This is a genomic window from Primorskyibacter aestuariivivens, assembly GCF_028023675.1.
GTDB lineage: Bacteria > Pseudomonadota > Alphaproteobacteria > Rhodobacterales > Rhodobacteraceae > Marinovum > Marinovum aestuariivivens.
Window position 1 is genome coordinate 1 of record NZ_JAQIOZ010000009.1, and the last position, 55495, is coordinate 55495.

Below are 55495 nucleotides of genomic sequence, written 5' to 3' on the forward strand. Positions count from 1 at the left end.
CCCCCCCCCCCCCCCCCCCCCCCGACCGGGGGGACGTTCCGTCCCCCCGGACCCCCCTTGAGAGTTTATTTGGCAAGATGAAGAGGCAGGGTCCGATGGCATCCAACCTGGCACGAAACCGCCACCTTCTGGGATGGCTGCAGGCCGCGCCGCTTGGGGTGGTTCTTCTGGCCTTTCTGATCGCGCCCATCGTGATGATCGTGGTGGTCAGCTTCTGGGGCGCGACCGAGTTCTCGATCTACCCGGCCTTTCTGTGGGACAATTACGACTTCCTGTTTTCCTCGCCCGTGACCTACAAGGTGTTCTGGGCGACCTTCAAATACGCTTTGATCACTTGGGCGCTGACCCTGGCCATCGGCTTTACGGTGGCCTATTTTCTGGCCTTTCATGTGCGCAGCCTGACCATGCAGATCGCGTTGTTCCTGATCTGCACGATCCCGTTCTGGACATCGAACATCATCCGCATGATCAGCTGGATCCCGTTTCTGGGCCGCAACGGCATCGCCAATCAGACGCTGATAAGCTGGGGGGTGATCGACGAACCGCTGGAATGGCTGCTTTATTCCGATTTCTCGGTGATCCTGGCCTTTGTGCATCTTTACACGCTGTTCATGGTGGTGCCGATCTTCAACACCATGATGCGGATCGACAAATCGCTGCTGGAGGCGGCGCGGGACAATGGCGCATCGGGCTTGCAGACGCTGGTGCATGTGATCATCCCGCTGACCAAGCCGGGCATCATGATCGGGACGATTTTCGTCGTCACGCTGGTGATGGGGGATTTCATCACCGTGCGGTTCATGTCCGGCTCGCAGCGGGCGAATGTCGGTCGGCTGATCTCGAACGATATCGCGCTATTGCAATACCCGTCGGCCGCGGCCACGGCGGTGGTGCTGCTCTGCACCGTGCTGATCGTGATCGCGATCCTGCTGCGCTTCGTCAATATCCGGAAGGAGCTGTAACATGGAACGCAGACCTCGCAGCTTTTACCTGCTTGCTGCTTTCTTTGGGCTGTTCGTCCTGTTTCTCTACGGCCCCATCGTGACCATCGGCATCCTGAGCTTTCAGGGGCCGCAGGGTGGGCTGACCTTTCCGATGAACGGTGTCTCGCTGCACTGGTTCCGCGACCTGTTTCAGGAGCAGGCGGTGGGCGATATCTGGGGCGCGTTCCGGCGCAGCTTTGCGCTGGGGCTGATGGTGATGGTCACCACGGTTGTCGTGTCGGTCATGGCCGGGCTGGCGTTCCGCAAGCGATTCCGCGGATCGGGCCTTTTGTTCTACGCCGCCATCACCTCGCTGGTGATCCCGTCGATCCTGATCTCGCTGGGCGTCGGGCTGATCTTCAACCAGCTTGGTTTCAGGATCCACTGGGCGACTTCGGGGTTTGGTGCGCAGCTCACCTGGACGCTGCCTTTCGGGTTGCTCATCATGTTCGCGGTCTTCAACCGTTTCGACAAAAGCTACGAGGAAGCCGCGCGCGACCTGGGCGCAACCGCATGGCAGACGATCCGCTTCGTGGTGCTGCCGATCATTGCGCCCTCGCTCATCGGGGTGGCGCTTTTCGGCTTCACGCTGAGCTATGACGAGTTTGCCCGAACGCTTCTCACCGCGGGGAGCTACAACACCCTGCCGCTGGAGATTTTCGGCATGACGACCAATGTCACCACGCCGGTGATCTATGCGTTGGGAACGCTCACCACGCTGTTTTCCTTCGCCATCATTGCGGCCTTCCTGCTCGGGGTCTGGATCATCGGCAAGCGCCGGGCGCGGCTTGGCTCGGATGCGGGGAAGGGCGTATGAAGATCGCCTATATCAACCCAAATTCAACCGCCGCCATGACCGACGGTATTGTCGCCACCGCGCGCGCGGCCATGCCCGAGGCCGAGATCATCGGCCTGACCAATGCCAGCGCCCCGGCAGCGATCCAGGGCAAGGCGGACGGAGACGCGGCCATACCCGGCCTGTTGGATCTCATGCCAGTGGCGCGCGGGCAGGGTGCCGATGTGATCGTGATTGCCTGTTTCGACGATACCGGGCTGGCCGAAGCGCGGGCAATCGCCGGGTGCCCGGTGCTGGGGATCGGTCAGTCCAGCTTTGTCATGGCGCATCTGCTGGGGTTGCGGTTCTCGGTGATCACCTCCTTGCCGGTATCCATCCCGGTCATCGAGGAGAATATCCGGGACCAGGGGTTCTCTGGCATTTGCGCGTCAGTGCGGGCAAGCGGTCTGCCGGTCCTGACAATCGACGCAGGCGGGGCGGATGTCGTCCAGCGTCTTGCCGATGAAATCGCCGCTGCGGCCCGTGACGACGGCGCGGCCTGCGCCATCCTCGGGTGCGCGGGTATGGCTCATCTCGAGCCCGAACTGTCATGTCGCTCCCGTATCCCGCTGATCGAAGGCGTCGCCGCCTCCGCCCACCTGTCCCGGGTTGTGGCCGGCGGATAGATGCTGCGGGAGCCGTCATCCAAACCTTGTTGCCCTGACCGCCTGCGTCGTCGTGGCATTCCGGTGAAAAACCTGGCCCTGACCTCTCTCACGAGACCCACTTTATTTCGACAGCGGATTGGGTTTCTCATCGGGCTCATGAATGCGCGATCCCGACGCGACGCGGATTTCCGATGCATCAAAGGGCGAGCCGAAACCCGGGGGCGGAACATATGTCGTCTGACGGATTGGACTTGGAGCGGGTAACGGGAATCGAACCCGTAACTTAAGCTTGGGAAGCTCGCGTGATACCTTTTCACCATACCCGCGCTCCGGAGTGAGGAAATAACGCAGGGTTTGTGCCGCTGCAAGGGGCAACACAGCAAAACCGCCCCCGGATCGGACCGGAGGCGGTGCGTGTTTCACAAGCCAGCGATCAACGCGGCAGAAGTACGCCTTCGACCACATGGATCACGCCGTTGGACTGCATCACGTCGGCCTGTGTCACCTCATAGGCATTGCCGTTCTCGTCAAAGATGAACACCCGGTTGCCTGCTGTCACCTTGGCCGACAACGCATCACCCGACACGGCGTTGAAATGGTAGAACCGGTCGCGATTGCCGCGCGCCTCGCGGATGATGTCCTCCGCCGTCCAGCGGCCCGGGACAACATGCGCGGTCAGGATCTTGGTCAGCTGATCCTTGTTCTCGGGTTTCAGAAGCGTCTCGACCGTGCCGTCGGGCAGGGCGGCAAAGGCGTCATTGGTGGGCGCAAAAACGGTGAACGGGCCTTCGCCCGACAGGGTCTCGACCAGACCGGCGGCTTTCACGGCGGCGACAAGTGTTGTGTGATCGGCCGAATTCACCGCGTTCTCGACGATGTTTTTGTCGGGAAACATCGGCGCGCCGCCCACCATGGGAACGTCGGATGCGTCGTTCTTCATCATGGCGCTGTCGTCCATCCCGGCATCCATCGACATGTCATCGTCCTTCATCATGGCCCCGTCTTCCATGTCGCTTTCCATCGACATGTCATCGTCCTTCATCATGTCGTCGCCCATGCCGCCCTCGGGCCCGGGCAGCAGCACGGTGTCGATCACGTGGATCACCCCGTTGGATTGCTTCACATCTGCGATGGTGACGGTGGCCACGCGGCCCTGTTCATCCTCCAGCATGATGGTGTCGCCGTCATAGGTGGCCTGCAGCGTGCAGCCGCCCAGGGTGGGCACCGGATGGCTGCCGCCATCTTCGTCCACCATGCCCTTGATCGCTGTGGACATGGCATCGGCCCCCACCACGTGACAGGTGAGCACTTCGGTCAGCGCATCCTTCATGCCCGGCTCAAGCAGCCCGGCCACGGTGCCTTCGGGCAGCGCGTCAAAGGCTGCGTTGGTGGGGGCAAAGACGGTGAAGGGGCCGTCGCCCATCAACGTCTCGACCAGCCCGGCGGCTTTTACCGCGGCCACAAGTGTGGTGTGATCGGCCGAGTTCACGGCGTTTTCGATGATATTCTTATCGGCAAACATCGGCGCGCCGCCGACCATCGGATTATCGGTTTCAGAATGGCTGGCGGCAAAGCCTGCGGCCCCGGCCAGGATCAGGCCGGTGGTCAATGCGCTGGTTCTCAGGAAATGTGTCATGTCGTCCTCCTCTTCATGAAAGCGCCGGTCGCGGCGCGGTATGGGAGGAGCTACGGGAGGTCGTGATGCGGAGTTTCAGCCGCTCACGACCTCGTGATGCCGCGCGTCGGCAACGGGGCGGCGCGCGGCATGGGGGCTATTGCATCTGCATGATGCTGGAATTGGTAAAGAGGTAATTCTCTGCCCCCGAATGGCAGGCGATGCACCCCGCATCCATCCCTTTGGCCACGCGACCGGCAAGACGCATGCCCGTGGGGTTCTTGTCCAGCGTGCCATCCGGCAGGTATTTGACCCAGAACCAGTCCTCGTTATCCGCATCGTACCCGGCCTCGCGGCGGAACATCACCGTGATGGCGCCCAGGTGCTTGCCCGGATCGGCCAGCACCTCCTGCGCGCTCACGCCTTCGGGGCCGTAATTGCGCTTGACCACAAGATCGCCGCTATGCCCGTTCACCGTGCCGGTGGTGTAGAAGGTCTCAAGCATCATCCCGTGCGGTGCGACCCCGTCATAGGGAAAGGCGCGGATCATCCCATCGCCGACCATGTTCATCTCTTCCATCACCGCCCAGAGCTCGGCGGCATAATCGGCATCGGTGTCGGTGCCAAAGGGCGCGTCCTGCGCCAGAGCGGCTGTGGCGGTTAGGGCGAGCGCTGCGGCACCAAGGTGTTTCGTGAGCATGATAGTCCCCTTTTCTGCTGGCATTCCGCCCGAGCGTAACGCCGATGCCGCTTTCCCTAGCGTCACGATTGGTCACTCTCCCGTGCGCGGTGTTGAGAAATCGTGGCTGGACCGGGCCTCTGGACCGCGAAACGCTGGGGCAAAGCGATGGAGGACCGGATGAGACAGATGATATGGGGTATGGCGCTGGCCATGGTGGCGATGCCCGGCGCGGCGCTGGCGCAGGATGCGGCGGCGGGCGAAGAGGTGTTTCGCAAATGCAAATCCTGTCATCAGGTGGGCGAGGGGGCCAGGCACCGGACAGGACCGATCCTGACCGGCGTCATGGGGCGAAAGGCCGGCAGCGCCGAGGGCTTCCGCTATTCCTACAGCATGGAGGCGGCGGGCGCAGCCGGGCTGGTCTGGGATCAGGAGAAGATCGCCGATTACATCGCCGACCCGACCGGTTATCTGCGCGACTATCTCGATGATCCGGGCGCGCGGGCGCGCATGACGTTCCGCCTGCGCGACGACGAGGATCGGCGCGACGTGGCCGCCTATCTCGCCACGTTCAGCGATATGGCAGAGGACGAGGCGGGCATGGTGCCGGAGCTTGCCCCTGTGAGCGTCGCCGCGACCGAGATCTGCGTGCGCAATGCCAATGCCGAGCCGCATCTCTTTGGCGTCGAAGCCGAGGGGGCCGAGCGCAAGGTCACCATGCTGGCGCCGGGCGAGACGCTTTGCACCGAAGCGGCCCGCGCCGAAAAGGGCGTGGTTTCGGTCTGGGAAAACGCCGAGGCGTTTGAGGGCTGCTCCCGGCTCGTGCCGGTGGGGCAGGTGGAAGACATGCTGAAATATGTCGATTTCGACCGCTGTTTCTGGAGTTCCAACACCTGACGCGCCTCAGGCCCGACGCCTGCGCCGCCTGCGCCCGCCCTCGGCCCCGTCATCGCCGCCAGTGTTGAAGCTGACATCGGGCAGGGTGGTGATCTTGCCCAGTTCCGGGAAGGGATCGGTGGCGTGGGGGATGGCGTTGGCGTTGACGAAATGCTCCTGGAATTTCGGCTCGATGGCGGTTTCCACCTTGGTGATCTCGCGCACGACGCGCTCGATCTCTTTACGTGCGCCGACATTACACAGAGCAATCCGCGCGCCGGTGCCTGCCGCGTTGCCCGCGCTGGTGACCTTGTCCAGCGGCACATCGGGGATCATGCCCAGCACCATGGCATGCAGTGGCGAGATATGCGCGCCAAAGGCCCCGGCCAGCACCACGCGATCCACCTTCTCCACGCCACGTTCATCCATGAGCAGTCGTGCACCGGCGTAAAGCGCCGATTTCGCCAGTTGGATGGCGCGGATATCGCCCTGGGTCACGGTGATGCGCGGCCCGCCCTCGGCACTGGCGTCGTGGATCAGGTAGGCGTGGGTGCGGCCCTCGGGGACACAGCGGTCGGTCCCGGTCTGCGCGGCGGACCCGATCAGCCCCTTGGGGTCCAACAGCCCCGCGATGCGCATTTCCGCCACTGCCTCGATGATGCCCGAGCCGCAGATTCCGGTGATGCCGGTGGCCGCGGTCTCGTCCCAGAAGCCATCCTCGTCCGACCATTTCTCACAGCCGATCACCCGGAAACGCGGCTCCTTGGTTTCGGGGTCGATGCGGATCGCCTCGATGGCACCCGGCGCGGCACGTTGGCCGCTGGAGATCTGCGCGCCTTCAAAGGCCGGGCCGGTGGGCGAGGAACAGGCCAGCACGCGTGTCTTGTCACCCAGCAGGATTTCCGCATTGGTGCCCACATCCACGATCAGCGCCAGATCCTCGGATTTGCCCGGCTCCTCTGACAGCGCCACCGCCGCCGCATCGGCCCCCACATGGCCCGCGATGCAGGGCAGCACATAGACCTGCGCGCGCGGGTTGATGGCGGTGAGCTCCAGTTCCCTGGCCCCCAATGACAGCGATTCAGATGTGGCCAGTGCAAAAGGTGCCTGACCCAGTTCCACCGGATCGATGCCCAGCAGCAGGTGATGCATGACCGGGTTGCAGACAAACACCGTCTCGACGATCAGCGCCGCGTCGATCCCGGCCTCCTTGGCGATTTCCTCGGCCAGCGTGTTCAGCGCCTCGCGCACGGCGCGGGTCATCTCGACCTCGCCACCCGGGTTCATCATCGCATAGGACACCCGGCTCATCAGGTCCTCCCCAAAGCGGATCTGGGGGTTCATGATGCCGCTTGAGGCCTTGACCTCGCCGGTTTCCAGATCGGTCAGATGCGCCGCCACGGTGGTCGAGCCCAGATCGATGGCCAGCCCGTAAAGCCCCGCCTCATGCAGGCCGGGCCAGATGTCGATTATCGTGGATTTGCTGGCCTGATGATCGCGGTGCAGCGCCACGGTGACCTTCCAGTCGCCCTTGCGCAGCGCCTTTTGCAGCTTGGTGAGAAGCGTCAGGTCGGCGCGCAGGCCGTCGACCTCCCATTGTTCGCGGAGCGCGCGTTCCAGCCTCTCGAAATCACCAGTGGGGGTGTGCATGTCCGGTTCATCCACCTCGACAAAGAACAGCCGCGTTGCCGGGTCCATGACAATCGCCCGCGCGCTGGCCGCCTTGCGCACCACTTGTTTATGCACCTGGCTCTCGGGCGGCACGTCGATCACCACATCGGATTGCACCGTCGCCTGACAGCCCAGCCGCCGACCGGGTTTCAACCCGCGTTTCTGGTCATAGCGCTCCTCGACCGCGTTCCACTCAGACAGGGCATCGGCGGCGACCGTCACGCCATGCTTGGGGAATTCACCCACGCCCGGCGTGATCTGACACTTGGAACAAATCCCCCGCCCGCCGCAGACCGAATCGAGATCCACCCCAAGCTGCCGCGCGGCGGTCAGGATCGGTGTGCCAACAGGGAAGCGGCCCCGTTTGCCAGAGGGGGTGAAAACGACAAGCGGGTTTTGGTCGGTCATAGGATTCTCTCTCGCGCGTTATCTGGGCGGATCATAGGAGCGAAACACGCGATGGAAAGGCCCGGTTGCGGCACGGAATGCGGCGAGAGCGGCGTTGATTTCACCCGCCTCCGCAAATGTCCGTTCAGCCGGTCCCGCAATAGAATACATCGAGCCCGTCTTTGGTTGTCGTGTGCTCCAATCGGGTTTCGTCTAGTTTCGCTACGAAAACATCTCCCTCCCGTACGAATTGCAGGCACTCCTGCTGCGCGTTGATCTGTTCCAGGATGGCGGCCTTGGGATTGTTGCGCCGCAACAGGTCCCCACTGGCCCGAAGCATGACCGTTTCGACGCGCGGCGGTGCAGGCCGGAACCGCAGCACTTTGTAGCGGATATCTTTGGCGATTTTCAGTTGAATTGCATCGCCGACCTGACCGTGAAACTCCGTCTCAAAGGTGGCCACCACTTGTTCTATGGTACTATCCGGCCCCAAGGGGATGTTTACGTCATACAGCACCGTGCCAGACGCGCCATACACCGGGCGGATGTAAAACGTCACCAGCAACAGAATGGCGATCCCACCGCCCGCCTTGACGCCCACGTCATAAAGCTTGCTGCTGAATTCGATCATGCCGCCAACGACCCAGACACCGGCCACTGCGAAAATCAACCCGATCAGCATGTCCGCGAAGACCGCCTGACCTGTCCCGGCGGGAGCGCCGATCACGAACAGGATCACGAAAAGCACGCCCAACAGACCCGCACATATCCACGCGGCCTGTTTCGCACCCTTGCTGAATCCGCCCTTGGGCAGATAGGTCCAGGCCGGTTGTTGTCCGTCGTTGTCCTGTCCCGCCATCAGAAATCCACCATTTCAGAGCATTGCGACTCGGGAAAGAATGCCATGAGCACATGCATGTCCGGCGACCCAAACCCAAAGCACCCCGCGCCGTAGCTGAGCGTTTGTCCGCCAAAGCCGGTTTGTTGCACGTCACGTGTGGTGCACAGATCGTCTGCCACGCGGTTTTCACGCGCGGCATTCAGCATGTCGCGTGCAAAACCATCCGGCGTGAGAAACCCAAAATCCCCGTTCGATGTCCGCATCAACGTATCAAGCGCCAGCGTGGTGAATTCGGTGTCCGACAACTTCGCCCGGCCAAAGGCACAATTGTTCAGCGTTTCGAAATACTGCTCCCGGCTCAGCAGGAGAGAGACCACTGCCCCCGTCCCGTCATTGCCGCCGGTGGCCGGTGACAGTGCGTTTTCGAAATCGGTCAGGGTCAACGCTCCGTCCTGCAACAAACGCTGGACACCAAGCGACGACGCCCCGTTTTCCTTTAGCGTGCAATGCCCGCTGCTCCAGACCTTGGAGCAGGAGCCAGTGACTTCGGCGGATGCATCGTCGAACTCGTCCTTGCAACTACAGCTTCCGGCATGCAGCGGCGATGCGGCCAGATGCGGCCAGATGCGGCCAAAAGGGCAGACAGGACTGCCCCAGCGGAAAGTGTCCTGACATATGAAATCATGGTCAAATCTCCTTGGCAAAAAGAATGATCCAATCATGGCCCAAGCCAAATTCGTTTTCAACGAATGCGTGTGCCCGCTATTTCTCCCCCAACCAGCGCAGTATCTCCCCCCGGTTGCCATCCAGATCGGGTGCGGGCGGGCGTGTGGTGCGGTCCTCCAAACCGCTCATCTTGATCGGGTTTCCGGCGGCGGTATAGGCGTGGCGGCCGTTGCGGTCGAGCACGTCCACCACCATGTTCCGCGCCAGAATCTGCGGATCCTTGAGCACCTGCGCTACGTTCTGGATGGGGCTGGTGGGGATACCCGCGGCGGTGAGCCTCGCAATCCAGTGCGCGCAGGTATTGTCCAGCGTCACCGCCTCGATCAACCGTTTGAGAAGCCGGGCATTCTCACAGCGTGCCGGGTTCGTGGCAAAGCGCGGGTCATCGGCCAGCGGCAATTGCAGGCAGATGCAGAGCCGCTCAAACAGCACATCATTGCCCGCCGCAATCACGAACATCCCGTCGGAGGCATGAAAGGTTTCAAACGGTGTCACCGATGGGTGCCGCGCCCCAGAGGGGCCGGGGGGCGTGCCGGTGACCGAGGTCATGGCCACCGCATGTTCAATAATCGCCAATTGGGAATCGAGCATCGCCACATCCACCTTGCGCCCCTGACCGGTCGTCTTGCGGTCATAGAGCGCGGCCAGCACGCCCTGGGTCAGGTACATGCCTGCCACGATGTCGCCGATGGAGGCACCAACGCGAACCGGTTCCCGGTCTTTTTCACCGGTGATCGACATGACCCCGCCGCGCGCCTGCACCACCATGTCATAGGCCGGGCGTTTGGCATCCGGCCCGGTATGGCCAAAGCCCGACACCGCGCCATAGATCAGCCCGGGATGCTTGGCATGCAGCGTTTCCCAGCCATAGCCCAGCCGCTCCATCACACCGGGGCGGAAATTCTCCAGCAGCACATCGGCCCGCGCCAAAAGCCTGTCAAACACCGCGCGGTCTTCTTCGGATTTCAGATCCAACGCCACGGATTTCTTGCCGTGATTGATCGCCGCAAAATAGGCGCTTTTGCCATCCTTGAACGGGAGAAAGGCACGTGTGTCATCGCCGGTTCCGGGGCGTTCCACCTTGATCACCGTGGCGCCCAGATCAGACAGGGTCATGGAGCAGTACGGACCGGCCAGAACATGGGTCAGGTCCAGCACGATTACATCATCGAGGGGCGCGGGCATCTGCGAATCCTTGTCGTCATGGGGCAGGAGGTGTCTGGCACGCGGATATGACGGCAAGATGCCACAGAGGTTCAAGCCGGAACGTCTGCAGAGCGGCATCGGGCGGGGGACTGCCGGAAACGGCTTGGATTTCGCGCGAAACCGCGCAGAGTGAACCGGAACAGGGCTTCAGGAGGTGCGTCGCAGATGACCCGGCAGCATGAGTATAAGTCGCGCGTGATCTGGACCGGCAATAGCGGGCAGGGCACCGCAGGCTATCGGTCCTATGCGCGCACATGGGATGTGGCGGTTCCGGGCAAACCGGTGATCCATTGCTCCAACGATCCGCTTCTGGGCGGCGATCCGGGGCTGATGAATCCCGAGGACCTGTTGCTCAGCGCGCTCGCGGCCTGTCACATGCTGTGGTACCTGCATCTGGCCAGCGATGCGGGGATTTGCGTGCTGAATTACGAAGATGCGCCCGTGGCTGTCGGTGAGACTGCGCCGGACGGGGCGGGGCGGTTCTTGTCTGCGACCTTGCGACCACGGATCACCGCGGCGGCCGGGGCCGATCTGCAACGTGCGCATGACTTGCATGGCGAGATCCACCGCTTTTGCTTTATCGCGCGGTCGGTGAATTTCCCCGTCCATCATGCGCCGGTGATCGAAATCAGTCCTCGGACCTGACGACGCTCAGATAGGGCACGGGGCCCGGTTTGAACCTGGTCCGGGGTTCGGCAAAGGCGGCTGCGCGGGACTGACTTGGGACAGGTCGTGTTTCAAATCCGGGCGTCAGCGTGAGCACATCATGCTGCATGATGTCAAAACGGCGCGGCGCACGCCCGATCTTGCCATCGGTGACCAGACAGCCAAGCACTCGGCTGATATCGCCGAAATCGTCGGTCATCGGCAAAAGCATCATGCGCCCGTTCAGCGCCGGTTTGCCGATCCGCTTTTCCGCCGTGAGAGACAGATCGACCTGTGCCGGGGCGTCGAAGACCTGTGCGATCAGCTCGGCCGTCAGGTTGCGCGACACCGGTGACAGCATCGCCGAGAGCGGCATGCCGCGTACTTCCATACCCATCACGTCACACAGGTGTGACCCGGCAATGCGGATGCGCGCATGGCCCGTCGCGATGCGTTCGGCGACAAAGGCGTATTCGAGAATACCGTCAATGCCGCGCGGATCGATATCCGAGCGCGACGGCACGACGCGCCCGCGCCGCAGCCCATGCCAATAGGCATCCATCTGACGCAAGGGGGCGCACCATGGCGCGCGAAGTCGCTCTCCCCGATCCACGGTTCTGCGATCCCCGTCGAGGACGCGCAATCTAAGCGTTTCCGGCGTCTCCGGTTGTGACATTGTTCTTCCTCACCACGTAACCCCTTGACCAATTGAACCGACCCTTTGACCCTTGCATTAAGTATACGGTTACAATGGTTACCCAAGCCTTAATATCGCATGATTTCATAGAATTTTGTGGAGTTTTTCAGGAACTGGTTAACCTCCGGGCCGGAGACCATGCCAAAATGCCCGCTTGCCCCATGCGCCGGATTTGCCTATGCCGAGGGGGTTATCGGCCCCGCACCACAATATCTGGTAGCTGCGCGGGGGCAAACCTTCGGGGGATGGTTCATATGGCGCATCTGCAATCCATGACGGGATTTGCCTCGGCCCAGGGCAGCCATGACAGTTTCGACTGGACGTGGGAACTGCGCGGTGTGAATGGCAAGGGGCTGGACCTGCGCATTCGTGCGCCCGACTGGATCGAGGGACTGGAAGCTGAAATCCGCAAGGCGGTCACAGCCCGGCTGAACCGGGGCAATGTGACGGTCAATCTGCGCCTGTCGCGGCGTGACGGGGACACGGCGCTGCGCCTGAACGCGGCAATGCTGGACACCGTGCTGCAGGCCATGGCGGAGATCGAAGAACAGGCCATGGAGCAAGGCCTGTCGCTGGCGCCGTCCACCGCCGCCGATATTGTCGCCCTGCGTGGGGTGCTGGACCAGGCCGATGAAGAGACGGATGCAAAAGCGTTGAAGTCTTCCCTTATCAATGACTTACAATCCGTTCTTCAAGCATTTTGTGAGATGCGCGCCAATGAAGGCGCGGCGCTCGACGTGGTGCTGCGCACGCATTTGACAGAAATCTCGCGTCTGGTGCGCAACGCGCAAGAGACCGCCGAAGCCCGCCGCCCCAAGGCGCGCGCCGCGCTGCAGGCCGCCCTGCAGCGGGTGATCGACACCGCCGACAATATTGACGAAAGCCGCGTGGCGCAGGAACTGGCATTGCTGGCGGTCAAAGCAGATATTACCGAGGAAATCAACCGGTTGGACGCGCATGTTAAAGCGGCAAACGCGCTTTTGGATGCCGGGACGACGGTCGGGCGCAAGCTGGATTTCCTGATGCAGGAATTCAACCGTGAGGCCAATACGCTGTGTTCCAAATCCGGCGACAGCGAGCTGACCAGAATCGGGCTTGCGCTCAAGGCCCAGATCGACCAACTGCGCGAACAAGTTCAGAACGTGGAGTAACCCATGACCAGTGCCAACCGACGCGGGCTATTGATCATCCTGTCCTCGCCCAGCGGCGCGGGCAAATCGACTCTGGCCAAACGGCTGCGCGCCTGGGATGACAGCATCGTCTTTTCGGTCTCGGCCACCACCCGCACGCCGCGCCCGGGTGAAGTGAACGGTGTCGATTATCACTTTGTTTCGCAAGAAGAATTCAAAGCAATCGTGCGCGATGGCGGGATGCTGGAACATGCCCATGTTTTCGGAAATTTCTACGGCTCGCCCAAGGCCGTGGTGCAGGACGCGATTGAATCCGGGCAGGACGTGCTGTTTGACGTGGACTGGCAAGGCGCGCAGCAGATCCGCAATTCCGCGCTTGGGCCGCATACGCTGTCGATCTTCCTGCTGCCGCCTTCGATCATCGAGCTGCGCCGCAGGCTGGAAAGCCGGGGCCAGGACAGCGCCGAGACCATCGCGCGGCGCATGCAGAAAAGCTGGGATGAGATCAGCCATTGGGACGGCTATGATTTCGTATTGGTCAATGACGATCTGGACGCCACCGAAGAGCGGCTCAAGACCATCGTCTCGGCCACCCGCCTGCGCCGCCTGCAACAGCCCGAACTCACCGATCATGTCCGCAACCTTCAATCGGAATTCGACGAGATATCATGACTTTATACAACTTTGACAATGTAACCCCTGATGTGAACGAAGACAGCTGGGTCGCCCGTGATGCCAATGTGATCGGCAATGTGGTGATCGCGGCGGGCGTTTCGGTCTGGTTTGGCGCCACGCTGCGCGGCGACAATGAGGAAATCCGCATCGGTGCAAGCACCAACATCCAGGAAAACTGCGTGTTGCACACCGATATGGGCTATCCGCTGGTGGTGGGCGCGGGCTGTACCGTTGGCCATATGGCGATGCTGCATGGCTGCGTGGTCGGCGACAACACCCTGATCGGCATGGGGGCCACGGTGCTCAATGGCGCCAGGATCGGCAATAACTGCCTGATCGGGGCCGGTGCGCTGATCACCGAGGGCAAGGAAATCCCCGACGGCTCGTTGGTGATGGGGGCCCCGGGCAAGGTGGTGCGCCAGCTGGACGAGGCCGCAATCGAAGGGCTGCGCGAGTCGGCACGCGGGTATGAAGAAAAGATGCGCCGCTATCGCACCAGTCTCAAGGAGATCTGAGCGCCGCGTCACGACTTGCCCGTGCCGCATGGCTGTGTCACGTCATGGCCCAAAGACCTGCGTTGCTGACAAGGATCGCGCCATGACAACAGATCGCAAGAATGACTGGGGCACGCTGATCCGCCCCGAGATGCTGCCCGACAGCCTGAGCCGTCCGGTAGTGACGCCGCTCAGCCCGTCGGTGGTCTATGCCAGCCTGACGCCGGATGAGCTCGACAGCCAATATGAGGGCCGCGCGCAGGGTTACACCTATGCCCGCGAGGGCCATCCCAATGCCGATGTTCTGGCCGCGCGGATCGACGCGATGGAGGGCTGCGACGGTGGTCTCATCACCGGGTCCGGCATGGCGGCGGTGACGGCGGTGCTGATGGGGGTGCTGAAAGCGGGCGATCACATGATTGGCAGCGACCAGCTCTATGGCCGGTCCCTGCGGCTGATGCGCGATGACCTGCCGCGCCTGGGCATCGCCACCTCGCTGGCCGATCCCTGTGACGTGGACGCCATGCGCGCCGCGATCCGCCCCGAGACGCGGATGATCCTGATCGAGGTGGTGTCCAACCCGACATTGCGCGTGGCCGATATGGCGGGGATTGCAGCTTTGGCGTGCGAGGCGGGGCTGCTGCTGGTGGTGGACAATACCTTTACCACGCCGCGCGGGTTCCGGCCCTTTGACCATGGAGCGGATATCGTGCTGCATTCGGTGACCAAGCTCCTGGCGGGGCATTCCGATGTGACGCTGGGCTGGGTCTGTGCCCGCGATGACGCGCTTCAAAAACAGATCTACGATTTTGCCGTGACCACCGGCCTCACGCCCAGCCCGTTTGATTGCTGGCTGGCGGAACGCGGCCTGCACACCTTTGGTCTGCGCTTTGACCGGGCCGAGATGACAGCGGCGGCTCTGGCGGATGCGCTGGCGGGCATGGCGGGGGTGAAACGCGTGCTGTACCCGACGCGCACGGATCACCCGGATGCGGCCCGCGCGGCGGAGCTTTTGGGCACACGCGGCTGCAACATGGTCTCGTTTGAGGTCGAGGGTGGGCGCGCGGCGGCCAATGCGTTGACCGAGGCCGCGCGCGGTGTGGCCTTTGCGCCCACGCTGGGCGATGTGGGCACGACCCTGTCGCATCCCGCGTCCTCTTCGCATCGCGGGCTGAGCGCCGAGGCCCGCGAAGCGCTTGGCATGAGCGAAGGGTTTTTCCGCGTCTCGGTGGGGCTGGAAGAACCCGATGCCCTGATCGCCGAATTCACCCGGGCCGTCGCCGCGTCACAGGCGGTCTGATCGCGATGGAGCGTGTGCTGGCCTCTGTTGTCGATGCGCTGCCGCAGCCGGCTGTTGTGATTTCCGAGGACGAGCGCATCGTGATGGTCAATGATCTGGCCACGCGGGTGCTGGACCGTTCCATGGTCGGGCGGCATTTCATCACCGCGCTGCGCCAACCCGCGCTTCTGGATGCGGTCGAGGCGACCTTGCGTGACCGGAAAACCCGCAGTGCCAGCTTTCTGACGCGCCGGGACGGGCAGGATGCGAGCTTTACCGTGCGCTGCGCTTTGATCGAGCGCGAGGTTGGGCGCGCGGTCCTGTTGATTTTCGAGGACACAAGCGACGTGGAAAGCGCGGGCCAGATGCGCCGCGATTTCGTCGCCAATGTCAGCCATGAGTTGCGCACGCCGCTCACCGCGATGACGGGCTTCATCGAAACCATTCTGCGGGGCCCCGCGCGCGAGGATGCGGCGGCACGCGAACGGTTTCTGGGCATCATGGAAGCCGAGGCCGCGCGCATGAACCGGCTCGTGGGCGATCTGCTGTCGCTGAGCCGGGTCGAGGCCAGCGAACGGATGCGCCCCAAGGATCCGGTGTCACTGGACGCGCTGTTGCAATCGGTGCGCCACGGGCTTCAGACCCTTGCCTCCGAGGCCGGGGTCGAGGTCACGCTCGATTTGCCGGAGCATGAGGTGGTGGTGCCCGGAGACGAGGATCAATTGCGCCAGGTGCTGACCAATCTGGTCGAAAACGCCATCAAATACGGCAAGGACGGCGGGCGGGTGGACCTGCACCTGAGCGCGTCGGCCATGCATCCGCGCCTGCGCAGCGAGGCGGTCACCGTCACGGTGCGCGATTACGGTCCCGGCTTTGATCCGGTGCATATCCCGCGCCTGACCGAACGGTTCTATCGCGTGGACAGCCACCGCTCGCGCGAGATGGGCGGCACCGGTTTGGGGCTGGCGATTGTCAAACATATCGTGAACCGGCATCGCGGCCGCGTGCAGATCGACAGCACACCGGGGCAGGGGGCGGAGTTCCGGGTGATCCTGCCGGTTTAAGCGTTTCGGGGTTCACCTGACGCTTCGAGCATCACAAATGTCCCGAGAGCGCCGCGGGCGTGGCAGGGTATTTGTGTTTCAAGACAATCCCGAAACGCTATGGGCGCGAAATCTTCAAAAGATTTCGGTTCGATTTCATCGGATGAAATCTCTGCTGCGGTTGCCCCTGCGTCAGGGAATCAGAAATTGGCAAAGAAGCTGTCACAATACCGCACTGCATCGCGCCAGACCCTCACAAATCCGGCAAAGTGACCGTGTGATTTAACCCGCGTCTGCGCCAGCCTGTCGCAGGTCGAAGCAATAAATATCAAGCAAAGACAATGCCTTGACTCAGATTTCTGCGAGTATCGGCGCTATGGGCCCCCATCACGCGCGCCTTGTCATAAAACCGTTACACACATGTCACAAAAGCATAGCCAAACGCCAATAGTCAGCCCCCAGCGGACGCTTTCAAAACCGTAAACCCGGCGTCCCGATGTGAGACAACAGGAGCTTCTCCATGACATTTGCGAAACTGACCGCCTCCACTCTGGCGATCGCTGCCCTTTCCGCAACCACCGCTGCCGCGCGTGACAACGTGCAGGTTGCCGGGTCTTCCACCGTTCTGCCCTACGCATCCATCGTGGCCGAGCTGTTCGGCGACAACACCGACTTCCCGACCCCGGTCGTGGAATCGGGCGGCTCCTCTTCGGGTCTCAAGCGCTTCTGCGAAGGTGTGGGCGAAAACACCATCGACGTGGCCAACGCGTCGCGCGCCATCCGCGAAAAAGAGATCAAGGCCTGTTCCGAGAACGGCGTGACCGACATCATCGAAGTGCGCATCGGCTATGACGGCATCGTGTTTGCGTCGCAGCAGACCGGCCCGGCCTTTACCGCCTTTGAACCCGCCGACATCTACAACGCCATCGGCGCCAAAGTGATGAAAGACGGCGCACTGGTCGACAACACCCACGAGACATGGGCCGAGTTCAACGCCGATCTGCCGGGCGTCGAGATCGCCATGTTCATCCCGGGCACCAAGCACGGCACCCGCGAAGTGTTTGAGGAAAAAGTCCTGCTGGCGGGTTGTGAAGCCACCGGCGCGATGGAAGCCATGATCGAAGGCGGCATGTCCGAGGACGACGCCGAGGATGCCTGCTTTGACGTGCGTCAGGACGGCAAATCGGTCGATATCGACGGCGACTACACCGAGACGCTGGCCCGTATCGACGCCAATACCAACGGCATCGGCGTGTTTGGTCTGGCCTTCTACGAGAACAACACCGACAAGCTGAAAGTGGCGACCATGTCGGGTGTGACCCCCTCGACCGAAACCATCTCGACCGGCGAATACCCGGTGTCGCGCCCGCTGTACTTCTACGTGAAGAAAGCCCATATCGGCGTGATCCCCGGCCTGAAGGAATACGCCCAGTTCTTTACCGCTGACGAAATCGCAGGCCCCGAAGGCCCGCTGGCCCAGTACGGTCTGGTCGCAGACCCGGACCTGGCCGCGACCCAGGCGGCGATTGCTAATGAGACCACCATGGGCGGTGGCATGTAATCAGGGCAGAGGCCCGATTGCCGGGGGCGGCCTATTTCGCCGCCCCCGTACTCTTTTAGGACCTTTTGAAAAATCTGCTCATTGGGGGGCATGATGCCATTACTCTGGCTCTTTCTGATCGTGCTGGCGATTGCCGCGGCGGGCTTTGTGCTGGGCCGTGGCCGCGCCCTGGCCAGCGCCGGCGGCGATGCGCGCGCCCTGCATTCGCTGCCGGGCTATTACGGCTGGAACGTGGCGCTCAAGGCGATGGTGCCGGGCTTTGGCCTCCTCATCGTCTGGCTGCTGGCGCAGCCGCTCTATGTGGGCAGCACCGTGTCTTCGATGATCCCCGACAGCGCCATCAAGGACGGTGCCTCGCGCAGTCTTTTGATGGCCGAGGTGCGACGCACGGCGGACGGGCTGGACGCCGCCGTGGCGCAAGACCTGATAACTGCGCGGGACGCTGCCGATCCCGATGCGGATATTGCCGCGCTGACCGACAAGCTGAAAGAAGCCGGGCAGATCGTAACTGCGGAAATCACGCAACCGGTGCTGACCGCCGCGCAACGCTACCGTGATCTGAATGCCAAGGGCGCGTTTGCCATGCTGATCGCGGTTGTTGCCGTTGCGCTGGCCGGAGCATTCTACGGGGTCAATGAGGCGCGGGCCGAGTTCCGGGCGCGCAACGTGGTGGAAAACGGCGTGCGCGCACTGTTGATTGCCGCCGCCTCTGTGGCGATCCTGACCACGCTGGGCATCGTGTTGTCGCTGGTTTTCAACACGGTCGAATTTTTCCGGCTGTACCCCGCCTCCAATTTCTTCTTCGGCACCAGCTGGGCACCGAGCTTCTCTGGTCGTGGGGGCGCGTCAGATCTTGGGGTCCTCCCGCTGCTCTGGGGCACGTTCTATATCTCGATCGTGGCGCTGGCCGTGGCCGTGCCGATCGGGCTGTTCGCCGCGATCTACCTGTCCGAATATGCAGGTCCCAAGGTGCGCGCCGTGGCCAAACCGTTGCTTGAGGTACTGGCCGGTATCCCGACCATCGTTTACGGCCTTTTCGCGCTGCTCACCGTCGGCCCGCTCCTGGTCAGCGTCTTTGGCGATGAAGGTCTGGGCTGGATGCAGGCCGGGACGGCGGTGATGACCGCCGGGCTTGTGATGGGCATCATGCTCATCCCCTTTGTCTCGTCGCTGTCGGACGACATCATCAATGCGGTGCCGCAGGCGATGCGCGACGGCTCTTATGGCCTTGGCGCGACGCAATCGGAAACCATCCGCCAGGTGGTGTTGCCCGCCGCGCTGCCGGGCATCGTGGGCGCGATCCTCCTGGCCGCGAGCCGCGCCATCGGCGAGACCATGATCGTGGTGCTGGGGGCAGGGGCGGCGGCCCGGCTCAGCCTCAACCCGTTCGAGGCCATGACCACCGTCACCGCCAAGATCGTCAGCCAGTTGACCGGTGACGCGGACTTCGCAAGCCCCGAGGCGCTCGTTGCCTTTGCGCTTGGCATGACGCTGTTTGTTCTGACGCTGGGGCTGAATGTCTTTGCCCTGTACATCGTGCGCAAATACCGGGAGCAGTACGAATGACCGATGCAAGCCTCAACACGCCTGCGCATTCCGGCAAACAGCTGAGCCAGGCCGACGCGCACACCAAGAAACGCAACGCCGCCGAAAAACGCTTTCGCGCCTACGGGCTGAGCGCGATCCTGATCGGGCTGTTCTTCCTCGTGGTGCTGTTCACCTCGATCATCCGCTCGGGGCTTCCCGCCTTCACCCGCACCGTGGTGGATGTGGAGTTCACCCTGACGCAAGAGCAGTTCGACGCGGCGGAAAAGGAATTGTTCAAGACCAAGGCCTATTCCAACCTGTTTATCGCCGAGCTGCAGGGCAAGCTGGGTGAAAAGGGGGTTGAGGTCGAATTTGACGAAAAGGCCATTGAGCGTCTTTTGGGCAAGGTCGGCAGCACGATCCGCGAGCATTACAAGGAAAACCCCGACACGCTGGGCGCGCCGGTGCGCTTTGAACTGGCCGCCTCCAGCCGCGTCGATGGCTATTTCAAGGGCCGTGTGACCCGCGACACGCTGCAGGACAGCCGTTTCCTGCAACTCAGCGATCTGGACCTTGTCGATGCGCTGGAAGAGGCGGGCGTGATCAAGCAGGCGTTCAACTGGACCTTCATCACCGGCACGGATTCGGGCGTGGACAACCCCGGCGGTGCGGGCATCGGGGCATCGGTTGTGGGCTCGTTCTTCATGATGCTGGTGGTTCTGGCGCTGTCGCTGCCCATCGGCGTGGCGGCCTCGATCTATCTTGAGGAGTTTGCGCCGCAGAACAAATTCACCGACCTGATCGAGGTGAATATTTCCAACCTCGCCGCCGTGCCCTCCATCGTCTTCGGCATCCTGGGTCTGGCGGTGTTCATCCAGTTCATGCACCTGCCGCAATCCGCGCCGCTGGTCGGTGGCCTTGTTCTGACGCTGATGACCCTGCCGACGATCATCATCTCGACCCGCGCCTCGCTCAAATCCGTGCCGCCCTCGATCCGCGAGGCGGCGCTGGGTGTGGGCGCGTCCAAGATGCAGACCGTGTTCCACCATGTGCTGCCGCTGGCCATGCCCGGCATCCTGACCGGCACGATCATCGGTCTGGCGCAGGCGCTGGGGGAAACCGCGCCGCTCCTGCTCATTGGTATGGTGGGCTTTGTGGCGCGCGGCTACCCGGAAGGGTTTGCCCAGGGCTTCACCGAGGCCAACTCGGCCATGCCCGCCCAGATCTATACCTGGGCCGCGCGCGCCGATGTGAGCTTTTACGAAAAAGCCTGGGGCGGGATCATCATCCTTCTCGCCTTCCTTCTGACCATGAACATCATCGCAATCATCCTGCGCCGCCGTTTCGAGCGTCGTTGGTAAAACGGGCGATGGAGGATACACATATGTATGACGCGCCGCGCAGTACGGAGAACACAGTGTCCACGGAAGATATCAAGTTCGAATGCACCGATTGTCAGGTGTACTATGGAGACAATCACGCCATCAAGGACGTGAGCGTCAAGATCGAGGACAAGACCGTGACGGCCTTTATCGGGCCGTCGGGCTGCGGCAAGTCCACCTTCCTGCGCTGTCTCAACCGGATGAATGACACGATTGACGTGGCGCGGATCGAAGGTTCCTTCCTGCTCGACGGGCAGGACATCTATGACCGCAAGGTGGACCCGGTGCAGCTTCGGGCCAAGGTGGGCATGGTGTTCCAGAAGCCCAACCCGTTCCCCAAATCGATCTATGACAATATCGCCTATGGTCCGCGCATTCACGGGCTGGCCCGCTCCAAGGCCGATCTGGACGAGATCGTCGAGAAATCCCTGCGCCGCGGCGCGATCTGGGACGAGGTCAAGGACCGGCTGCACGCGCCGGGCACCGGGCTGTCGGGTGGCCAGCAGCAGCGGCTCTGCATCGCGCGGGCCATTGCCACCGAACCCGAGGTTTTGCTGATGGATGAGCCGTGCTCGGCGCTTGACCCCATCGCCACCGCACAGGTCGAGGAACTGATCGACGAACTGCGCGCGCAATATTCCGTGGTGATCGTCACCCATTCGATGCAACAGGCCGCGCGGGTGAGCCAGAAGACCGCGTTTTTCCACCTGGGCAACCTTGTCGAATATGACGAAACGTCCAAGATTTTCACCAACCCCGAAGACCCCCGCACCGAAAGCTACATCACCGGCCGGATCGGCTAAGGAATCCATGACCATGCAACAGCATATCTCAAGCGCGTTTGACCGCGATCTCGAAGGAATCCAGGCCAAGATCATGAAAATGGGCGGCCTGGTTGAGCAGGCCATCCTTGACGGGGCCGAGGCGCTCGACAGCCGCGACGTAGAACTGGCGGCCAAGGTGCGCGAAGGCGACAAGGCCATTGACGCGCTCGAAGACCTCATCAATGACGAGGCCGCGCGCGTGATCGCACTGCGCGCTCCCACCGCCATCGACCTGCGGGTGATCCTGTCGGTGATGCGCATGGGGGCGAACTTGGAGCGGATCGGCGACATGGCCAAGAACATGGCCAAGCGCAATGACGTGCTGATGCAACTCGCACCTATCGAAGGGGCGACCGCTGCGCTCAAGCGCATGTCTCGCGAGGTGGAGCTGATGCTGCGCGACGCGCTTGACGCCTATATCCAGCGCGATGCGGCGCTGGCTATGGATGTCATCAATCGCGACGCCGAGGTGGACCAGATGTATAATGCGACCTTCCGCGAATTCCTCACCTTCATGATGGAAGACCCGCGCAACATCACCGCCTGCATGCATCTGCATTTCATCGCCAAGAATGTCGAGCGCATGGGCGACCACGTGACCGCGATTGCCGAACAGGTGGTGTTCCTTGTCGAAGGCGAGTTGCCGGTGTCGCGCCCCAAGGAAGACGTGACATCCAACGACTCGACCCTGTCGCCCAGGGTCGGAGGCTGATCCATGTCCGCTCAGCAGCCCACGGTACTCGTGGTCGAGGATGAACCGGCGCAACGGGAAATCCTGAGCTATAACCTTGAGGCCGAAGGGTTCCGCGTGGCCCGCGCCGAGGATGGCGAACAGGCGCTTTTGCTGGTCGAAGAGGAAGCACCCGATATCGTGCTCCTGGACTGGATGTTGCCCAATGTCTCGGGCATCGAGGTCTGTCGCAGGCTCAAGACCCGGGCCGAGACGCGCAATGTCCCGGTGATCATGCTGTCGGCCCGGTCAGAAGAGGTGGACCGCGTGCGCGGGCTTGAGACCGGCGCGGATGATTACGTGATCAAACCCTACTCGGTGATCGAGCTGATGGCGCGGGTGCGCGCCCAGCTGCGCCGGACGCGGCCCGCGGCGGTGGGCGAACGGCTGGAATACGAAGATATCGTGCTGGACAGCGAGACCCACCGTGTGACGCGGGGTGGTGAGGCGCTGAAGCTGGGGCCGACGGAATTTCGGCTGCTGTCCACTTTCATGGAAAAGCCGGGCCGTGTCTGGACCCGCGAGCAATTGCTCGACCGGGTCTGGGGGCGTGACATCTACGTGGATACGCGCACCGTGGATGTGCATATCGGGCGGCTGCGCAAGGCGCTGTGCCAGCATGGCGGCGATGATCCGCTGCGCACCGTGCGCGGCGCGGGGTATGCGCTGGGGTGATCTGCGGTCCGGGCCTTCGGCCCGGCAAACGCTCCGGGGGAGCGTTTGAGCAGATCACGGGCGGAGCCCCTGGGAAGCTGACCATATGTCCGTTGTGCGGACAAAGCGTCGATTTGCTGCAGCCGCGCCAATGACGGCTTGGAGAAGAAACGTCTCAGTCAACGAGGGTCGTCTTCGCTGGTGTCGGAAAGGTGTGAATATTGGTAAACCGCTCGACACGAGCAAGCCATGGAACGGCCCGGTGGCGGTGGAGCCGGAGATACTACAGATTCTGTACTATATTGCACGAGGCACGCCCGGTACCTTTGATTAAACGCCTGAAGATTGATGGATACGCCTCGTTCGGTCCATTGGCTTCCGGCTTTGCAAAAAGGAGGTATGAAAGATGTCCGCGTTTGTTCTTTTCGATGTACGAGATGTCAAAGACACGGAAAAGCTTGGACAATACCAGTCCGGCGTTCTGGAGACAGTGAACGCCTACGGGGGGCGCTACCGCGTCTTAGGGGGACAAGCCGAATTAATCGAAGGCTCATGGGCAATCGGGATGCCCGTGCTGATCGAGTTCCCCTCACGGGCCAAGGCTGAAGACTGGTACAGATCGGATTCTTATCGTCCGTTGCTTGCCTTGCGCCGCGAAGCGACCGAAGGCGCGGCGCTTCTTATTGACGGCTGCGAGCATCCCCCAAAAGCGCTATCTCCGGACGGCTAAGCTATTGGCTCCGGACCTTCGCCGGACGACAGGAAAAGTGTTTTGGGTCACGTGCGGCGCCTCAATCATGTTCCTTGGCAAGTCTTGTGCCATAATCCACTGGCAAAACAAGGTATGATTTTGACCCGGTATTGCCCGGGTCTTGGAGAGCAGACATCCATGCGTCGCGCAGCAACTGGCAACGGTGGGCTCTGACCGGACACCAATCGAAAAAACTCTCTCACCTTGGCAGCCCGTCGCCCCCCTCCGCCTGCTCCGCCAGCCAGTCCCGAAACGCGATCATCGCCGGGCCCGGTGCAGGCATTTCGGGCCAGGTCAGATAATTGCCGCCCAAAGACACCGGTCGCGCCTTACAGGCCAGCACCAGCCGCCCGGTGGCCAGATCCTCGCGCACGAGGTAGTCGGGCAGAAGCGCCACCCCCAGCCCGTGCAAGGCCGCCTGATGGATCGTGGCATGTTGATCCAGGATCGTGCCGCCGCCAGGGATCTGAACGCCCGCCATGCCCTGACCCGCGAACCAGTCCGCCCAGCCCTCGGGGCGGGTTCGGATATGCAGAAACGGCATGCTCAGCAATGCTTTGGGCGCGTCGCAATTCTCTTCAGGCAGCAGCGCCGGCGCGCAGACCGGCAGCACCTCTTCGCGTTGAAGAAGCAGCGCATGAACACCTGGCCACTGGCCTGATCCAAACCGGATCGCGGCATCGAACCCATCGCGCGCAAAATCCGGCGGGTCGAGCCGCGTAGCCATGGAGATCGCCACATCCGGATGGCGATGGGCGAAATCCGGCAGGCGCGGCACCAGCCAGCGCATGGCAAATGTCGGCTGAATTGCAAGGTTCAGCCCCCCGGATGTGGGCGAAACCTGCAATTGCAGCGAGGCATTGGTGATCTGATCGAGCGCCGCGCGCACCTGTGCGGCGTAGGTCCGGGCAGCTTCCGTCAGGGTGATACGCTGCCGTGCCCGGACCAGCAGAGACACGCCCAATTGGTCCTCCAGCGTCTGCAACTGGCGGCTCACCGCGCTTTGGGTCAGCGATAATTCCTCGGCCACCGCCGTGGCGCTGCCCAGCCGGTCCAGCGATTCAAGCGCACGCAATCCGGGCAGGGACGGCAAGAGGCGGCGGGACAGGGTCATGACATTTCCTCATGAACTCAGGAGAGATGATTGATAGCAGCCTTGCGCCGGATGCGCTAGGCTCCCGGCAAATGATCCGAAACAGGAGACCTGTGATGGCCGCTCTCGATACACGCCCGCTCAAAGCCAAGGACGCCCCCGATCTGGGGCAGTTTGCTTGGGACGATCCGTTCCACCTGAATGACCAACTCAGCGAAGAAGAACGCATGATCGGCGAAAGCGCCCGCGCCTATGCCAGCGAAAAGCTCGCCCCGCGCGCGGTTGACGCCTTTGCCGAGGAAACCGTCGCGCCCGAGATTTTCCGGGAAATGGGCGAGATGGGCCTGTTGGGCACCACAATCCCCGAGGAATATGGCGGGATCGGTGCTGGATACGTGACCTATGGCGTCGTCGCCCGTGAGATCGAGCGCGTGGACAGCGGCTATCGCTCGATGATGTCGGTGCAATCCAGCCTCGTGATGTATCCGATCTATGCCTATGGCTCGGAAGAGCAGCGGCAGAAATACCTGCCCGGGCTGGCCTCGGGTGAACTGATCGGTTGTTTTGGACTGACCGAGCCGGACGCGGGGTCAGACCCTGCGGGCATGAAGACCCGCGCCGAGAAGACCGACACGGGCTATCGCATCAGCGGCTCCAAGATGTGGATTTCCAACGCGCCCATCGCCGATGTGTTTGTCGTCTGGGCCAAATCCGACGCCCATGGCGGCAAGATCCGCGGCTTTGTGCTGGACAAGGGCATGAAAGGGCTGAGCGCGCCGAAGATCGGTAATAAGCTCTCCTTACGCACCTCGGTCACCGGCGAGATCGTGATGGACGGCGTTGAAGTGGGCGAAGACGCGCTTTTGCCGAATGTCGAGGGGCTCAAGGGGCCGTTTGGCTGCCTCAATCGCGCCCGCTATGGCATCGCCTGGGGCGTGATGGGCGCGTCGGAATTCTGCTGGCACGCGGCGCGGCAATACGGGCTGGACCGCAAGCAGTTCAACAAGCCCATCGCCGGCACCCAGCTGTTCCAGAAGAAGCTGGCCGACATGCAGACCGAGATTGCGCTGGGCCTGCAGGCCGCGCTGCGCGTTGGGCGGCTGATGGATGAGGCCAATGCTGCGCCCGAGATGATTTCCATCATCAAGCGCAACAATTGCGGCAAGGCGCTGGAGATTGCGCGCATGGCCCGCGACATGCATGGTGGCAATGGCATTTCGGGAGAGTTCCAGGTGATCCGACACATGATGAACCTTGAGACCGTCAACACCTATGAAGGCACCCATGACGTGCATGCGCTGATCCTGGGCCGCGCCCAGACCGGGCTGCAGGCATTCTTCTAGGTGGTAATCCCAGCGGGCAACCTCTGGGAAGAGACAGCGGCGGAGGCGTTTGACGCGCCGCCGCTTGAGGGCGATCTGCGCGTGGACATTGCCATTGTCGGTGCGGGCTATACCGGATGCGCGGCTGCGCTCGCGGCAGCGGACAAGGGCGCGTCGGTGGCCGTGCTTGAGGCGGAAACGGTTGGGTTCGGCGGTTCGGGACGCAATGTCGGTCTGGTCAATGCCGGGCTGTGGCTGCCGCCTGACGAGGTGGAGGGCGCATTGGGGGCCGGTCCCGGCGCGCGGCTGATCGAGGCGCTGGGGCAGGGACCAGAGACGGTCTTTGACCTGATCGAACGGTATCAGATCCGATGCGAAGCGCGGCGCAATGGCACACTGCATTGCGCCCATAAACCGTCCGCCATGCGTGATCTGGAAAGGCGCGCATCGCAATGGCAGGCGCGCGGCGCGCCGGTGGAGGTGCTGGACGCTGCCGCCGCACAGGCAAGGGTGGGCAGCCGCGCGGTACATGGCGCGCTGCTCGATCATCGCGCGGGCACGATCCAGCCGCTGGCCTATGTGCGCGGGCTGGCGCGGGCGGCGGTGAGCCTTGGCGCGCAAATCTTTGAAAATACGCCGGTTTCCGGGTCGCGCCGCGAGGGCGGGCAATGGGTGCTCGAAACGCCCAATGGTCGCGTCAGCGCAGCGCGCGTGCTGGTGGCCACCAATGCCTATCACCTGCCCATCCCGGGCATGGCGCGGGCGCAAACCAGCCTCGTGCATTTCTTTCAGGCCGCGACAGACCCGCTTGAAAACACCGATATTCTTCAGGGCGAAGAGGGCTGCTGGGATACCGCACTGGTAATGTCGTCTTTCCGCCGCGACGCCGCCGGACGGCTGATCATCGGGGCCATGGGCCTGCCCGAGCGCGACGGCGGACTGCATCTGCGCTGGTTGCAAAAGAAGATGACGGCCCTGTTCCCCGATCTGGGGCGCCAGAGCCTGACCGGTGTCTGGCACGGTCGCATCGCCATGACCCGCGATCACGTGCCCAAGCTGGTGCGCTCCGGTCCGGGACTTTACGCGATCTTTGGCTATTCCGGACGCGGCATTGCACCGGGTACAGTCATGGGGCTGGCGCTGGGGCGTGGCATCCTGTCTGGCGACCTATCGAATGCCCCTTTGCAAGCCATTGAAACCTATGGCGAAAGCTTCCCCAAACTGCGCAGCGCCTATTACGAGGCCGGAGCGCGGCTGATGCATCTTTTGCCCTGAGACACAAAGGAGACCTGCCATGCTGCGCGGCCTTGACCCGATCCTGACCCCCGATCTGCTGTATGCTTTGCGCGCCATGGGCCATGGCGACACGATTGCCATCGTGGACGCGAATTTTCCCGGCGAAAGCACCGGCCCGACATGCATCCGCCTTGGCGGTGTGGACGCCTCAGCCGCTCTGCGCGCGGTGCTGTCGTTGATGCCGCTTGACACATTCGTCGACGCGCCCGCCCACGTGATGCAGGTGGTGGGCGATCCCGAGGCAATCCCCGAAGCGGTGGCCGAATTTCAGCAGATCATCAATGCGCACGCTGACGCCCCCGCAGAGATCGCGGCGGTCGAGCGTTTTGCCTTCTACGATCTGGCCAAAGCCGCCTTTGCCATCGTCCAGACCGGCGAACGGCGGCTCTATGGCAATATCATCCTGACCAAGGGTGTGGTGACAGATCAGTAATCCAGAAATTTCGCGCTGGCATAGCCCGACTTGCCCGACGGGCCGGTGATTTCGAACCACATCCAGTTGTCGGCAATGCATTCGCCCAGAACCACCCGGTCATAGGGTTGCTCCTGCTCGGCCTGCTGGCACAGTTGCAGACAGGTCTCGTGCCGGTAATGGTCGCTATCCACCGTCGGGCTGCGCGGCACGTCCCATTCGGAGCCTTTCGGCAATTCATCGAGCTTGTCGGACTCGTGGCTCGTGCTTTCGCGCAGCGAGGTGTAATTCTTGACATTGATCACCCGCGCCGTGCCGCGTTCCGAGATGCAGGGATTGGGCAGGGGGGCTGGCTTGGGCATTTGCTCGGTAGCGGTGCCGGTGGCCAGCGCCTCCAGCGTTGTGGCTGCCGGGAACATCGCCTGAGCAGGGATCGGAGCCCAGGAATAAAGCCGGTCAGGCGCGTTGCAATCATCCGGCCCGGCGCTTGAATTTGTGTTTTCACGGTAGCCACAAAGCATGGGCAGGATACGGCCCGACCAATGCTGGGCCACGGTGGCCGCGCAGTCATAGGTCTGCATTCCGGCAAATTGCAGGTCATAGCGTTCGCGCGTCAGGCCCCCGGCGGTCCATTGCGTCTGGCGCAGGGAATAATCGTAATCGTTGCGCCCCCAGGGGATCTGATCACCGGCGAGCTGCGCGGGCCATGTGACCATGTTCTGGCAGGCAAAGAAAAAGCCCAGCTCGGAAAAGGCCGGTTCCTCGAAACCGAACAGCTCGATCCCCCAGCGCCCGGCCTTGTTCACCGTGTCGATCATGAAGAAATCCTGCCCCTTATGGGCCAGCATCGCCTCTTGCAGGTCGGATTCGACGAAGGGACGGCGATTGTCGGGCCGGGGGCGCGCGGCCAGTGCAAGGAACCGCAATGTTGAATCTAAAGCCACCTCGAATGCGGCGCGCACGTCGGCCACGGAATAGTGGCGGGTCTCATCCAGCCGCAGGTCCGGTTGATGAAACCCCAGCTTGCCGCCCACATGCAGGCGCCGGTTGGTCAGCGCGTTGCTTTCGGTCTGGTAGGCCGTGCCGAACATGAACACCAGCGCACAGGCCGACAGACAGCTTGCCCCGTCATCCACCACCGTGCCAATGTTCTTGTCCAGCAGGTGCTGCGCGATGGCAAAGCCTTCGGTATAGGAGCCGCCGGGGCTGTCGAGGCAAAGCGTCTTCCAGCGGCCATCTTCAAGGTTTGGCCAGCCCTCGGGCGCCTCCAGCTGCATGTCGCGGAGCTTGGCCACATCGTCTTTTTCGATGGCACCGGACAATGTCGCAAGACATAGCCCTTCCTTGCCCGGTGTGATCTGAAGCGCAGAGGCGGCGGCGGGATGAAAGACCGAAGACACCAGCGCGCAAAGGCAGGCGGCAGCAATACGTTTCACGAAAGAATTCCTTTGAGCAACTGCTCCGACGGTAACGCGGATCGACGCCCCCGATCAAGCTTTGCGGCTCAGAGCGAGGGCGGCAGGTATATCTGCGGCTCGAACAGCGGTGGGGCGTCAGCGGCCGGTTCCTCAGCGGCCATACGATCCACCAGCGCCCGGCAGAGCGCGGCGAGCGGCGTCGCAATCACCATCAGCGCGTAGCCATCGGCCAGCGCTGCGCGGCTGTCGTCGGTCAATTCATTGACGATCAACGCCACGCGCCCCGCCGGGCGGGCATCGCGCAGGGCGGCAATCGCCCCCTCCATGCCGCCACCGGCCACGTAGAGCCCGGAGAAATCCTCGTGACGCTGCAAAAGGTCCAGTGTCGCCTCGTATGTCACGGCGCGGGTTTCGAGATTGACCATCGTGTCGGTGATCCCGATGTGCGGGGCGAATTCGCGAAGGGCCGCCCGAAAGCCGGTTTCACGCAGCGCCTGTCCGTGCCAGCGCGTGCCCCCGACAAAGACGCCCACCCGCGCCGGGCGTTGGAGCCGGGTGGCCATCATCCAGCCCGCCAGCCGCCCGACCTTCATATTATCCACGCCAAAATACCCGGCGCTGGCCCGTCCGCCGAAATCATTGAGCAGGCAGTATAGCGGCGTGCCATCGGCGCGGAATTCGTCGGTCAGGCGCGACAGCACCGGATGGTTGACCGCCGTGGCAGCAACCGCATGGGCCCCCTCGGCGGCGATCCGAATGGCATCGGCAAAATCCTCGGGGCTTTGCGACGCGGCGTAGCGGATCACCGGGACGATCCGGGCCGACGTGTGGCGCGCGCAGGCCGTCTCGATCTCTTGCGCGAACCCCTGGTAAAACGCCTGTCCGGATTTGTGCAGGACAAAGCCCAGCCGCAGATCGGGGCGGGCCTTGATGCCCTGGCCGGGCAGGGGGAAGCCGATCCGCGTGGCGGCGGCCTCGACCTCCTGTCGCATCCGCGCAGAGACATGGCCGCGCCCGTTCAGCACACGGTCCACGGTGGCGGTTCCGACACCGGCGGCCTGGGCCAGATCCTTGATGGTGGGGCGGTGGTGCATGGCGGGGCCTTGATGGGATTACATCACACAACCCCGTCAGAATTGATGCAATTTGATGTACTCGCAAGCCCTGATCCTTCCGCGCCGGATCGTCCTGCGCCTAACATGTCCTTGCAACGCATCTTTCGAGGGAGGGCAGGATGACCACGCGGGATTACTCCATGACAGGCGAGGATGGCCGCCGTGCCGTCGAGGTCGGGCTTGCGGCGGCACAGTGGTATCACACCGACATTCCGCGCAAGGACATGAAGGAGCTGATGAAGCGCAGCGATGGACCGGCGATCCGCGACACGGTGATCCTGTTTGCCTGCATGATCGGTTTTGCCGCGATCGGTATCGCGCTTTGGCCCTCATGGTGGAGCGCACCGTTCTGGCTGGCTTACGGGGTGCTTTACGGTTCGGCGATGGATTCACGCTGGCACGAATGCGGCCACGGCACGGCGTTCAGGACGCGGGCCTATAATGACTGGCTCTACCAGATCGCCAGCTTCTGCATGGTCCGCAACCCGGTAACATGGCGCTGGAGCCATGCGCGCCACCACACCGACACGATCATCGTGGGTCGCGATCCCGAGATTGTCGCCATGCGCCCGCCCGCGCTGTTCCGCATCGTGATGAATTTTTTCGGAATTTTCGACGCGTGGAACGGCTGGGCGCGGATGCTCTACAATGCGTCGGGCCGCATTCACCCCGAAGAGGCCAGCTATATCCCGGACCACGAACAGCCCAAGGTGATCCGCGTCGCGCGTATCTGGGTAGCGATCTATGCGGGCGTGATTGCGCTGGCCGTGGGGATGGGGTCGATCCTGCCGCTGATGGCGATCGGCCTGCCGCGTCTTTACGGGGCGTGGCACCATGTGCTGACGGGCGTGATGCAACATGCGGGACTGGCCGAGAATGTGACCGATCACCGGCTGAATTCGCGCACGGTTTATATCAATCCTGTGTCGCGCTTCATCTACTGGAACATGAATTACCATGTCGAACATCACATGTTCCCCATGGTGCCCTATCACCGGCTGCCCGCGCTGCACGCGGCGATCAAACATGACCTGCCCGCGCCCAACCGCTCCATCCGGGAGGCCTATGCCGAGATCATCCCGGTGCTGCGCAGGCAACTGGCCTATGAGGATTATTTCCTGACCCGGGACCTGCCCGCCACGGCCAAACCCTATCGCGAAGAGTTTCATGCGGCGATGCCCGCAGAGTGAGAAAGGACAGATCATGAGCCAATGGATTGACGCCTGCGGAGCCGATGAGATCGACGAAGAGGACCTGATCCGCTTTGACCATAAGGGCCGGACATTCGCGATCTATCACAGCCCGGATGGCGAGTTCTTCTGCACCGACGGGCTCTGCACCCATGAGCAGGTGCATCTGGAGGACGGGCTGGTCATGGAATACGAGATCGAATGCCCCAAGCACAACGCCACCTTTGATTACCGCACCGGCGAGGCCCTGCGCGCACCGGCTTGTGTGAACCTGAACACCTACAAGGTGAAGGTCGAGGGCGGGCGTGTTTGGATCGAGATCTGAGCATGGGCATGTATCACACAAGACCCACCGTGGCGGACGTCCGCGCGCGCAAGGCGGCGGGGGACACGCTCACCATGCTGTTCGTGGAAACACCTGACGAGGCCCGCGCAGCCGCGACGGCGGGCATCGACATGCTGTCGATCATCGCGCCGCTCTGGACACCCGAGATGCGCGAAGCGGCGGGCGATTGTTTCGTTCAGGTGGGGCTTCTCTAAGGGGAGCTCTGCACGGGCGAGGATTACCTGCGCGCCGCCCATGCCGCGATGCAGACGGGTGGCGATTGCGTCTTTTGCTCGGCCTCGCTGGAGATTCAGAAACTGCTCTGTGACAATGGCATCCCGGTGGTGGCGCATGTGGGGCTGATCCCGTCGCAATGCACATGGACCGGCGGGTTCAAGGCGGTGGGCAAGACCGCGGTCAGCGCGCGGGCGCTCTGGGATCATGTGAAACGCCTAGAAGACATTGGGTATTTCGGCGCTGAACTTGAGGTCGTGCCCGACCGGGTGGCCGAGGTGATCGCCCGAAACACGCCGCTCCTGATGCTGGGCATGGGGGCCGGGGCGCATGCGGATGCGCAGTACCTGTTCACCGAGGATGTGCTGGGTCATGGGGTCAACAAGCGCCCGCGCCACGCCAAGACCTATCGCAATTTCGCCGCCGAGTTCGAACGGCTGCAACAGGAGCGAATCGCGGCCTTTGGCGAGTTCATTGCCGATGTGAAATCAGGCACCTATCCGGCGCCGGAGCACAGCGTGTCGATTGCCGATGCCGAACTGGCTGCCTTTCTGGAAACGATCGCGGAGTAGCGCGCGCCTAACCCCGCCCGATCTCCAGACAGGCCCGCAAGCCCTGCGCGCCGGTTTCGAAATACAGCCGCCCGCCATGTTGTTCGGCCACCGTGTCCACTATTGTGAGGCCAAGGCCAAAGCCGCTGATGGACGTGGCATTGGAGCCGCGCTGGAAGGGGGCAAAGACCTGTTCGATGTCGGCGGGGGACATGTCCGAGGCTTCATCTTCGACCGTGATCACCGCCGTGTCCGCATCGGCCACCAGCCCGACCGAGGCGCGGCGGCCATATTTCAACGCGTTGTCGATCAGGTTATTGACCGCGCGTTGCAACGAGATCGGCCGCGCGGTGACAAGGATGCGGGGCTCTTCGCCCAGGCCCCCATGGCCGGGAATGGCGTTGAAGATCGACGTGCCGCCGGCAATGGGCGTGGCCTGTATCTGGTGCAGCGATACCGGGCGTCCGGTGTCGGCATAATCATCGACGATGGATTGCACCAGCGACTGAAGCGAGATGGTGCGCGGTTCCTCACTGCTCAGTTCCGCGCGCGTGTAGGTCAGAACGCTTTCGATCATGCCGGTCATGCTGTCGATATCAGCCTCGAATTTCGCGCGCAGCTCCGGTTCCGGGATCAGCGCCGTGCGCAGCCGAAGCCGCGTGGCGGGCGTGCCCAGATCATGGCTCACCCCGGACAGGACCACCGCGCGTTTGCGCAGCTGTTCGCGCTCGCGTTCCAGATAGGCATTGACCGCCGAAACGATACCCGACAATTCTGCCGGGCCGTCGGTGGAATAGCTTTCGGGCCCACCCAGACGTGACCGGTTGGTCAGCGCACGGGCAAACCGGTCGAAATGCGCGACCGTGTCGATCAGCACGCTGCCAAGCGCCGCCAGCGCCACCACCGCCAGCAGCAGCGCGGCCAGCCGCAGGTCGCGCGGGGCGGTAGCGCAGTCCCAGATGGCGCTGCCTTCGACGCGCAGCCAAGGCCCGTCGCCCACGCGGGCGAACAGCATCGGATTGCTGCAATAGGTGGCGATCAGCCGGGTCACGGCGCCCAGTTTCTCTGCCGCTGACTGCCCTTCGTCCGAGACCACGTCTGAGGCTGCATAGCGCAGCGTGCCCGAGATCAGCAACAGCGACAGCGCCTCGCCGCCCAAGGGATCAACGCCGGTATCACGCAGCGAGATATTGGTAGCATAGGCCGGTTTCGGCACGCCGCTGAGGCGCAGATAAGCCCCCGAGGATATCAGCGCGGCCTGATCGTCTGGCACCGGCTCCACCTCGATGCCACTGGGCGGCTGGGTCCCCCGGCGCAGCGCCGCGTCCAGCGTGATCCCCGCCACATAAGCGCGGGTCAGGTGATCCTTCCAACTGCCATTAGAGGAAAACCACAGCGCCGCCGCGCCCAGACCGGCGGCGAAACTGAGCACGATCATCACCAGCCCGAGGCTGCGCAGGCGCAGCTTGCCGGTCATTCCGGCTCCCCGGTTTCGACATCCACCGAAATGACATAGCCCACACCGCGTTCGGTGCGGAACAGCCTGGGTTCCTTGGGGTTGGCCTCGATCTTGGTGCGCAGCCGCCCCACCAGCACGTCGATCGCCCGGCCCGAGGCCTCGGGCTGTGCCTCGCCCTCGCCGGTCACGTCCAGCGCGGTGGCAATCTCTTCACGGGTGAGTGGGATATGCGGGTTGGCCAGAAAGACCTTCAACAGCCCGGTTTCGCGCCGCGACAGCGACACCTGCACCCCGTCCGGCGAGATCACCTCGTCCTTCTTGCCAAGATAGGTCCATCCGGCAAAGCGAAGGGTCGAGATGCGCCGCCGGTAGGCCAGCGACGACGAGCGATGCGCCCGCTGCAGCACCGCCCGCACCCGCGCCAGCAGCAGATCGGGATTGAACGGCTTGGCGATATAGTCATCGGCCCCCACCTCGTAGCCTGCCATGCGCTGATGATCGGCCGAGAGCGCCGAGACCAGGATGATCGGCACCTCCTGCTCAGTGCGCAGGCGGGCGCAGATCTCGACCCCGTTCTCATCGCCCAGCATCACGTCCAAGAGGATCAAGTCCACCCGGCCCGCCGACATCTGTTGGTGAATGCTGGCCTCATCCTGACAGGGCAGGGCGATGAACCCGTTCTGGCGCAGGAACTGGGTCAGCATGGAGCGGGTCTCCGCATCGTCATCAACCACCAGCAGCCGTGGAATCGCCATGTCTCTCCCCTTATGCGCAAGACGCGCTCCCCCGCGTCAGCTTTGCCTTGATTGTAACGGCGCGCAACAAAATCAATGCTTGCGTAACACCACGTAACAGAACCGCAAACTTTCCGCTCCAACGGCCCGACTGGGCCATTGCGCCGCGCCGCAATGCTGACGCAGAGTTTCGTCAGCGTCGCCAATCGGGGCGACCAATGGGAGGAAAATCTGATGAAAACATCCGTTTACGCGGCCGTTTCGGCCGTGGCACTTACTGTCGCTGCACCGGCCCTGGCCGAGCCGCAGGCCGAGGTTCTGCATTGGTGGACATCCGGTGGCGAGGCCAAATCCGTGGCCGTGCTGCAGGAAGAGTTTGCCGCCAATGGTGGCACCTGGACCGATATGCCGGTGGCCGGTGGTGGCGGCGACGCCGCGATGACCGCGCTGCGTGCCCGCGTGTTGTCCGGCAACGCGCCCACCGCCGTTCAGCTCAAGGGTCCGGCGATCCAGGAATGGTATGAAGAGGGCGTGCTGGCCGATATCTCCGCCGTGGCCGAGGCCGAAGGCTGGGCCGATGTGCTGCCCGCCTCGATTGCAGGCCACATGAAATGCGAAGGCAACTGGTGCGCCGCGCCGGTGAACGTGCACCGGGTCGACTGGATCTGGGCCAATGCCGACGTGCTGGCGGCCAATGGCATCGACATGCCCACCAGCTGGGACGCATTCAACGCCGCCGCCGATAAGCTGATGGCCGCGGGCATCACGCCGCTGGCCCATGGTGGTCAGGCCTGGCAGGACGCCACCGTGTTCGAGGCGGTCGCGCTTGGCATTCTGGGGGCCGAAGGCTTCCACAAAGCCTTTGTCGAGCTGGACATGGACACGCTGAAATCCGACGAGATGAAGGCCGTCTTTGACCAGATGCGCAAGATGCGCGGCTATGTCGATGACAATTTCTCGGGCCGCGACTGGAACCTTGCCACCGCGATGGTCATGAACGGCGAAGCGGCGTTCCAGATCATGGGCGACTGGGCCAAGGGTGAGTTCCTGGCCGCCGGCAAAGAGCCGGGCAAGGACTTCCTCTGCGCCTCCACCCCCGGTGACGGTTTCCTCTACAACGTCGACAGCTTTGCCATGTTCGACGTGGATGGCGACGACAAGGAAGCGGGTCAGCAGCTTCTGGCCAAGCTGATCGTCGGCAAGAACTTCCAGAAAGTGTTCAACCTGAACAAAGGTTCGATCCCCGCACGCACCGATGTGGCTCTGGACGAATTCGACAGCTGTGCGCATCTGTCAGCCAAGGACATGTCGGAAAGCTCTGAGAACGGCTCGCTCCTGCCCAGCTATGCCCATGGCATGGCGCTGCGCGGTGCGCAGTCCGGTGCGATCACCGATGTTGTCACAGCGCATTTCAACTCGGACATGTCCTCGGACGATGCCGTGCAAATGCTGGCCGACGCGGTCGCCAACTCGATGTAACTGACGCTGCCATGTCCGGGATGACCCGGGCATGGCACCTTCTGCCTGCGAGGGGCTGAAACAATGACAGAATGGTTGGAACGACATGTTCCAAAGATGGTGCTCGCCCCGTCCTTTGTGGCTGTGCTCATCTTTGTCTACGGGTTCATCATCTGGACCGCCTGGGTCTCGCTGACCCGCTCCAGGTTGCTCCCGAAATACGAAATCGAAGGCTTTATCCAGTATGAACGCCTGTTCGCCTCGCCACGCTGGGACACGGCCATGTCGAACCTTGTTGTGTTCGGTGTGCTGTTCATCGTGATCGCGATGGTGCTGGGGCTGTTGCTGGCCATCCTGCTGGATCAGAATATCCGCACCGAGGGCGCGCTGCGCACGATCTACCTCTACCCGATGGCGCTGTCGATGATCGTCACCGGCACCGCGTGGAAATGGATCATGAACCCCGGTCTGGGGATCGAGAACATGGTGCGCGGCTGGGGGTTCGAAAACTTCAGTTTCGACTGGATCATCGACCCGGACATGGCGATCTATGCCGTGGTGATTGCCGGGATCTGGCAAAGTTCGGGTTTTGTCATGGCGCTGTTCCTGGCCGGGCTGCGCAGCGTGGACGGTGAGATCATCAAGGCCGCGCAGGTCGATGGCATCCCCACATGGCGCATCTATTCCGCGATCATCATCCCGTCGATGGCACCGATCTTCCTGTCGGCCTTCATCGTGCTGGCGCACCTCGCGATCAAGAGCTTCGACCTTGTCATTGCGCTGACCGGTGGTGGCCCGGGCTATGCGACCGATCTGCCCGCCACCTACATGTATGCCATGGCGTTTTCGCGCGGTGACATCGGCCAGGCCGCAAGCTCTGCCATGGTGATGATGGCCGTCGTCTTTGCGATCGTGGTTCCCTATCTCTATTCAGAATTGAGGGCGAAACGTGACTGATCTTGCACTCTCTCCGCCGCTAAGCCGGCCCTGGGGGCGACTGGCCCTCCGCTGGCTCCTGTTTACGCTTCTGGGTGTCTTTGCACTGTTTTACCTGATGCCGCTTTTCGTGATGGTCACCACATCGCTGAAAAGCCTTGAGGAAATCCGCACCGGAAGCTTGATTGCCTTTCCCCGCGAAGTGACCTTTGAGGCATGGAAAACCGCATGGTCCGGGGCCTGTACCGGCATCCAGTGCGAGGGCCTGCGGCCGTATTTCTGGAACTCGGTCGTGCTGGCCATCCCGGCGGTTCTGATCTCCACTTTCGTGGGGGCCATGAACGGCTATGTGATTGCGCAATGGCGCTTTCGCGGTGCCAACCTGATCTTTTCGCTGCTGCTTTTCGGCTGCTTCATCCCGTTTCAGGTGGTGCTGCTGCCGATGGCGCGGATGCTGGGCATCCTTGGGCTGGCGGGCAGCATTCCGGGGCTGATCTTTGTCCATGTGATCTATGGGATCGGCTTTACCACGCTGTTTTTCCGCAACTATTACGTGACGATCCCCAGTGAACTGGTCAAAGCGGCCAAGGTCGACGGGGCAGGGTTCTTTCGCATCTTCTGGTCGATCTTCCTGCCCTTGTCGCTGCCCATCGTGGTGGTGACCGTCATCTGGCAGTTCACGCAGATATGGAACGATTTCCTGTTCGGCGTGTCCTTCAGCCAGGCGGGCACGCAACCCGTGACAGTGGCGCTCAACAATATCGTCAACTCAACCACCGGCGTGAAGGAATACAATGTGGATATGGCCGCCGCGATCATCGCAGCCCTGCCCACGCTCATCGTCTATGTCGTCGCCGGCAAATATTTCATCCGCGGTCTGACCGCGGGCTCGGTAAAGGGATAAACCCATGTCTCCCATCCTCGATATCTCCAATCTCTATAAGAATTATGGGTCCACCGAGATCCTCAAGGACATCAATGTCTCCATCGAACCGGGGGATTTCCTCGTGCTCGTCGGGCCCTCGGGCTGTGGCAAGTCCACGCTGCTGAACTGCATAGCGGGGCTTGAGCCGATCACCTCGGGCAGGATCGAGATCGGCGGGCGCGACATGACCCATGTCAGCCCCAAGGATCGCGACATCGCCATGGTGTTCCAGTCCTACGCGCTTTACCCGACCATGAGCGTGGCCAAGAACATCACCTTTGGTATGAAGGTGCGCGGGGTGGACGCCGCCACGCAGGAGGCCAAGCTGAACGAAGTGGCGCGCCAGTTGCAGATCGAACCGCTGCTGAACCGCCGCCCGGGTCAATTGTCCGGCGGTCAGCGACAGCGGGTGGCCATGGGCCGTGCTCTGGTGCGCGATCCCAAGCTGTTCCTGTTTGACGAGCCGCTGTCCAATCTGGACGCCAAGCTGCGGGTCGAGATGCGTATGGAGATCAAGAAGCTGCATCACAACCTCGGCGCAACCATGGTCTATGTGACCCATGACCAGATCGAGGCCATGACGCTGGCCACCAAGATCGTGGTGATGAAAGGCGGCGTGGTGCAGCAGATCGGCAGCCCGTCCGAGATCTACAACACGCCCGCCAATCTCTTTGTCGCCGATTTCATGGGCTCGCCCGCGATGAACCTGATCCCGGCGCGCGCGCGGTCAAACGGCAATGGCACCGAGATCGAGATTGCCCGTGACAATGACGCGCCCATCGTGCTCAGGGACGTGCATGCGCGCAATCTGCCCGAGGACGTGATCCTTGGCCTGCGCCCCGAGGATATTGCCCAGGCAGGCTTTCGCGCCGGAGAGGACGTGCAACAGGCCGCCTGCATGATCGACATGGTCGAACCGGCGGGGGCCGATACCTATGTGGTGTCGAACCTCGGCGGCAAACAGGTCACCGCGCGGCTGCATGCCGAAACCGCGGCGCGCCCGGGGGAAATGCTGGACCTTGCCTTTGATCTGGGCAAGGTGTCCTATTTCGCGCCGGACAGCGGCGAGCGGTTGAACTGACGCTCTGGACTGCGTGTCCGAGGAAACGATTTCCTTGGAGGAGTGAGGCTGAGAAAACTGTCCGGGGGACAGTTTTCCAGCTGAACGGTCCGGAAACTTCAAAAGTTTCCGGTGCCCGCTACCGCAACCCCCGCAGAAGACCGCCCGCCTTTTTGGCGAGCGGCTCTTCCACTGCCGATAGCAGCCTGATCCGGTCGAACTGATCCGGGTTTGCGGCCAGCGCGTCGCGCAGGGCCGCGCCGAAGGTCATGCGCAACTCCGTGCCGATGTTGAATTTCGACACCGCCGTCTCGCGGGACAGCGTCGCGCGGGTCGCATGTGGCAGGCCCGAGCCGCCATGGATCACCAGCGGCACACCGGGCGCGCCCGCCTCAATCGCGGCCAGCCGGGGGCGGTCGATCACCGCCTGCGCCTCGGTCTGCAGATGCACATTGCCCACGGAAATGGCCATGGCGTCCACGCCGGTCTCGGCGGCAAAGCGCGCGGCGTCATCGGGGTCGGTCATGGCCGATCCTTCGGCCCCGTCATACCCCACAAAACCGATCTCACCCTCACAGGAGACGCCCGCCGCATGGGCCTTGGCCACGATGGCCGCGGTTTGTGCGATATTCTCTTCCAGCGGCAGGGACGAGCCGTCGAACATGACCGAGGTGAAGCCCAGCGCAATCGCCTCTTCGCACTCTTCTGCCGTGCGCCCATGGTCCAGATGGCTGACCACCGGGACCGACGCCTGATCCGCCAGCGCATGAAACATCGCCGCCCAGACCGAAAGCGGCATATGCGCCCGCGCACCGGGTCCGGCCTGAAGGATGATCGGTGCGCCAAGGGTCTCGGCCGCCGCCACATAGGCGCGCGCATCCTCCCATCCCAGACAGACCACGCCCGCCACGGCGTACCCGTCCCTCAAAGCGGGCTGCAAGACCTCGGCCAGCGTTGCGCGGGTCATTTGAACTTGGCCACCATGTCCATGATGCCCGGAATGGTATGCAGTTGTTCCGCATGGGTCGGCTGGAAATACTGCTTCAGCGACCGCTGCGACAGCCCGCCAAGGATGGTGAAATAATACATCTCATAGCCGGGCAGGGCGCAGCACGGGTGATAACCCTTGTCGATCAGCACGGTGGAACCGTCCATGATGTGATAGGCATCGCCCGGCTCGTTATCGACCCGTTGCAGCATTTGCAGGCCCGAGCCGTAATTGGGCTTGAAGCGGAAATTATAGGTCTCGTCATGGCGCGTCTCATCGGGCAGACGATCGGTGTCATGCTTGTGCGAGGGAAAGCCCGACCAGCCGCCCGCGCCCACGGTGAACAGTTCCGAGACCAGCAAACGACCGACGCGGTCATGTTGGTTGGCACCCAGGATATGCTTGATCTTGCGATGGGTCTTGGTGTCGTCCGAGCCATATTGAACGAGGTCCAGCTCATCGCGGCGCACCGCGAAAGGCTTGAGCGTCTCGCCATATTGCGCCCCGGCGATGAAGACCTCCGTTTTCGTCCGCGCCGTGATCCGTGCGCCGGTATCCGTGGGCACATATGCGCCTTCGGGCTCACCATCCCAGACATCCTCGCCCCGGTGGCCGATCCCGGCGAATGTCTCGCCGCCGGTCTCCACGTCCACGGTTCCGGTGGCGGGCACGATACAGGTCTCGTACCCTGCCACGCGGTAATCAAACGTCTCGCCTTCGTTCAGCTTGACGATGTTGAAATAGGTCAGCGGCACATGCGCGTCATTCACATCGACGATGGGTTTGTTCTGGTTGTCAAACGGGGGGATATGCATCGCTCGGTTCCTTAGGCGGGCTGGAAGTCATGGGTATTGAGGAAGGTGGTCAGTTCCTCCGGCGTGGGCATGGCAGGGGCGCAGCCCACGCGGGCCACGACCATTGCGGCGGCGGCAGAACCCGCGCGCACGGCGTCTTTTACGGGCGCGCCGTCGGACAGGGTGGCGAGGAAGGCCGCCATGAAACTGTCCCCTGCGCCGGTGGGTTTGAGCGGTGTGGTCGGGAAAATCCCGGTTTCGACCTCTTCGTCCGGGGTGATGGTGATCGCGCCCTTTTCGCCGCGTTTATAGACGACGATCTGCGCGCCATCGCGGACCAGTGCACGGGCCTTGTCCAGCCCTTTGTCATAGTCTCCGGCCATGAAGCCAAACTCCACGTCATTGCCGATGATCACCTCGCACATGGCGCCCGCCATGGAATAGACCTCGCTGGCTTCCTCTGCCGAGGCCCAGGAATAGGGGCGGTAATCCACATCGAACACCAGTGGCAGGCCCGCGTCGCGTGCGCGCTCGAAAGCCGACAAAGTGGCGCCGCGTGAAGGTTCGGACGCCAATACGGTGCCGGTGGTCACCAGCGCCGAGAACCCGGCATAGGGCAGGGTGGTCACATCGGACATGTCCATCGCGAAATCCGCCGCGCCATTGCGGTAGATCACCGATTGCGTGTCCTCTAGCCGGGTCTCGACCACGGCCAGAGAATTGCGCGCCTCGCCCCCTACTGTGCGAACAAAGCGCCGGTCGATGCCATAAGCGTCCAGCTGGTTCAGACAGTAGCGCCCCACCGCGTCATCAGAGACGCAGGTGACCAGCGCCGCGTCACAGCCCAACCGGCACAGGCCAGCGGCGATATTGGCCGAGGAGCCACCAAGCGCGGTTGTAAAGGCCGTCGCCTCTTCCAGCCTCGCCCCCGGCGGGTCGGCATAGAAATCCATGCCCGCCCGGCCAATGACCAGAAAACCCTTGCCCCTGATCCGTGTGAGATCCGCCATGCGTTCCGCTCACTTTACTATTGCCACGTCTTGCGGCTCACGATACACATTTTGCAACCGGTTGCAATAATTCTCTGGGGAGGGGGTCAGATGACCGAGATTGGCATAGGAATCGTCGGCGGCGGCTATATGGGCAAGGCACATTCCGTGGCCATGGCTGCGGTCGGTCCGCTTTTTGAAACCCACCTGCGCCCGCGCCTTGAGATGATCGCCGCCTCCAGCGAGGCCAGCGCCGAACGCTACCGCGCCGCTTTCGGATTCGCGCGTGGCACCGGCGATTGGCACGTTCTGGTGAATGACCCCAAGGTCGAGGCGGTGATCATCGCCTCCCCGCAAGAGACGCACCGCGCCATTGCCGAAGCCGCCATCGCGCTTGGCAAGCCGGTCTTCTGCGAAAAACCGCTGGCCGACAGCCTTGAGGATTCCCGTGCCATGGTCGCGGCGGCCGAGGCGGCGAGCGTGCCGAACATGATCGGTTTCAACTATATCCGAACGCCTGCCAGCCAGTTCGTGCGCCAATTGCTGGCCGAGGGCGCAATCGGCGATGTCACGTGGTTCCGCTGCGAACATACCGAGGATTTCCTGTCCGACCCCAATGAGCCATTCAACTGGCGCTGCGACGGGGTGGCCAATGGAAATATGGGCGATCTGGCCCCGCATCCGATCAATGCCACGCTGGCGCTGATGGGGCCGGTGGCGCGGGTCATGGCGGATCTGGAAACGGTACATCACGACCGCCCGGGCGGCACAGTGACCAATGACGATCACGCCCAGATCATGTGCCGCTTCGAGAGCGGCGTGATGGGTCATATTTATTCCTCGCGCATCGCGACGGGCCGCAAGATGGGATATGCCTATGAAATCACAGGCACAAAGGGCGCGATCCGTTTTGATCAGGAGGATCAGAACGCGGTCTGGCTTTATGAGGCCGACGGCCCCGAGGCAACGCGCGGCTTTCGCAAGATCCTGACCGGACCGGCGCATCCCGATTACGCGCCGTTTTGTCAGGGGCCGGGCCATGGCACTGGCTATCAGGACCAGATCATCATCGAGGCCAAGGATTTCCTCACCGCGATCGACACCGGCGAAGCGGTCTGGCCCACCTTCCGCGACGGGCTGGCCGTGGCCGAAGTGATCGAAGCGGTCTTGACCTCCGCCGAGCGGGGCGGATGGGTCAATATCAAGGACATGCAGTAAGGAGCCAAGGGCATGAGCATCTTGATTGGCAATGCGCCCTGTTCATGGGGTGTGGAATTCGCGGATGATCCGCGCAACCCGGGCTGGCGCGACGTGCTGCGCGATTGCGCCGAGTCAGGGTACAAGGGGATCGAACTTGGCCCCGTGGGCTTCATGCCCGAGGACCCGGTCGAGCTGGGCGAGGCATTGGACGAATACGGTTTGACGCTGATTGGCGGGGTGGTGTTTCGACCTTTCCACGACGCAGGCAAATGGGACGAGGTGATGGACGGCGCGGTGCGCACCTGCAAGGCGCTGAAAGCCCATGGTGCCAAGCATTTCGTGCTGATCGATTCCATCTCGCCGCGTCGTGCGCCCACCGCGGGCCGCGCATTCGAGGCCGAGCAGATGGATGATGCGGAATGGGCCGCCTATCGCGACCGGCTTGTCACGGTGGCGCGGATGGGGGCCGAGGAATACGGGCTGGTCCCGGAACTGCACCCCCATGCGGGCGGTTTCATGGATTTCGAGCCCGAGGTGGAGCGCTTCCTGTCCGAGGTGGACGCAGACACAGTGAAGCTCTGCATCGACACCGGCCATTGCACCTATGCGGGGTTCGACCCGGTGGCCTTCATGAAACGCCACATGGACCGCATCACTTACGTGCATTTCAAATCCACCGACGCGGCGGTCAAGGCGCGCTGCATCGAAAACCGCACCGGGTTCTATGATGCCTGCGGACAGGGGATTTTCTGCAATCTCTCCGACGGCGAGGTGGATTTCCCCGCCGTGCGCGATCTGCTGCTCTCGTCTGGTTATGAGGGCTGGTGCACCATCGAGCAGGATTGCGACCCGACGCTGGACCCGGACCCATTGGACGATGCGAAGAAGAACCGCGAATACCTTGAATCCATTGGCTTTGTATAAGGAAGACACCCATGGCCAAACTGAAATGGGGCATGATCGGCGGCGGTGAAGGCAGCCAGATCGGACCGGCGCACCGTCTGGGCGCGGGACTGGACGGCGCGTTTGAGTTCACCGCCGGCGCGCTGGATCACCGGCCTGACGCGGGCCGCGACTATGGCCAGCGTCTGGGGCTAGCAGCGGACCGGGCCTATGGCGACTGGCAGGAGATGCTGAAGGGGGAGCGGGGCCGCGAGGACCGGGTGGATCTTGTCACCGTGGCCACGCCCAATGCCACGCATTTCGAGATCACCAAGGCCTATCTTGAATCCGGCTTCCATGTGCTCTGTGAAAAGCCGATGACCATGACCGTGGAAGAAGGCGAAGAGATTGTGCGCATCGCCCGCGACACGGGGCGCATCTGTGCGGTGAATTACGGCTATTCCGGCTATTCGTTGGTGCGCCACATGAAAGCCATGGTGGCGCGCGGCGATCTGGGGGCCATCCGCATGGTCAAGGCCGAGTTCGCCCATGGCCACCACGCCGATGCCGCCGATTCCGACAATCCGCGCGTGCGCTGGCGCTATGATCCGGCGCAGGCGGGGGTGAGCGCGCAATTCGCCGATTGCGGCATCCATGCGCTGCACATGGCGTCTTTCGTGATCGGGCAAGAGCCGGAAAAACTCAGCGCCGACACCGTGTCCTGCATCGCCAGCCGCGAGTTGGAAGATGACGCGATGGTCAACCTGCGCTTTGATGGCGGCGCGGTGGGGCGGCTTTGGACGTCCTCCATCGCTCTGGGGCGTCAGCACGGGCTGACGCTGCAGGTGTTCGGCGAAAAGGGCGGGCTGCGCTGGTCACAGGAACAGCCCAATCAGCTGTACTGGATGCCGCTGAATGGCCGCGTGCAGACCATTGAGCGCGGCGAGGCCGGGCTTTCGCCCGAGGCCGACCGCACCACCCGCGTCACCATCGGCCATGCCGAGGGGATGCCGCTGGCCTTCGCCAATATCTATGCCGATCTGGCCGAGGCGATCCGCGCCGAGAAGGAAGGCCGCGCCATGGACCCGGCAGCCAACCTCTATCCGCGTGCCGAGGACGGCTTGCGCTCCATGGCGGCGGTGTTTGCGGTGGCACAAAGCGGCAAGGCGGATGGGGCGTGGATGGACGCAAGGCCACCGATGTTCCGGTAGGAGCAACAGCATTCCGAGGCATTGGCAAGATCAGGGCAGGGCGCGCAGCGTGCCCCGCTCGACCAGTTTACAGGGCAACAGCGACATGCCTGGCATCTCGTCCGGCGCGTCGATCCCACGTTGAATGAGGTCAACCGAGCGTTCCACAATCTGCGTCAGCGGTTGCCGGATCGTGGTCAGCGCCACGCGGTCCCAACTGGCCATGGCCATGTCGTTCAATCCCAGAAAACCGATGTCTCCCGGCACATCCAATCCAAGGCTCCGGGCCGCATCCATTGCACCCACCGCAATCACATCATCGCCGCAGAACCAAGCCTCGACATCGGGTCGGGCGGCCTGTGCCGCCAGCATCGCAACACGACCGGCGGCATAGGAATAGGCCTCGGCATAGCGCAGCGCGGGGTTTAAGCCCGCCGCTGTCAGCACATCGGCAAATCCCTTGGCGCGGTCCTGAGTTGTCGCGGCGGATTCCGGCCCGCCAAGGAACCCGATTTTGCGATAGTCCCGCGCCAGCAATGTCTGCGCCGCCAGCGCCCCGGCCCCTGCATTGTCGATACTGACCAGCGCGGTGCGCGGCGATGGCTGGGACCAGCCAAAGGCATGCACCACCGGCAGGCCCGCATCATGGAACACCATGGCAAATTCCGGCGGCAGGGTGGAGGACGCAACGATCACCCCGTCCACGTTATACTGCCGCAACATGCCCAGTGATTTTCCCGCATCGACCTCGTCGCTGAGATTGATCAGCAAAGGGCGCAGCCCCGCATCCTGAATGGCACGGGTGAAATGGTCGAAAATCTCAAGAAAGAACGGGTTGGTGAAATTGTTCGAGATCAGCCCGATCAGCTTGGTCCTTCCGGTCGTCAGGCTGGAGGCCAGCACATTGGGCTGATAGCCAAGCGCGCGCGCCGCTGCCTCAACCTTGGCCCGCGTCTTGGCCGAGACAGACGCCCCCGGCGTGAAAGTCCGCGACACGGCTGATTTCGACACGCCTGCGCGTACGGCGACATCGAGCAAGGTGACGGGCATGCGGGCTCCTGTGTGATGAGGCAGAGTTATCAGACAGGGCTGCACGATGTTTTGCAACCGGTTTCAGGCGGCCATATGCCTACATGACCCAACTTGGCTCTTGCCGATAAGACATCATTCATGATGCAATATGCTGCAGAGCAAGAGGAGATTACACGATGGCACGCAGGCCGACAATCAAGGATGTGGCCCGCGAGGCAGGGGTCAGCCCGGCCACGGTGGACCGCGCTCTCAATGGCCGCACAACCGTGCGCGAGGAAACCCTGCGCAAGATCGCGGATGCCGCCCGCGCCGTGGGCTATCACGGGCGCGGCGTGCTCGATCACCGGTTGGATGCCACGGTGCCGGAGCTTCGGCTCGGGGTGATCCTGCTGAAGGAAAAGCAGGCGTTCTACCAGAGTTTCCGCGCCGAACTGGAACGCGCCCTGTCCGAGCGTTCGGACATTCGCGGCACGCTTGATCTGCGCTTTGCCCAGAGCCAGTCCCCCGAAGAGTTCTCCGACCTCCTGAGCGATCTGGGGCGCCGCTCCGATGCGGTGGCCGCGATTGCCGTGAACCATCTGAGCCTAGACCGCGTCGTGCAGGAGCTCAAGGACAAGGGCGTGCCGACCTTTTCCCTGCTCAATGACTTTGCGCAGGGAATTCGGCGTAATTACATAGGCTTGAATAATATGAAGGTTGGGCGCAACGCGGCCTGGATGCTGGCGCAGGTGGCCAGCCCGGGCAAGCTTGCGATCTTTGTCGGCGGCAATCGCTGGCATGGTCATGACCTGCGCGAGGTCGGATTTCGCGCCTATACACGCGAGAATGCGCCGGGCTATTCGGTGCTGGAGGCGCTGGTCAATCTGGAGACACGGCAGCTGACCTATGAGGCCACGCTCAACCTGTTGGACCGTTATCCGGACCTGCGCGGCATCTATGTTGCAGGCGGCGGGATGGAGGGGGCGATCATGGCGCTGCGCGAAACCCGGCCAGCGGGCAAGGTGGCGCTGGTGGTCAATGAGGTGACGCCGGACAGCCGCGCCGCGCTTCTGGATGGCTATGTCCAGATGATCACCGAAACGCCGCTCCGCGAGGTCTGTGTCACGCTGGTGGACCAGGCGCTGCGGGCACTGGCCGCGCCGGATGCCACGGCCACGGAACAGCTTTTTCTCGACCCGAGGATCATTTTGCCGGAATTGCTGTAATGATGTAAATCCATCATTTTGCACCTGCGGAAAAACATCATGGTTGAGGAAAACTGTCGCGCGATTGATTGACGGAATCGCAAAGCACAGCGCACAAATCCCTACGCATCCCGGGGAGGGGATGGATGTCAGGGGGGACTGCGGTGCACTTTGCGCTCAATCAGATGACTGTGCCGACGATGCCGTTCGGTGACTTCCTGAAACTTGCCCGTGGGCTGGATTGCATGGGCGTCGAGGCGCGCAATGATCTGGACCGTCCGCTCTTTGACGGGATGGACGCCGCCGATGCGGGGCAGATGATCCGGGATCACGGGCTGCGGCTGGTCGGGTTGAGCCAGGTGTACCCTTTCAATAGCTGGTCTGATGAGATCGAGGCGGAAACGCGCGCGCTGATCGACATGGCAAGGGCCTGTGGGGCCGAGACGATCTCGCTCATCCCGCGCAATGACGGCACCCAGACCGGCAATGGCGAACGCCACGCCAACCTGCGTATCGCGCTCAAGGCGATCCGGCCCATGCTGGAAGACGCGGGTCTTGTTGCGCTGGTCGAGCCGCTGGGTTTTCCGCGTTCCTCGCTGCGGTCCAAGCAGGAGCTGGTTGAGACCATTGAGGCGCTGGACGCGGGGGCCGTGTTCCGGATCGTTCATGACACCTTCCATCACGCGCTTGCGGGCGGCGGGCCGATCTTTCCGGCGGAAACCGGGATTGTGCATGTCTCGGGCGTGGCCGATCCGTCGCTGCCGACCGAGCGCATGGAAGACGCCGATCGCGGTCTGGTGGATGAACGCGACCGGTTGGGCAATGTCGCCCAGTTCCGGGCGCTTCTTGAGGCGGGCTATGACGGCCCGGTCTCATTCGAGTGTTTTTCGCCCGAGGTGCACAGACTTTCCGATCCGGAAACCGCGCTGCGTGCCTCGTTCGATTTCATTTCCTCGCATGTGTCGGCCAAGGCCGCATGAACGAGGGCAAACCGCCCCGCCATGGGGCTCCGGCAGAAAAAGGCGGTGAGCCGGCACCGTTTTGGGAGGAACCAAACAGATGAAAAAGACCCTTTTTGCAGCAACCGCGCTGGTGTCCGTGCTGGGCACCTCTGCCTTTTCGCAGGAAATCGGCGCGACGTTTTCGCGGTTCGATGACAACTGGCTGACCGTTCTGCGCAACGGCATGGTTGAATATGCCGGCACCATCGACGGGCTGACCTATCAACAGGAAGACGCGTCCGACGACCTCGCCAAGCAGATCGACCAGGTCAAGAACTTCGTGGCCCAGGGTGTTGACGCGATCATCGTGAACATCGTTGACACCTCCGCAGGTGCCGCGATTTCTGCCGCGGCGGGCGACACGCCGCTGGTCTATGTGAACCGCGAGCCGGACAACGTGAACGAATTGCCGCCGACCCAAGCCTTCGTGGCCTCGAACGAGATCGAATCCGGCACTCTGTCGGCCTTTGAGGTCTGCAAGAACCTGCGCGCCGAGGGGAAAGGCAATGGCGCACGCGGCTATCTAATGAATGGTCAGCTGTCCAACCAGGCGGCGGTGCAGCGTTCCAAGGACGTGCATGACGTGATCGGAATGGACATGTGCAACTTCATGGAAATCATCGACGAGCAGACCGCAAACTGGTCGCGTGATGAGGCCCAGGACCTCATGACCAACTGGATGTCTTCGGGCGAGCCGTTTGACTTTGTGCTGGCCAACAATGACGAAATGGCCATCGGCGCGATCCAGGCGATGAAAGCGGCTGGCATGGATATGGCCGATGTTCAGGTTGGCGGCGTTGACGCCTCGCAGGATGCTCTGCTGGCAATGGCGGCGGGTGATCTTGATGTCACCGTGTTCCAGGATTCGGTGGGGCAGGGCACAGGCTCGATCGACGCGGCGATCAAACTGATCAATGGCGAAGATGTCGACAGCAAGGTTTACATCCCCTTCGTTCTGGTGACGCCGGACAACATGGCTGACTTCCTGGACAAGAACTAAGGGTCGCCTTCGGGTTTTGACACTGCAAGGCGGCGTTCCGCGCCGCCTTGTGCATCCACACGCGCTTTCAGGGAGAAGAGCATGGCTGATACGAGCCACGGCGTAGGCGGGCTGACCTACGACAAATCCAAGCGATCTTTGCCAAATGAACTGAACATCTTTATGGCCCTGATCATCATCGTGGTGATCTTTGAGATCCTGGGCCAGGTCCTGCCCTATATGAACAATCAGAGTTTCCTGTTCGACACGCGTGACCGGTTTGACTCGATCTTCAACGAGGCGCGGCTGCAGATCATCATTTTGCAGGTGGCCATCATCGGCATTATCGCGCTTGGCGTGACGCAGGTGATCATCACCGCGGGCATCGACCTGAGTTCCGGGCCTCTGGTGGCCGCAACCGCCATGATCGCCATGAGTTTCGCCCAGACCGAGACGGTCAACGGCTTTCCGAACCCCAAGGCGCTGTTTGGCACATGGGCCATGGACTTGCCGGTGATCATACCGGTTGTCATCGGGCTGACATTCGGGGCCTTCATCGGGCTGATCAACGGCACGTTTATTGCCTATTTCCGCATCCCGCCCTTCATTGCCACGCTTGGCATGTTCCTTGTCTGCCGCGGCATCGCGCTGTGGTGGTCGGGCGGCAACCCGATCTCTTTCCCCACCGAGGCCTATGCCTGGATCGGCTCGGGCATGATGCCGGTGGTGTGGTTCGTGGTCCTGGCCATCATCTTTCAGTTGATCATGAAATACACCGTCTACGGCAAGCATACCTATGCCATCGGCTCCAATGAGGACGCGGCGCGTATGTCGGGCATCAACGTCAGACGCCACAAGGTGATGGTCTATATGATCGCATCGACGCTGGCGGCCTTTGCGGGGATCGTGCTGAGCTCCAAGGCGGTGACGGCACAGGCAGGTATGGGCGAGTTCTATGAGCTTTTCGCCATCGCCATGGCGGTGATCGGCGGGATCAGCCTTCAGGGCGGGCGCGGCTCGATCATCGGCACCGTTTTGGGCGCGATGGTTCTGGGGGTGATCCGCTCCGGCTTTACCTACATCAAGCTCGACGGCTCATACCAGCTTATGGCCATGGGTGGCATCATCATCGCGGCGGTCATTCTTGACCAGTACCGACAGCGAAGCAAAGCTTGAGGAGGGACATGACATGAGCAACGAGATTGTTCTCAAGACCGAAGACCTGACCAAGCATTATGGCGGTGTCCATGCGCTGGAAGGTGCGAATTTCGAGCTGCGCAAAGGCGAACACGTCGCGATCATGGGAGATAACGGGGCGGGGAAATCCACCTTTGTCCGCCAGATCACCGGGGTCGAACAACGCACGCGCGGCGAGGTCATCTTTGACGGCAAACAGGTGCATTTCGACGGCCCGCTGGACGCGCGCCGCGCCGGGATCGAGACGGTGTTCCAGACACTTGCGCTGGCCGATCACCTCGATGTGCCGGACAACCTGTTCCTGGGGCGCGAAAAGACCAAATTTGATTGGCTGGGTCCGTTCCGGTTGCTGAACTACAAGGAGATGCGTCAGGACACGATGGATGCGTTGCAGAAGACCGGGGTCAAAATTCCGAATATCCGCAACACCATCCAGAACATGTCCGGCGGGCAGCGCCAATGCGTGGCTATCGCGCGCACCGCGACCTTTCATTCCAAGCTGACCATCATGGACGAACCCACGGCGGCGCTTGGCGTTCAGGAAACGGCGCAGGTGGAAAACATCATCCGCACCCTGAAAGAGGCGGGTGAGCCGTTGATCCTCATCAGCCACAACATGCGGCAGGTGATGGATCTCATGGACCGGATCATCGTGTTCCGCCGCGGTCGCATCGTCGCCAACCTCAGGAAAGAGGAAACCGACGGTCAGGACGTGGTGGCCTATATCACCGGCGCCAAGACGCAAGAGGAATACATGGTCGAAGGCGTGACCTGAGCGGCACGCAACCAGACCTGATGATCCCAATGAGATGCCCCGGCGGGGCGTCTCACTTGCTGAGTGTTGCAGCCCGTTTGAACCGGGCACCCCCGTCAGGGCGAAACCACAGACGGGTCAGGAAAGGAAAACCGATGAGTGTGAAATTCGCAGTTCTTGGGGCCGGGCGGATCGGGCAGGTCCATGCCCGCGCGGTGGCTTCGGTCGAAGGGGCCACGCTTGTGGCGGTGTCTGACGCGGTCGAGGCGGCGGCGCGTAAAGTGGCCGACAGCTATGGCTGCGATATCCGCAGCATCGACCAAATCGCGTCCTCGGGCGATGTGGACGCGGTGATCATCTGCACCCCCACCGACACGCATGCCGACCTGATCGAGCAATTCGCCCACGCGGGCAAGGCGGTGTTCTGCGAAAAGCCCATCGACCTGAGCCTGCCCCGCGTGCGCCAGGCGCTGAAGACCGTCGAGGACGAGGGCGGCACGCTCATGGTGGGGTTTAACCGCCGGTTTGACCCGGATTTCATGGCGGTGAAAGCGGCGATTGACGCGGGCCGGGTGGGCGATGTGGAGATGGTCACCATCACCTCGCGCGATCCCGGCGCGCCGCCGCTGGACTATATCAAATCCTCCGGCGGCATCTTCCGTGACATGACCATTCATGATTTCGACATGGCCCGCTGGCTGCTGGGCGAAGAGGTGGAGAGCGTCATGGCGCAGGCCTCGGTTCTGACCGATCCGGCGATTGGCGAAGCGGGCGATTATGACAGTGTAAATGTCATCCTGCGCACCGCCATGGGCAAACAGGCGATCATCACCAATTCGCGCCGCGCCACCTATGGCTATGACCAGCGGATCGAGGTGCTGGGATCGGACGGCATGGTCTCGGCCCGCAACATGGCCGAGGCCAATATCGAACTGGCGGGCAAGGACGGGTTTGCCACGCCGCCGCTGCTCAATTTCTTCATGACGCGCTATGTGGCGGCCTATGCCAATGAAATCGCCGCTTTCGTGGCGTCCGTGGCCGAAGGCGCGGCAACCCCCACCACCGGACATGACGGGCTCATGGCGCTGGCGCTGGCCGATGCCGCTGTTTTGTCGGTGCAAGAGGGACGCGCGGTGAAGGTTTCGGAGATCACGGGATAAGTCATGAGCAAGCCACTTGATCTCATCACCATCGGCCGCTCCTCGGTGGATCTCTACGGCGACCAGATCGGCGGCCGTCTGGAAGATATGGGCAGTTTCGCCAAGTATATCGGCGGCTCGCCCACCAATATCGCCTGTGGCACCGCGCGGCTGGGCATGAAGTCCGCCGTCATCACCGGCGTCGGGGACGAGCATATGGGCCGCTATATCCGCGAACAGTTGATGCGCGAAGGGGTGGATGTGACCGGGGTCAAGACCGACCCGGAGCGGCTGACTGCTTTGGTATTGTTGGGCATTCGGGATGAGGAGCAGTTTCCGCTGATTTTCTACCGCGAGAACTGCGCCGATATGGGGCTGACGGTGGAGGATATCGACCCGGATTTCATCCGCTCGGCCCGCGCCGTGGTGGCCACCGGCACGCATCTGAGCCACCCGCAGGTGGAGGCGGCGACGCTCAAGGCGCTGGAGATTGCGCGCGATGCAGGAATGCAAACTGCGCTCGACATCGACTACCGCCCGAACCTCTGGGGCGTGGCGGGGCATGGCGACGGCGAAAGCCGGTTTGTCGAAAGCGCGGCGGTAACGGCCAAGCTGCAATCGAGCCTGCATCTGTTTGACCTGATCGTGGGCACCGAGGAAGAGTTCCATATCGCGGGCGGCTCGACCGACACAATCGCAGCACTGCGCGCGGTGCGGGCAGTGTCGGACGCGGTGCTAATCTGCAAACGCGGCGCGGCGGGGGCGGCGGCTTTTGAGGGGGTGATCCCTGACAGTCTCGATGACGGCCAGACCGGGCCGGGCTTTCCAATCGAGGTGTTCAACGTGCTGGGGGCAGGGGACGGGTTCATGTCCGGTCTGCTCAAGGGCTGGCTGGATGGCGAGGATTGGCCCACGGCACTCAAATACGCCAATGCCTGCGGCGCTTTCGCGGTGAGCCGCCATGGCTGCACGCCCGCTTACCCAAGCTGGGAGGAGCTTCAGTTCTTCTTTAACCGCGGCATCACGCGCCCCGATCTGCGCAATGATGCAGAGCTGGAACAGGTGCATTGGGCGACCAACCGGCACGGGGATTGGTCAAGCGTGAAGACCTTTGCCTTTGATCACCGCGCGCAACTGGAAGAGATGGCGGGCTACACGCCCGAGAAGGGCGCGGCGTTCAAGGAACTGTGCCTTGATGCCGCGCTTCAGGTCCAGAACGGGCAGGGCGGCTTTGGCATCCTCTGCGACAACCGCATCGGGCGCAGCGCCTTGCACCGCGCCACCGGCACGGGCCTCTGGATCGGGCGGCCCACGGAACTTCCCGGGTCACGCCCTGTGGATTTCGAGCCGGAACTGGGCGAAGACCTTGGCGGATTGCGCGAATGGGCGCGGGAGAATGTGGTCAAGCTGCTGGTCTTCTGCCATCCGGACGATGACGACAAGACGCGCAAGATGCAGGTTGCGCGGGTCAAGCGGCTCTTTACCGCCGCGCGGCGCAACGGATTGGAATTCCTGCTGGAAATCATCCCGTCCAAGGTGGGGCCGGTGCATGGCGAGACCTCAGCCACGCTGATCGGGATGTTCTATGACGCGGGCATCTATCCCGACTGGTGGAAGCTGGAGCCGTTCAGGACCGAGACCGCCTGGAGCAACGCGGTGGCAGCAATAGAGCGCAACGACCCGCGCACGCGCGGCATCGTGGTGCTGGGGCTGGACGCGCCCGAAGCGGAGCTGGCGGCAAGCTTTGCGCTGGCCGCCAAACAACCGCTGGTCAAGGGATTTGCCGTGGGCCGCACGATCTTTGGCGATGCGGCGCGGGCGTGGATGCAGGGTGAGATGACGGACGCCGAGGCGGTGGACATGATGGCCACCCGCTACGCGCGTCTCTGCGAGATTTGGGATACGGCACGGGAGGCCGCGACATGACAGACACAATCCGACTGACTGCCGCACAGGCGCTGGTCAAATATATCGCTGCGCAGATGAACGAGGATGGCGATCCATTCATCGCCGGGTGCTGGGCAATCTTTGGCCACGGTAACGTGGCCGGGCTGGGCGAGGCGCTTTATGCCGCGCGCGAGGACCTGCCGACCTATCGCGGCCACAACGAACAGACCATGGCCCATTGCGCCATCGCCTATGCCAAGCAGCTGCGGCGCAAACGCACCATGGCGGTGACCTCCTCCATCGGGCCGGGCGCGACCAACATGGTGACCGCCGCCGCATTGGCGCATGTGAACCGGCTGCCGGTTCTGTTGCTGCCCGGCGATGTGTTTGCCAACCGGGGCCCCGACCCGGTGCTGCAACAGATCGAGAACCCTGCAGATGGCACGGCGGGCGTGAATGACACGTTCAAGACGGTCAGCCGCTATTTCGACCGGATCACCCGGCCCGAACATCTGCTCACCGCGCTGCCGCGCGCTTTCCGCACCATGACCGACCCGGCGGAATGCGGCCCGGTCACCCTGTCGCTCTGTCAGGACGTGCAGGCCGAGGCCTATGACTACCCGGTGAGCTTCTTTGAGCCAAAGACCTGGCGCCCGCGCCGCATCCGACCGGATGAGGTCGAGCTGGCGGCCATGGCCGATCTGGTGAAATCCGCCAAACGCCCGGTGATCGTGGCGGGGGGCGGGGTGCATTACTCCGGCGCGACCGAGGCGCTGCGCAGTTTTGCCGAGGCGCATAATGTGCCCGTCACCGAGACGCAGGCGGGGAAATCCGCGCTGCCCTGGGATCATCCGCTGAACCTTGGCCCCATCGGCGTGACCGGCGGCGAACCGGCCAACACGGTCTGCGCCGAGGCGGATCTGGTGCTGGGC

55 protein-coding genes, 1 tRNA gene and 1 pseudogene (1 of these 57 cut by a window edge) are annotated in these 55495 nt (G+C 62.7%); 39 read left to right on the forward strand and 18 right to left on the reverse strand.

What is annotated here, in order from left to right:
- Positions 1-95: 95 nt before the first annotated feature.
- From PGB28_RS10790 to PGB28_RS10800, 3 genes are read left to right on the forward strand one after another with little or no spacing between them, the layout of a single operon-like run.
- Entirely contained in the window at positions 96-962 is an 867-nt protein-coding gene (locus tag PGB28_RS10790) for an ABC transporter permease (protein WP_271421530.1), read from the forward strand.
- Between the two features lies 1 nt (position 963).
- Positions 964-1800, forward strand: a complete 837-nt coding sequence (locus PGB28_RS10795; RefSeq protein WP_271421531.1) for an ABC transporter permease — start codon at positions 964-966, stop codon at positions 1798-1800.
- Positions 1797-2444 carry an aspartate/glutamate racemase family protein gene (locus PGB28_RS10800; protein ID WP_271421532.1) on the forward strand — a complete coding sequence of 216 codons (648 nt, stop codon included), beginning with the start codon at positions 1797-1799 and terminating at the stop codon, positions 2442-2444. The genes PGB28_RS10795 and PGB28_RS10800 overlap by 4 nt, the downstream gene beginning before the upstream one ends.
- A 234-nt stretch (positions 2445-2678) precedes the next feature.
- On the opposite strand, the gene PGB28_RS10805 is transcribed toward PGB28_RS10800, so the two are convergent.
- From PGB28_RS10805 to PGB28_RS10820, 4 genes and pseudogenes are all read right to left on the reverse strand, one after another.
- Positions 2679-2752 (reverse strand) — tRNA-Gly (locus tag PGB28_RS10805).
- 107 nt (positions 2753-2859) lie between these two features.
- The gene (locus tag PGB28_RS10810; protein ID WP_271421642.1) at positions 2860-3396 is read right to left on the reverse strand and encodes a fasciclin domain-containing protein; all 537 of its coding nucleotides are present in this window, start codon (positions 3394-3396) and stop codon (positions 2860-2862) included.
- 102 nt (positions 3397-3498) lie between these two features.
- Positions 3499-4062 (reverse strand): annotated as a pseudogene (locus PGB28_RS10815) (fasciclin domain-containing protein); the annotation flags it as partial.
- A 136-nt stretch (positions 4063-4198) separates the two neighbouring features.
- Positions 4199-4741 (reverse strand): hypothetical protein, encoded by a 543-nt coding sequence (locus PGB28_RS10820; protein WP_271421533.1) that lies wholly within the window; start codon positions 4739-4741, stop codon positions 4199-4201.
- 159 nt (positions 4742-4900) lie between these two features.
- Here PGB28_RS10820 and PGB28_RS10825 point away from each other — a divergent pair, with 159 nt between their 5' ends.
- Positions 4901-5617 (forward strand): c-type cytochrome, encoded by a 717-nt coding sequence (locus PGB28_RS10825; RefSeq protein ID WP_271421534.1) that lies wholly within the window; start codon positions 4901-4903, stop codon positions 5615-5617.
- 6 nt (positions 5618-5623) lie between these two features.
- On the opposite strand, the gene PGB28_RS10830 is transcribed toward PGB28_RS10825, so the two are convergent.
- The 4 genes from PGB28_RS10830 to PGB28_RS10845 all read right to left on the reverse strand — a co-directional run bounded on the left by PGB28_RS10830 (position 5624) and on the right by PGB28_RS10845 (position 10406).
- Complete coding sequence (locus PGB28_RS10830) at positions 5624-7675, reverse strand: ASKHA domain-containing protein (protein ID WP_271421535.1); 2052 nt, start codon at positions 7673-7675, stop codon at positions 5624-5626.
- A gap of 124 nt (positions 7676-7799) precedes the next feature.
- Positions 7800-8513, reverse strand: coding sequence for a hypothetical protein (locus PGB28_RS10835; RefSeq protein ID WP_271421536.1), 714 nt, complete (start codon positions 8511-8513; stop codon positions 7800-7802).
- Positions 8513-9217 carry a hypothetical protein gene (locus PGB28_RS10840; protein WP_271421537.1) on the reverse strand — a complete coding sequence of 235 codons (705 nt, stop codon included), beginning with the start codon at positions 9215-9217 and terminating at the stop codon, positions 8513-8515. The genes PGB28_RS10835 and PGB28_RS10840 overlap by 1 nt, the downstream gene beginning before the upstream one ends.
- 40 nt (positions 9218-9257) lie before the next feature.
- On the reverse strand, positions 9258-10406 hold the full coding sequence (locus tag PGB28_RS10845) for a CaiB/BaiF CoA transferase family protein (RefSeq protein WP_271421538.1): 1149 nt from the start codon (positions 10404-10406) through the stop codon (positions 9258-9260).
- 186 nt (positions 10407-10592) lie between these two features.
- On the opposite strand from PGB28_RS10845, the gene PGB28_RS10850 reads away from it, so the two are divergent.
- The gene (locus tag PGB28_RS10850) at positions 10593-11072 is read left to right on the forward strand and encodes an OsmC family protein (protein ID WP_271421539.1); all 480 of its coding nucleotides are present in this window, start codon (positions 10593-10595) and stop codon (positions 11070-11072) included.
- On the opposite strand, the gene PGB28_RS10855 is transcribed toward PGB28_RS10850, so the two are convergent.
- On the reverse strand, positions 11056-11748 hold the full coding sequence (locus PGB28_RS10855) for a PAS domain-containing protein (RefSeq protein ID WP_271421540.1): 693 nt from the start codon (positions 11746-11748) through the stop codon (positions 11056-11058). The genes PGB28_RS10850 and PGB28_RS10855 overlap by 17 nt on opposite strands.
- 275 nt (positions 11749-12023) lie before the next feature.
- Between PGB28_RS10855 and PGB28_RS10860 the strand changes: the two genes are divergently transcribed.
- From PGB28_RS10860 to PGB28_RS10915, 12 genes are all read left to right on the forward strand, one after another.
- Positions 12024-12920 (forward strand): YicC/YloC family endoribonuclease, encoded by an 897-nt coding sequence (locus PGB28_RS10860; protein ID WP_271421541.1) that lies wholly within the window; start codon positions 12024-12026, stop codon positions 12918-12920.
- A gap of 3 nt (positions 12921-12923) precedes the next feature.
- Positions 12924-13571 carry a guanylate kinase gene (gene gmk / locus PGB28_RS10865; RefSeq protein WP_271421542.1) on the forward strand — a complete coding sequence of 216 codons (648 nt, stop codon included), beginning with the start codon at positions 12924-12926 and terminating at the stop codon, positions 13569-13571.
- Positions 13568-14089: a gamma carbonic anhydrase family protein gene (locus PGB28_RS10870; RefSeq protein ID WP_271421543.1), complete on the forward strand. Its 522-nt coding sequence runs from the start codon at positions 13568-13570 to the stop codon at positions 14087-14089. Before gmk ends, PGB28_RS10870 begins: the two co-directional genes overlap by 4 nt.
- Before the next feature lie 82 nt (positions 14090-14171).
- The gene (locus PGB28_RS10875) at positions 14172-15368 is read left to right on the forward strand and encodes a trans-sulfuration enzyme family protein (RefSeq protein WP_271421544.1); all 1197 of its coding nucleotides are present in this window, start codon (positions 14172-14174) and stop codon (positions 15366-15368) included.
- Positions 15369-15373: 5 nt separating this feature from the next.
- Positions 15374-16411, forward strand: a complete 1038-nt coding sequence (locus PGB28_RS10880) for a sensor histidine kinase (protein ID WP_271421545.1) — start codon at positions 15374-15376, stop codon at positions 16409-16411.
- A gap of 499 nt (positions 16412-16910) precedes the next feature.
- The gene (locus tag PGB28_RS10885; protein ID WP_271421546.1) at positions 16911-17951 is read left to right on the forward strand and encodes a substrate-binding domain-containing protein; all 1041 of its coding nucleotides are present in this window, start codon (positions 16911-16913) and stop codon (positions 17949-17951) included.
- A gap of 93 nt (positions 17952-18044) precedes the next feature.
- Positions 18045-19517: a phosphate ABC transporter permease subunit PstC gene (pstC, locus tag PGB28_RS10890; RefSeq protein WP_271421643.1), complete on the forward strand. Its 1473-nt coding sequence runs from the start codon at positions 18045-18047 to the stop codon at positions 19515-19517.
- The gene (pstA, locus tag PGB28_RS10895; protein WP_271421547.1) at positions 19514-20839 is read left to right on the forward strand and encodes a phosphate ABC transporter permease PstA; all 1326 of its coding nucleotides are present in this window, start codon (positions 19514-19516) and stop codon (positions 20837-20839) included. Before pstC ends, pstA begins: the two co-directional genes overlap by 4 nt.
- Positions 20840-20862: 23 nt before the next feature.
- Entirely contained in the window at positions 20863-21663 is an 801-nt protein-coding gene (gene pstB / locus PGB28_RS10900) for a phosphate ABC transporter ATP-binding protein PstB (protein WP_271421644.1), read from the forward strand.
- A 7-nt stretch (positions 21664-21670) separates the two neighbouring features.
- On the forward strand, positions 21671-22396 hold the full coding sequence (gene phoU, locus PGB28_RS10905) for a phosphate signaling complex protein PhoU (protein ID WP_271421548.1): 726 nt from the start codon (positions 21671-21673) through the stop codon (positions 22394-22396).
- 3 nt (positions 22397-22399) lie between these two features.
- A complete protein-coding gene (gene phoB, locus PGB28_RS10910; protein WP_271421549.1) occupies positions 22400-23089 on the forward strand; it encodes a phosphate regulon transcriptional regulator PhoB in 690 nt (229 codons plus the stop codon).
- A 385-nt stretch (positions 23090-23474) separates the two neighbouring features.
- Positions 23475-23798, forward strand: coding sequence for a DUF1330 domain-containing protein (locus tag PGB28_RS10915; RefSeq protein WP_271421550.1), 324 nt, complete (start codon positions 23475-23477; stop codon positions 23796-23798).
- A 220-nt stretch (positions 23799-24018) separates the two neighbouring features.
- On the opposite strand, the gene PGB28_RS10920 is transcribed toward PGB28_RS10915, so the two are convergent.
- Positions 24019-24933: a LysR substrate-binding domain-containing protein gene (locus PGB28_RS10920; protein WP_271421551.1), complete on the reverse strand. Its 915-nt coding sequence runs from the start codon at positions 24931-24933 to the stop codon at positions 24019-24021.
- Between the two features lie 95 nt (positions 24934-25028).
- On the opposite strand from PGB28_RS10920, the gene PGB28_RS10925 reads away from it, so the two are divergent.
- From PGB28_RS10925 to PGB28_RS10935, 3 genes are read left to right on the forward strand one after another with little or no spacing between them, the layout of a single operon-like run.
- Positions 25029-26255, forward strand: coding sequence for an acyl-CoA dehydrogenase (locus PGB28_RS10925; RefSeq protein ID WP_271421552.1), 1227 nt, complete (start codon positions 25029-25031; stop codon positions 26253-26255).
- The gene (locus tag PGB28_RS10930; protein WP_271421553.1) at positions 26256-27509 is read left to right on the forward strand and encodes an NAD(P)/FAD-dependent oxidoreductase; all 1254 of its coding nucleotides are present in this window, start codon (positions 26256-26258) and stop codon (positions 27507-27509) included. It abuts the gene before it with no gap.
- A gap of 19 nt (positions 27510-27528) precedes the next feature.
- Positions 27529-27963, forward strand: a complete 435-nt coding sequence (locus tag PGB28_RS10935; RefSeq protein ID WP_271421554.1) for an RbsD/FucU family protein — start codon at positions 27529-27531, stop codon at positions 27961-27963.
- Here PGB28_RS10935 and PGB28_RS10940 read toward each other — a convergent pair.
- Positions 27957-29378 carry a hypothetical protein gene (locus tag PGB28_RS10940; RefSeq protein ID WP_271421555.1) on the reverse strand — a complete coding sequence of 474 codons (1422 nt, stop codon included), beginning with the start codon at positions 29376-29378 and terminating at the stop codon, positions 27957-27959. The genes PGB28_RS10935 and PGB28_RS10940 overlap by 7 nt on opposite strands.
- Positions 29379-29446: 68 nt before the next feature.
- Positions 29447-30454: a LacI family DNA-binding transcriptional regulator gene (locus PGB28_RS10945; RefSeq protein WP_271421556.1), complete on the reverse strand. Its 1008-nt coding sequence runs from the start codon at positions 30452-30454 to the stop codon at positions 29447-29449.
- Positions 30455-30594: 140 nt separating this feature from the next.
- On the opposite strand from PGB28_RS10945, the gene PGB28_RS10950 reads away from it, so the two are divergent.
- From PGB28_RS10950 to PGB28_RS10965, 4 genes are read left to right on the forward strand one after another with little or no spacing between them, the layout of a single operon-like run.
- Positions 30595-31665: a fatty acid desaturase family protein gene (locus tag PGB28_RS10950; protein ID WP_271421557.1), complete on the forward strand. Its 1071-nt coding sequence runs from the start codon at positions 30595-30597 to the stop codon at positions 31663-31665.
- Positions 31666-31678: 13 nt separating this feature from the next.
- Positions 31679-31990 carry a MocE family 2Fe-2S type ferredoxin gene (locus PGB28_RS10955; protein ID WP_271421558.1) on the forward strand — a complete coding sequence of 104 codons (312 nt, stop codon included), beginning with the start codon at positions 31679-31681 and terminating at the stop codon, positions 31988-31990.
- A gap of 8 nt (positions 31991-31998) precedes the next feature.
- Complete coding sequence (locus PGB28_RS10960; RefSeq protein WP_271421559.1) at positions 31999-32205, forward strand: hypothetical protein; 207 nt, start codon at positions 31999-32001, stop codon at positions 32203-32205.
- A gap of 27 nt (positions 32206-32232) precedes the next feature.
- Positions 32233-32796 (forward strand): 3-methyl-2-oxobutanoate hydroxymethyltransferase, encoded by a 564-nt coding sequence (locus tag PGB28_RS10965; protein ID WP_271421645.1) that lies wholly within the window; start codon positions 32233-32235, stop codon positions 32794-32796.
- Between the two features lie 7 nt (positions 32797-32803).
- On the opposite strand, the gene PGB28_RS10970 is transcribed toward PGB28_RS10965, so the two are convergent.
- On the reverse strand, positions 32804-34252 hold the full coding sequence (locus tag PGB28_RS10970; RefSeq protein WP_271421560.1) for a sensor histidine kinase: 1449 nt from the start codon (positions 34250-34252) through the stop codon (positions 32804-32806).
- Positions 34249-34989: a response regulator transcription factor gene (locus PGB28_RS10975; RefSeq protein WP_271421561.1), complete on the reverse strand. Its 741-nt coding sequence runs from the start codon at positions 34987-34989 to the stop codon at positions 34249-34251. Before PGB28_RS10975 ends, PGB28_RS10970 begins: the two co-directional genes overlap by 4 nt.
- A gap of 213 nt (positions 34990-35202) precedes the next feature.
- Between PGB28_RS10975 and PGB28_RS10980 the strand changes: the two genes are divergently transcribed.
- From PGB28_RS10980 to PGB28_RS10995, 4 genes are all read left to right on the forward strand, one after another.
- On the forward strand, positions 35203-36447 hold the full coding sequence (locus PGB28_RS10980; protein WP_271421562.1) for an ABC transporter substrate-binding protein: 1245 nt from the start codon (positions 35203-35205) through the stop codon (positions 36445-36447).
- 63 nt (positions 36448-36510) lie between these two features.
- Positions 36511-37383 carry a carbohydrate ABC transporter permease gene (locus PGB28_RS10985; RefSeq protein WP_271421563.1) on the forward strand — a complete coding sequence of 291 codons (873 nt, stop codon included), beginning with the start codon at positions 36511-36513 and terminating at the stop codon, positions 37381-37383.
- Positions 37376-38266 carry a carbohydrate ABC transporter permease gene (locus tag PGB28_RS10990; protein WP_271421564.1) on the forward strand — a complete coding sequence of 297 codons (891 nt, stop codon included), beginning with the start codon at positions 37376-37378 and terminating at the stop codon, positions 38264-38266. Before PGB28_RS10985 ends, PGB28_RS10990 begins: the two co-directional genes overlap by 8 nt.
- 4 nt (positions 38267-38270) lie before the next feature.
- Complete coding sequence (locus tag PGB28_RS10995) at positions 38271-39368, forward strand: ABC transporter ATP-binding protein (protein WP_271421565.1); 1098 nt, start codon at positions 38271-38273, stop codon at positions 39366-39368.
- Positions 39369-39486: 118 nt separating this feature from the next.
- Here the strand turns inward: PGB28_RS10995 and PGB28_RS11000 are convergent, their stop codons facing one another.
- Genes PGB28_RS11000 through iolC form a run of 3 tightly spaced genes read right to left on the reverse strand, consistent with a single transcriptional unit; the run spans position 39487 to position 42139 of the window.
- Entirely contained in the window at positions 39487-40314 is an 828-nt protein-coding gene (locus tag PGB28_RS11000; RefSeq protein WP_271421566.1) for a class II fructose-bisphosphate aldolase, read from the reverse strand.
- Positions 40311-41150 carry a 5-deoxy-glucuronate isomerase gene (locus tag PGB28_RS11005; RefSeq protein ID WP_271421567.1) on the reverse strand — a complete coding sequence of 280 codons (840 nt, stop codon included), beginning with the start codon at positions 41148-41150 and terminating at the stop codon, positions 40311-40313. Before PGB28_RS11005 ends, PGB28_RS11000 begins: the two co-directional genes overlap by 4 nt.
- A gap of 11 nt (positions 41151-41161) precedes the next feature.
- The gene (gene iolC, locus PGB28_RS11010) at positions 41162-42139 is read right to left on the reverse strand and encodes a 5-dehydro-2-deoxygluconokinase (RefSeq protein ID WP_271421568.1); all 978 of its coding nucleotides are present in this window, start codon (positions 42137-42139) and stop codon (positions 41162-41164) included.
- A 90-nt stretch (positions 42140-42229) separates the two neighbouring features.
- Here iolC and PGB28_RS11015 point away from each other — a divergent pair, with 90 nt between their 5' ends.
- From PGB28_RS11015 to PGB28_RS11025, 3 genes are read left to right on the forward strand one after another with little or no spacing between them, the layout of a single operon-like run.
- Positions 42230-43336, forward strand: coding sequence for a Gfo/Idh/MocA family protein (locus PGB28_RS11015; protein WP_271421569.1), 1107 nt, complete (start codon positions 42230-42232; stop codon positions 43334-43336).
- 12 nt (positions 43337-43348) lie between these two features.
- Positions 43349-44242, forward strand: coding sequence for a TIM barrel protein (locus PGB28_RS11020; RefSeq protein ID WP_271421570.1), 894 nt, complete (start codon positions 43349-43351; stop codon positions 44240-44242).
- A gap of 11 nt (positions 44243-44253) precedes the next feature.
- A complete protein-coding gene (locus PGB28_RS11025) occupies positions 44254-45411 on the forward strand; it encodes a Gfo/Idh/MocA family protein (RefSeq protein ID WP_271421571.1) in 1158 nt (385 codons plus the stop codon).
- Between the two features lie 30 nt (positions 45412-45441).
- On the opposite strand, the gene PGB28_RS11030 is transcribed toward PGB28_RS11025, so the two are convergent.
- Entirely contained in the window at positions 45442-46440 is a 999-nt protein-coding gene (locus PGB28_RS11030) for a LacI family DNA-binding transcriptional regulator (protein ID WP_271421572.1), read from the reverse strand.
- 158 nt (positions 46441-46598) lie between these two features.
- Here PGB28_RS11030 and PGB28_RS11035 point away from each other — a divergent pair, with 158 nt between their 5' ends.
- The 8 genes from PGB28_RS11035 to iolD form a co-directional block, all read left to right on the forward strand.
- A complete protein-coding gene (locus PGB28_RS11035) occupies positions 46599-47627 on the forward strand; it encodes a LacI family DNA-binding transcriptional regulator (RefSeq protein ID WP_271421573.1) in 1029 nt (342 codons plus the stop codon).
- Positions 47628-47791: 164 nt separating this feature from the next.
- A complete protein-coding gene (locus PGB28_RS11040; protein WP_271421574.1) occupies positions 47792-48586 on the forward strand; it encodes a TIM barrel protein in 795 nt (264 codons plus the stop codon).
- A 79-nt stretch (positions 48587-48665) separates the two neighbouring features.
- Positions 48666-49607, forward strand: coding sequence for a substrate-binding domain-containing protein (locus tag PGB28_RS11045; RefSeq protein WP_271421575.1), 942 nt, complete (start codon positions 48666-48668; stop codon positions 49605-49607).
- 81 nt (positions 49608-49688) lie between these two features.
- Positions 49689-50762 carry an ABC transporter permease gene (locus PGB28_RS11050; protein WP_271421576.1) on the forward strand — a complete coding sequence of 358 codons (1074 nt, stop codon included), beginning with the start codon at positions 49689-49691 and terminating at the stop codon, positions 50760-50762.
- A 13-nt stretch (positions 50763-50775) separates the two neighbouring features.
- On the forward strand, positions 50776-51558 hold the full coding sequence (locus tag PGB28_RS11055) for an ATP-binding cassette domain-containing protein (protein WP_271421577.1): 783 nt from the start codon (positions 50776-50778) through the stop codon (positions 51556-51558).
- A 134-nt stretch (positions 51559-51692) separates the two neighbouring features.
- Positions 51693-52697 carry an inositol 2-dehydrogenase gene (gene iolG / locus PGB28_RS11060; protein ID WP_271421578.1) on the forward strand — a complete coding sequence of 335 codons (1005 nt, stop codon included), beginning with the start codon at positions 51693-51695 and terminating at the stop codon, positions 52695-52697.
- Between the two features lie 3 nt (positions 52698-52700).
- Positions 52701-54602: a bifunctional 5-dehydro-2-deoxygluconokinase/5-dehydro-2-deoxyphosphogluconate aldolase gene (locus tag PGB28_RS11065; protein WP_271421579.1), complete on the forward strand. Its 1902-nt coding sequence runs from the start codon at positions 52701-52703 to the stop codon at positions 54600-54602.
- Positions 54599-55495, forward strand: the 5' portion of a protein-coding gene (gene iolD, locus PGB28_RS11070) for a 3D-(3,5/4)-trihydroxycyclohexane-1,2-dione acylhydrolase (decyclizing) (protein WP_271421580.1). It continues 936 nt past the right edge of the window; the window shows 897 of its 1833 coding nt (coding positions 1-897); the start codon lies at positions 54599-54601; its stop codon lies beyond the right edge, outside the window. The genes PGB28_RS11065 and iolD overlap by 4 nt, the downstream gene beginning before the upstream one ends.

Excerpts from the sequence above, each read along its gene's own strand:
- PGB28_RS10790 (WP_271421530.1), top strand. The coding sequence starts at position 96 with ATGGCATCCAACCTGGCACGAAACCGCCACCTTCTGGGATGGCTGCAG.
- PGB28_RS10795 (WP_271421531.1), top strand. The coding sequence starts at position 964 with ATGGAACGCAGACCTCGCAGCTTTTACCTGCTTGCTGCTTTCTTTGGG.
- PGB28_RS10800 (WP_271421532.1), top strand. The coding sequence starts at position 1,797 with ATGAAGATCGCCTATATCAACCCAAATTCAACCGCCGCCATGACCGAC.
- PGB28_RS10810 (WP_271421642.1), bottom strand. The coding sequence starts at position 3,396 with ATGGATGCCGGGATGGACGACAGCGCCATGATGAAGAACGACGCATCC.
- PGB28_RS10820 (WP_271421533.1), bottom strand. The coding sequence starts at position 4,741 with ATGCTCACGAAACACCTTGGTGCCGCAGCGCTCGCCCTAACCGCCACA.
- PGB28_RS10825 (WP_271421534.1), top strand. The coding sequence starts at position 4,901 with ATGAGACAGATGATATGGGGTATGGCGCTGGCCATGGTGGCGATGCCC.
- PGB28_RS10830 (WP_271421535.1), bottom strand. The coding sequence starts at position 7,675 with ATGACCGACCAAAACCCGCTTGTCGTTTTCACCCCCTCTGGCAAACGG.
- PGB28_RS10835 (WP_271421536.1), bottom strand. The coding sequence starts at position 8,513 with ATGGCGGGACAGGACAACGACGGACAACAACCGGCCTGGACCTATCTG.
- PGB28_RS10840 (WP_271421537.1), bottom strand. The coding sequence starts at position 9,217 with ATGATTGGATCATTCTTTTTGCCAAGGAGATTTGACCATGATTTCATA.
- PGB28_RS10845 (WP_271421538.1), bottom strand. The coding sequence starts at position 10,406 with ATGCCCGCGCCCCTCGATGATGTAATCGTGCTGGACCTGACCCATGTT.
- PGB28_RS10850 (WP_271421539.1), top strand. The coding sequence starts at position 10,593 with ATGACCCGGCAGCATGAGTATAAGTCGCGCGTGATCTGGACCGGCAAT.
- PGB28_RS10855 (WP_271421540.1), bottom strand. The coding sequence starts at position 11,748 with ATGTCACAACCGGAGACGCCGGAAACGCTTAGATTGCGCGTCCTCGAC.
- PGB28_RS10860 (WP_271421541.1), top strand. The coding sequence starts at position 12,024 with ATGGCGCATCTGCAATCCATGACGGGATTTGCCTCGGCCCAGGGCAGC.
- gmk (WP_271421542.1), top strand. The coding sequence starts at position 12,924 with ATGACCAGTGCCAACCGACGCGGGCTATTGATCATCCTGTCCTCGCCC.
- PGB28_RS10870 (WP_271421543.1), top strand. The coding sequence starts at position 13,568 with ATGACTTTATACAACTTTGACAATGTAACCCCTGATGTGAACGAAGAC.
- PGB28_RS10875 (WP_271421544.1), top strand. The coding sequence starts at position 14,172 with ATGACAACAGATCGCAAGAATGACTGGGGCACGCTGATCCGCCCCGAG.
- PGB28_RS10880 (WP_271421545.1), top strand. The coding sequence starts at position 15,374 with ATGGAGCGTGTGCTGGCCTCTGTTGTCGATGCGCTGCCGCAGCCGGCT.
- PGB28_RS10885 (WP_271421546.1), top strand. The coding sequence starts at position 16,911 with ATGACATTTGCGAAACTGACCGCCTCCACTCTGGCGATCGCTGCCCTT.
- pstC (WP_271421643.1), top strand. The coding sequence starts at position 18,045 with ATGCCATTACTCTGGCTCTTTCTGATCGTGCTGGCGATTGCCGCGGCG.
- pstA (WP_271421547.1), top strand. The coding sequence starts at position 19,514 with ATGACCGATGCAAGCCTCAACACGCCTGCGCATTCCGGCAAACAGCTG.
- pstB (WP_271421644.1), top strand. The coding sequence starts at position 20,863 with ATGTATGACGCGCCGCGCAGTACGGAGAACACAGTGTCCACGGAAGAT.
- phoU (WP_271421548.1), top strand. The coding sequence starts at position 21,671 with ATGACCATGCAACAGCATATCTCAAGCGCGTTTGACCGCGATCTCGAA.
- phoB (WP_271421549.1), top strand. The coding sequence starts at position 22,400 with ATGTCCGCTCAGCAGCCCACGGTACTCGTGGTCGAGGATGAACCGGCG.
- PGB28_RS10915 (WP_271421550.1), top strand. The coding sequence starts at position 23,475 with ATGTCCGCGTTTGTTCTTTTCGATGTACGAGATGTCAAAGACACGGAA.
- PGB28_RS10920 (WP_271421551.1), bottom strand. The coding sequence starts at position 24,933 with ATGACCCTGTCCCGCCGCCTCTTGCCGTCCCTGCCCGGATTGCGTGCG.
- PGB28_RS10925 (WP_271421552.1), top strand. The coding sequence starts at position 25,029 with ATGGCCGCTCTCGATACACGCCCGCTCAAAGCCAAGGACGCCCCCGAT.
- PGB28_RS10935 (WP_271421554.1), top strand. The coding sequence starts at position 27,529 with ATGCTGCGCGGCCTTGACCCGATCCTGACCCCCGATCTGCTGTATGCT.
- PGB28_RS10945 (WP_271421556.1), bottom strand. The coding sequence starts at position 30,454 with ATGCACCACCGCCCCACCATCAAGGATCTGGCCCAGGCCGCCGGTGTC.
- PGB28_RS10950 (WP_271421557.1), top strand. The coding sequence starts at position 30,595 with ATGACCACGCGGGATTACTCCATGACAGGCGAGGATGGCCGCCGTGCC.
- PGB28_RS10955 (WP_271421558.1), top strand. The coding sequence starts at position 31,679 with ATGAGCCAATGGATTGACGCCTGCGGAGCCGATGAGATCGACGAAGAG.
- PGB28_RS10960 (WP_271421559.1), top strand. The coding sequence starts at position 31,999 with ATGTATCACACAAGACCCACCGTGGCGGACGTCCGCGCGCGCAAGGCG.
- PGB28_RS10970 (WP_271421560.1), bottom strand. The coding sequence starts at position 34,252 with ATGACCGGCAAGCTGCGCCTGCGCAGCCTCGGGCTGGTGATGATCGTG.
- PGB28_RS10975 (WP_271421561.1), bottom strand. The coding sequence starts at position 34,989 with ATGGCGATTCCACGGCTGCTGGTGGTTGATGACGATGCGGAGACCCGC.
- PGB28_RS10980 (WP_271421562.1), top strand. The coding sequence starts at position 35,203 with ATGAAAACATCCGTTTACGCGGCCGTTTCGGCCGTGGCACTTACTGTC.
- PGB28_RS10985 (WP_271421563.1), top strand. The coding sequence starts at position 36,511 with ATGACAGAATGGTTGGAACGACATGTTCCAAAGATGGTGCTCGCCCCG.
- PGB28_RS10995 (WP_271421565.1), top strand. The coding sequence starts at position 38,271 with ATGTCTCCCATCCTCGATATCTCCAATCTCTATAAGAATTATGGGTCC.
- PGB28_RS11000 (WP_271421566.1), bottom strand. The coding sequence starts at position 40,314 with ATGACCCGCGCAACGCTGGCCGAGGTCTTGCAGCCCGCTTTGAGGGAC.
- PGB28_RS11005 (WP_271421567.1), bottom strand. The coding sequence starts at position 41,150 with ATGCATATCCCCCCGTTTGACAACCAGAACAAACCCATCGTCGATGTG.
- iolC (WP_271421568.1), bottom strand. The coding sequence starts at position 42,139 with ATGGCGGATCTCACACGGATCAGGGGCAAGGGTTTTCTGGTCATTGGC.
- PGB28_RS11015 (WP_271421569.1), top strand. The coding sequence starts at position 42,230 with ATGACCGAGATTGGCATAGGAATCGTCGGCGGCGGCTATATGGGCAAG.
- PGB28_RS11020 (WP_271421570.1), top strand. The coding sequence starts at position 43,349 with ATGAGCATCTTGATTGGCAATGCGCCCTGTTCATGGGGTGTGGAATTC.
- PGB28_RS11025 (WP_271421571.1), top strand. The coding sequence starts at position 44,254 with ATGGCCAAACTGAAATGGGGCATGATCGGCGGCGGTGAAGGCAGCCAG.
- PGB28_RS11030 (WP_271421572.1), bottom strand. The coding sequence starts at position 46,440 with ATGCCCGTCACCTTGCTCGATGTCGCCGTACGCGCAGGCGTGTCGAAA.
- PGB28_RS11035 (WP_271421573.1), top strand. The coding sequence starts at position 46,599 with ATGGCACGCAGGCCGACAATCAAGGATGTGGCCCGCGAGGCAGGGGTC.
- PGB28_RS11040 (WP_271421574.1), top strand. The coding sequence starts at position 47,792 with ATGACTGTGCCGACGATGCCGTTCGGTGACTTCCTGAAACTTGCCCGT.
- PGB28_RS11045 (WP_271421575.1), top strand. The coding sequence starts at position 48,666 with ATGAAAAAGACCCTTTTTGCAGCAACCGCGCTGGTGTCCGTGCTGGGC.
- PGB28_RS11050 (WP_271421576.1), top strand. The coding sequence starts at position 49,689 with ATGGCTGATACGAGCCACGGCGTAGGCGGGCTGACCTACGACAAATCC.
- PGB28_RS11055 (WP_271421577.1), top strand. The coding sequence starts at position 50,776 with ATGAGCAACGAGATTGTTCTCAAGACCGAAGACCTGACCAAGCATTAT.
- iolG (WP_271421578.1), top strand. The coding sequence starts at position 51,693 with ATGAGTGTGAAATTCGCAGTTCTTGGGGCCGGGCGGATCGGGCAGGTC.
- PGB28_RS11065 (WP_271421579.1), top strand. The coding sequence starts at position 52,701 with ATGAGCAAGCCACTTGATCTCATCACCATCGGCCGCTCCTCGGTGGAT.